This is a genomic window from Streptomyces sp. NPDC001450, assembly GCF_053597295.1.
Window position 1 is genome coordinate 115,344 of the sequence record NZ_JBSFHY010000017.1, and the last position, 56,764, is coordinate 172,107.

Below are 56,764 nucleotides of genomic sequence, written 5' to 3' on the forward strand. Positions count from 1 at the left end.
ATCGCCGCCGAGAAGGCGACCCCCGAGATCGTCGCCTTCATGATGAGCGAGTGCCGGGGCCTGATCTGCGCGCCCATGGAGGGCGACGAACTCGAGCGGCTGCAGCTGCCGCAGATGGTCGCGGACAACACCGAGTCCATGAAGACGGCGTTCACCATCTCCGTCGACGCCTCCGCCGCGCACGGTGTCACCACCGGCATCTCGGCCGCCGACCGCGCCACCACGCTCCAGCTGCTGGCCGACGGCACCGCCGAGCCCACCGACTTCGTCCGCCCCGGCCACATCTTCCCGCTGCGCGCCAGGGAAGGCGGCGTCCTGGTCCGCAACGGCCACACCGAGGCCGCGGTCGACCTCGCCAAGCTCGCGGGCCTGCGCCCGGCCGGCGCCATCGTGGAGATCGCCGGCGAGGACGGCCGGATGCTGCGGCTGCCCGAGCTGATCCCGTTCGCCCGCAAGCACGGCCTGACGATCATCTCCATCGAGGACCTGATCGCCTACCGTCGAGGCAGCGAGCCCACCGTCCGCCGCGAGGCCGAGACCCGCCTGCCCACCGCGCACGGCACCTTCACCGCCTACGGTTACCGGTCCACCCTCGACGGCGTCGAGCACGTCGCCCTCGTCCACGGCGAGATCGGCGAGGGCGAGGACGTCCTGGTCCGCGTCCACTCCGAATGCCTCACCGGCGACGTCTTCGGCTCCCTGCGCTGCGACTGCGGCCCCCAGCTGGACACCGCCCTGGACCGCATCCAGGAGGAGGGCCGCGGGGTCGTCGTCTACCTGCGCGGACACGAGGGACGCGGCATCGGCCTGCTGTCCAAGCTGCGCGCCTACGAGCTTCAGGAGCAGGGCCACGACACCCTGGACGCCAACCTGGAACTCGGCCTGCCCGCCGACGCCCGCGACTACGGCGCCGGCGCGCAGATCCTCGCCGACCTCGGCGTCCGCAGCGTCCGCCTGATGACCAACAACCCCGACAAGACCGACGCGCTGCTGCGCCACGGCCTGAAGGTCACCGGCCGCGAGCCGATGCCCGTCCAGGCGGGCGAGCACAACCTCCGGTACCTGCGCACCAAGCGGGACCGGATGGGGCACGACCTGCCCTGGCTGGACACTCCGGCCGTGGCAGCCTCCGCGGCCGCGTCCGCGACAGCCCCTGTGGCCGCGTCCGCGACAGCCCCTGTGGCCGCGTCCGCGGCCACCTGCGCCAACCAGTAAGCGAAAGCACGAAGGAGAGACGTGAGCGGCAAGGGTGCACCGGAACTGTCCGTACGCAACGTGAGCGACCTCAGGGTCGCCGTCATCGCGGCGCAGTGGCACGAGAAGGTGATGGACGGTCTGGTGGACGGCGCGCTGCGCGCCCTGCACGAACTGGGCATCGACGAGCCGACCCTGATCCGGGTCCCCGGCACGTTCGAGCTGCCCGTCGCCGCCAAGGTCCTCGCGGGCCGCGGCTACGACGCGGTGGTCGCCCTCGGTGTCGTCATCCGCGGCGGCACCCCCCACTTCGACTACGTGTGCCAGGGCGTCACCCAGGGCCTCACCCAGGTGGCCGTCGAGACCGGCGTCCCCGTCGGCTTCGGCGTGCTCACCTGCGACACCGAGGAGCAGGCCCTGGACCGGGCCGGTATCGAGGGCTCCAACGAGGACAAGGGGCACGAGGCCGTGACGGCCGCGGTGGCGACGGCGGCCACGCTCCGCTCAGTATCTGAACCCTGGCACTAGGGAGTCCCCCGAACCGCGTAGGGTGGGGCTCACCATGTCCAAGAAGACGTTCGAGGAGCTCTTCACCGAGCTCCAGCACAAGGCCGCCCACGGCGATCCCGCCTCCTCCCGCACCGCTGAGCTGGTCGGCAAGGGCGTTCATGCCATCGGCAAGAAGGTCGTCGAGGAGGCCGCCGAGGTCTGGATGGCCGCCGAGTACGAGGGCAAGGAGGCGGCCGCCGAGGAGATCTCGCAGCTGCTGTACCACGTCCAGGTGATGATGGTCGCCCGCGGGATCTCCCTCGACGACGTCTACGCCCACCTGTAAACCGCACGCCGTAAAGAGCCCCCAGCACACCCCCCTTCACGCAAAGGAAGCCGACCTCATGCTGCGCATCGCCGTCCCCAACAAGGGTTCACTGTCCGGCCCTGCGGCGGAGATGTTGCATGAGGCCGGCTACCAGCAGCGCCGGGAGTCCAAAGAGCTGCGGATCGTGGACCCGGAGAACGAGGTCGAGTTCTTCTACCTCCGCCCCCGCGACATCGCGATCTACGTCTCCTCCGGCCGGCTCGACATCGGCATCACCGGCCGCGACCTGCTCGTCGACTCCGCCGCCGACGCCGAGGAGATCCTGCCGCTCGGCTTCGCCCGCTCCACCTTCCGCTTCGCCTCCAAGCCCGGCACCGCGAACGGCGTCGAGGACCTGAAGGGCAAGACGGTCGCCACCTCCTACGAGGGGATCGTCGCCAAGCACCTCGCCGACAGCGGCGTCGAGGCCTCTGTCGTCCACCTCGACGGCGCCGTCGAGACCGCGATCGAGCTGGGCGTCGCCGAGGTCATCGCCGACGTCGTCGAGACCGGCACCTCGCTGCGCAACGCGGGCCTGGAGGTCTTCGGCGAGCCGATCATGAAGTCCGAGGCCGTCGTCATCCGCCGCACCGGCGCCGACGGCGAGGAGGCTGCGGAGCCGAAGGTTCAGCAGTTCCTGCGCCGCCTCCAGGGCGTCCTGGTCGCCCGGACCTACGTGATGATGGACTACGACTGCCGCGTCGAGCAGCTCGAGAAGGCCGTCGCCCTGACGCCGGGCCTGGAGTCGCCGACCGTCTCCCCGCTGCACAACGAGGGCTGGGTCGCCGTCCGCGCCATGGTCCCCGCCAAGGAGGCGCAGCGGATCATGGACGACCTGTACGAGATCGGCGCCCGGGCCATCCTGACCACGGCCATCCACGCCTGCCGCCTCTGAGGGGTACGCACCGAGATGTCCGACCAGACCCCCCTGCCCACCCTCCCCGTCACCTTCCGGCCGGGCCGCACCCGGGCGATCCTGCTCACCGCCGGAGTCGTGATCTTCCTGGTGATCTCCGGGATCGCGATGCTGCTGGAGCAGCTCGGCCCGGGGGAGCGGCTCAGCTTCGTCATCACCGGGGCACTGATCTTCTGGGCGCTGGCCCAGCTCGCCCGGGTGAAGGTCGTCGCCGACGAGTCCGGTGTCACCGTCGTCAACATCGCCAGCAAGCGGCACCTGGCCTGGGCGGAGATCCTCCAGGTGAACCTCCGTCCGGGCGACCCCTGGGTGTTCCTCAACCTCAGCGACGGCACCAGCCTGCCCGCGCTCGGCATCCAGCCGGGCATCGCCAAGCAGCACGCCATCGCCGACGCGAAGGCCCTGCGGGCGCTCGCCGAGGCCCACTCGCTGCGGGATCTGCCGTAGAGGGCCATGTCTTGATTAACCTGTTGGCGGAGGCGTTGTCGTTGCGCCTCCGCCACTGATGTTGCCCCCCTGGCCTTCAGAGGCCCCCTGCTACCCGAGGAGTGACTCCCTCCAGCGATGGACGGATCGTCCTGTAGTACCTGCGCCGCCCCCTCGCGACATACCGAGGCGGCGGCATCATGACCATCCCCCTGCTGCTCCTCGGAGCGGCGTTCCTGCTGATTCTCGCCAACGGCTTCTTCGTGGCGGCCGAGTTCGGCCTGGTGACGGTCGAGCGCCCGGACGCCGAGAAGGCCGCCGCCGAGGGTGACAAGCGTGCCCGTACGGTCGTGGAGTCGCTGAAGGAACTGTCCTTCCAGCTCTCCGGCACCCAGCTCGGCATCACCATCACCTCCCTCGTCGTCGGCATGCTCGCCGAGCCGGCCCTGGCCGAGCTGCTGCGCGGCCCGTTCACGGCGATCGGCATCCCCGAGGGCGTCGGCTCCGGTGTCGCCGTGGTCGTCGGCATGCTGCTGGCCTCCGCGATCCAGATGGTGATCGGCGAACTCGTACCCAAGAACTGGGCGGTGTCCCGGCCGCTGCAGGTCGCGCGCTTCGTCGCGGGCCCCCAGTACCACTTCTCCCGCCTGTTCCGCCCGGTGATCGCCGTGCTCAACACGGTCGCCAACCGGCTGGTGCGCGCCCTCGGCGTCGAGCCCGCCGAAGAACTGGCCTCCGCCCGCACCCCGGGTGAACTGGTGTCCCTGGCCCGGCACTCGGCCCAGGCCGGCGCCCTGGAACAGGACACGGCCGACCTGTTCGTGCGGACCCTGTCCCTGGGCGACCTGACCGCGCAGCACGTCATGACCCCGCGCGTGAAGGTCAGCGCCCTCCAGGACACGGCCACCGCCGAGGACGTCGTCAACCTGACCCGCGCCACCGGTCTGTCCCGCTTCCCGGTCTACCGCGAGAAGATCGACGAGATCGTCGGCATGGCCCACCTCAAGGACGCGCTGGCGGTCCCCGTGCACGACCGGCTGCGCACCCCGGTCGGCCGCATCGCCCGCAAGGCGCTCCTCGTCCCCGAGACGCTGCCGGTCCAGCCCCTCCTCGCCCGGCTGCGCAGCGAGCAGCCCATCGCCGTCGTCGTGGACGAGTACGGCGGCACGGCGGGCGTGGTCACCCTGGAGGACATCGTCGAGGAACTCGTCGGCGAGGTCCGCGACGAGCACGACGCCAAGGACATGCCCGAGCTGGCCCCCGCCCCGCCGGAGGACGGCAGGCCCGCCTGGGACGTCGACGGCAGCTGCCGTGTCGACATCCTGCAGCGCATAGGCCTCGATGTGCCCGAGGGGCCGTACGAGACCGTCGCCGGCCTGGTCGCCGACCTGCTCGGCCGTATCCCGGCCCCCGGCGACCGGGCCGAACTGCCCGGCTGGCGGCTGTCCGTCCGCCAGGTCGGCCACTACCGCGCCGAGCGGGTCCGGCTGGTCAGGACGGTCCCGGCGGTGAACGTCATGGAGGCCGTCCGATGAGCGTCCTCCAACTGGTCTTCGCCGCGCTGCTGGTGCTCGCCAACGGCTTCTTCGTCGGCGCCGAGTTCGCGCTCGTCTCCGTGCGCCGCAGCCAGATCGAACCGCTCGGCACGGCCCGGGCCAGGCAGGTGCTGTACGGCCTGGAGCGGCTGCCGCAGATGATGGCGGCCGCGCAGTTCGGCATCACCGTCTGCTCCCTGACGCTCGGCGCGGTGGCCGAGCCGACGGTGGCGCAGCTGCTGGAGCCGCTGTTCGAGGCGGTCCACCTGCCGCACGGCATGATCCACCCGCTGGGCTATGTGATCGCCCTCGCCGCCGTGGTCTTCTTCCACCTCGTGATCGGCGAGATGGTGCCGAAGAACCTCGCGATGGCGGCGCCGGAGAAGGCCGCGCTGTGGCTGAGCCCCGGTCTGGTCGCCTTCGCCCGCATGTGCAGGCCGATCACGGTGGCCCTCGGCGCCTGCGCCCAGGCCATCCTGCGGCTCTTCCGCGTCGAGCCCAAGGACGAGGTCGAGGCCGTCGTCACCAGCGAGCAGCTGAACCGCCTGCTGGAGGACTCCGGCCAGGCGGGCCTCCTCGACCCCGAGGAGCGGGAGCGGCTGGAGGACGCCCTGGAGCTGGGCTCCCGCCCGGTGACGGACGTCCTGCTGCGGCGTGAGTCCCTGGTGACGGTGACTCCGTCGGTCACGCCGGGGGAGATCGTCGACCTGACGGCCCGCACGGGCTACTCCCGCTTCCCGGTGGCGGCCGGGACGGGTGCGTTCATGGGCTACATCCACGTCAAGGACGTCCTGGACCTGGAGGACTCCGGCCGGGCCGTCCCCCAGCACGTCTGGCGCCCCATGGCCACCCTGCGCGCGGAACTCCCCCTGGACGACGCCCTGACGGTCATGCGGCGAGCGGCCACCCACCTGGCCCAGGTGGCGGACGCCTCCGGCCGGGTCCTGGGCCTGGTCGCTCTGGAGGACGCCCTGGAACTCCTGGTGGGCGAGGTCCGCGACCCGGCCCACCGCGAGACCCCGGAACCGAGGCTCTCCGAGCCGAGGGCGAGCGGCGAACCGGAAGAGGCACTGGCTACGTAGCGCCGTTCCCGTCCGTGGGCGCGCGGGAGCTGGTCGCGCCCACGCGGCGGAGCCGCACTATCGATCCAGCCCCGCGCCCCTTCGGGGCGCTCAGCCACACCTACATGGCCGACGGATCGTGCGGTCCCCGCCCCGACAGCACTTCCCCGTACGCCTGCATCAGGTCCGGCAACCGCAGGGTCGCCAGGTCATCCCGGGACAGCACCCCCGGATACGTCGACAACCGCAGATCCCGGTACGCGCAGCTCTTCTCGTACAGCGTCCGCAGAAACCGGCCGTTCCCCAGCTCGTCGATCCACCCCTGATCGACCACATGCCCGGCGATGGACCGCAACTCCTCCAGCGCCTCCTCGTCCCACAGATCCCCGTTCTCCGCCGCGAGCACCTTGCCGATCTCGGTGAGCTCCAGCGGCCGGTAGGACGGGAAGTCCACCCGGGTGGTGAAACGGGAGGAGAGCCCGGGGTTCGCGGCCAGCAGCCGGTCCATGCCCTCGGGATAGCCGGCCAGGATCACCACCAGGTGGTCCCGGTTGTCCTCGGCCCGCTTCAGCAGCACCTGCAGCGCCTCGTCCCCGTACGCGTCCCCCTTGCCGTACCCGGAGTTGGACAGCGAGTACGCCTCGTCCACGAACAGCACCCCGCCGATCGCGGAGTCGATCAGCTCGTTGGCCTTCACGGCCGTCTGCCCCAGGTACTCGCCGACCAGATCGGCCCGCTGCGCCTCCACCAGGTGGTCCCCGCCGAGCAGGCCGAGAGCGTAGAAGACCCGGCCCAGGATCCGGGCCACCGTGGTCTTCCCGGTCCCCGACGGCCCGGAGAAGACGAAGTGCCGTTTCGGCGGCTGCACCGGCAGCCCCTGCCCGGCCCGCAGCCGCGCCATGTTCAACTGCGCGGACAACGCCTTGACCTGGCGCTTGACAGGCTCGAGACCCACCATGCGCTCCAGCTCGGCGAGCGCCTCCTCGAGTAATGCGGCGTCGGTCGGCCCCGCGGGCAGGGGCGAGGACGGCATCGCGCTCTTCGCCCGGACCGCAGGATCGGGGACCGACGGCACCGGCCCGGTCGGCAGGTCCGGGTCCGGCAGGCGCAGATCGCGCCCCTCGGTGCCGAAGAGCGGATCGAGTGTGTCCGGGCCGTCCATGGCGTCCGCACCGGCACCGGTCAGGGTGATCGCCGCGAGGTCGGCCGGATCGTCGTATCCGTCGCCGTCGGCGATCGCGGCGAGCCGGGCCGAGGTGTCCATGAAGGCCGGGTCGACCCGGTGCACCGCGCGGTACAACGGCATCGCCGCGGCACTGCGCCCGGTCCCCTCGTGCGCTCGGGCCAGCCAGTACCGCAGCTCCTTGCGCTGCGGCTGCTCACTGCGGCAGCGCATCAGGGCCGCGGAGAGCAGCGGCTCGGCCTGGCCGTACATCTCCAGCCGGACCCGGGCCATGCCGCCGAACAGGCCCGCCTCGATGCCGAGCAGGGGATCGTCGAGCAGCGGATCGGTGTGCCGGACCAGCTGGTCCCAGTCCTTGACGAGATAGGCGCGGCAGGCGTGCAGGAAGCGGACCTGCGGGTCGGTGTCCACCGGGGGCAGCCCCGCCAGCGCCCGGTCCAGCTCCGGGACGTGCCGGCCGTCCAGCCAGTGCGAGGCGTGCGCCAGCAGCAGATCGCGGGGGCTCTCCAGCACCGGCTGCACCCACCAGCCCAGCCAGTACCAGGAGTTGAGGGTCCGGCGGTGCCGGGCGCGCTGCTCCCCGAAGCGGTCCCGGTGCCGGAACATTCTGAGCAGCGCGGTCGTCGTGTCCACCCGCAGCGCGTGCAGCCCGAGCCAGGCGTCCGCCATCCCCGGATCCATCCGCGCCGCGGCGCGGAACTCCTCCTCCGCCTGCGGATAGGCACCCATCGTGTAGGCGTCCACACCTCGCAGCCAGGCGAGGTCGGCCGGGGCCTCGGGGCCCTGCGTGCCGAAGTCCATCACGTCCCCCACAGACCGTGCCCCCGTTGGTTCACCGCCGGGCAGTCGCCCGACGGCCGCCGCGGTCGAACCGCCGTGCCGCGGACCGGAGTTGCAGGTGCGCGAGGCAGCTGCTCGAAGGTCGCACCGAGGGCATCGTACCTGTGGGACGACCGCGCGCCGAAGGGTGCCGCACGGGCCGTTTGACGAGGTGGGAGCAGACGGGGCGCACGCGCAACGGTGACCGAGGGTGAGCAGATCGTTGCGCGGAGCGCGCGGGAAACGGGTCGCGGGCAGAACGAAGCCCCCGATCACGGGGGAACAACCGGGGGCTTCGCGTATGAGGGCGGCTCCGAATGGCCGCACATTGAGAACGTAAGTCCTGTACGGTCCCCGGGTCAAGCGCCCTCGGCGCACTCAAGGAAGTTCCCCCGCAAGGGTCTTCACAAGTTCAGCACATCGCCGACGGCCCATCACCCTGGGTGACCATCCGGTCCGGTTCGGCGGTCTTCGCGGGTCCCGGCAGCACCGAGTACCCCTGCGGTGTCTGGCGCACCAGGAGATCGGCATGGGGGCGCGAGGGGTCGGTGGCGAAGTGCGCGTGCTCCGCCTCGACCCACCCGGCCCAGAACTCCCGCTGCTCCTCTCCGTCCCGCAGCCGGCCCCGCGCCCAGGACTCCTCGCGGGGCAGCTCCATCCACAGCAGCCGGGCCAGATACGGCCGCAGCGCCCGGCGGCCGGCACCGACCCCCTCGATGACGATCACGGGAGCGGGTGGCAGCGGGAGCGGCGGGCCGAACGTGCGGGCGCGCCAGTCGTACGGGGTGTAGTGCGCGCTCTCGCCGCGGGAGAGGGGGTCGATCACCTGGTCCAGGAGCCGGTCGGTCCACTCGAAGAGCTGCTCGTGACTGGCGATGTCGTCCAGGTGCAGCACGGGCGCGCCGCCGAGCGCGGCGGCCAACGGCCCGGCGAAGGTGGACTTTCCGGAGCCTGCGTGCCCGTCGACGGCGATCAGCCGGACCGGCCCCAAGGAGGGGGGAAGCCCGCGCAGCCGGGCGGCGAGGTCGTGAATGGCGATTCCCGAGGTGTGGTGCGGTGTGGGGGTGTTTTCCGGAAACAGTCTAGTAGCGGCCCATAGCGGCTGGACCAATCGGGTGGCCGAAAAGTCACTCCTTGAACCACTGGCTGACCGCCGGTCAATCGAAAGGATTGACATTCCGGCCCGTTGACCGATGTGTGAAACCCGGCGTTCCCGGTGCACCGAATACTGAGTAAGGTGCCTGGTGCGCAACTGCGATGCATCGAACGGGGACGGACAGGGGGACATGGTCGCGGAGTTATTCGAAGGGCACTATGTATGGCATCCGGCGGCCGACGACCGTGTCCTGGCGAGCGTATGCGTCGATGTGCGCGCCGGCCGTTATCGATACGCGTCCGAGGCCCTCGCCGAGACGCGTGCCGACTTCGGCCTGCGCGCCCACCGCTCGCTGGTGCTGGCCTCCGAGGCCGCCGGCACCGACCTGGTGGAACGCTGGCTGGCCGAGGAGCCGACCCCCGAAGCGGCGCTGATGTGGGCCCGGGTCGCGGTGCAGCGCGCGACGCGGGCCGCCGACGCACGCGACGAGCGCGCCGAGGCGCTGGAACGGATCGCGCTGACCGCCTGCGACCGGGCGGCCGCCATGGCCCCGGACGACCCCACCCCTTGGGTCGCCAAGCTGGCCATGGCCCGGCTGCACCGGCTGCGCGACCCCGCCCCGCAGGGCCTGCTCACCGCCCCGCCCGGCCCCTGGCGCCTGTTCGCGCACATCCTGTCCCTGGACCCGTGGCACCGCGAGGGCCACCACCGCTTCCTGTCGTCCTTCTTCACGCGCCACGGCGGCTCGGTAAACGCGGCCTGGGACGTCGCCGCCTTCCTCAGCCAGCGGGCGCCCGCCGACTCCGCTCTGCGGCTGCTGCCGCTGGTCGCCCTGGTGGAGAGCTACAACCCCACCCAGCTGCTCGCCGACCGTGTCTGGGAACAGCCCCAGTGGCGCTCGACCGCGCTGGCGATCTACCAGAACTGGTTTCCCGCGGCGGCCGGTTACCGCTTCACCCCGGTGCTCGACCTGGCCTACCTCGCGCACGCGCTGGTCATGGCCCAGCGCGAGTTCGAGGCCCGGGCGGTCTTCACGGCGATGGGTCCGTACGCCTCGCGCATGCCCTGGAGTGCCTTCGGTGACCCCGCCGAGCAGCTCTCCCGGGCCCGGCGCGCCTGCGGCCTGCCCGTGCCGGGGGCCGCCTGACACCGCACGCGCTCTGTCCCCCCACCGAGAGAAAGGCAGATCTGTGTCCGAACGGATATCGGCTCCACGGGCGAAGGCTCGTGGGGGAGAGGACCCGGTCGTCATCGATGACGACGCGACCCTGCATGCGATGGGTTATCCCCGGAAACTCACCCGGCGTTTCCAGGCGTTCGACAATTTCGCGATCTCCTTCACCATCATCAATATCCTTTCGGGTATTTTCTCGTCCTTCGGATTCGGTATGAACGCGGGCGGTCCCCGTGTTCTCGTGTTCGGCTGGATCGGCGTGTCCGTCATGGTGCTGTTCATCGGCGCGGCGATGGCTGAGGTCGCCTCCGCCTATCCGACGAGCGGTGCGCTGTATTTCTCGGCGGGCAAACTCGCCAAACGGCACAAGGGCGCCTGGTCCTGGTTCACCGGCTGGCTGAACTTCGTGGGCCAGATCGGCGGCACCGCCGCCACCGGGTATGCGGCGGCCACCTTCATCCAGGCCTTCATCGCCCTGCAGTGGACCTCGTACCGTCCGACCGCGCACCAGACGGTCCTGATCACAGCCGTGATCATCGTGCTCCAGGGCCTCGCCAACACATACACCGTCCAACTCGTCGCCGTACTGAACCGGATTTCCGTGTGGTGGCTGCTGATCGGACTCGTGGTGATCGTGAGTACACTCATAGTGATGCCCCACCATCATCAGCCGGCGTCCTTCGTGACGCATTTCGCGAACAACACCGGCTTCACGAGCGGGCTTTACGGCGGCATGCTCGGGCTACTGGTCGCGAGCTGGACCTTCACCGGGTTCGACGGCAGCTTCCACATGTCCGAGGAAACGGTCCGTGCCACGGTGAACGCACCGCGGGGGATCACCCGCTCCATCGGCTATTCGGCGATCACCGGTCTGATCCTGATGCTGGCACTGGTCTACAGCATTAGCGACTACGGCAAGGTGGCGGGCTCCTCCGCGCCGCCCGTCCAGATTCTCATCGACGGCCTCGGCCTCGGCACCGCGAAGGTGATGCTCCTCGTCGTCATCGGCGCGATGCTCTTCTGCGGTCTCGCCAACCTCACCAGCAACACCCGGCAGATCTTCGCCTTCTCCCGGGACGGCGCCATGCCCGGCTCGCGACTGTGGCACTCGGTCTCGCCGCGTACCCGTACACCCGTGAAGGCCGTGTGGCTCGCGGTGGCCTGCTCGCTCGCCCTGGTGGTCCCGGGCTGGTGGTCGCACACGGCGTTCACCGCGATCGTCAGCGTCAACGTGGTGGGACTCTTCCTCGCCTACGCCGTGCCGATCTTCCTGCGGCTGCGGCTCGGCGACGAGTTCCAGCCCGGCCCCTGGCACCTGGGTCGCTGGGGCCGGCCGATCGGCTGGCTCGCGGTGATCTGGATCGGGCTCAGCAGTGTCCTGTTCATGCTGCCGCAGGCCTCGCCGATCACCGTCGACTCCTTCAACTACGCGCCGATCGCACTGGCCGTCGTCCTGGTCGTGGCCATGGTGTGGTGGTTCGCCACCGCCCGCCGCCGCTTCCAGGGTCCGGTCAGCTACGGCCGCCCCGACGAGGTCGCCGCGATGGACCTCGTCTGACCGCACCGGCCCGGCGCACGGCACTCCGCCCGCGCCGGGGCGTCGTGCCCGGTGAGTCACTCCAGTGGCCCAGACCAATATTGGTGGCGCGCCATGCGGCGGAAGTGCTGGCAGGGGCATGCCGTCTCCTCCATAGTTGGCGCACAACCACCGGACCAGGAACGACTCGGATACTTGGGGGTAACCGAGCTCATGAGCAGAGCCCAGCAGCCGTCCCGCCGAACCGTCCTCACCGCCGCCGTGGTCGCCGCGGTCGCCTCCGGGGCCGTACCCGCGGCCGCCGCCACCGCGAAGACGCCCGCCGCCGACGCCGCCGACCCCACCCAGGTGCCGGCCCGGCCCATCGACTACCACGCCTGGACCACGTACCGCGACTGGTGCTGCGGCACCTCCGAGGGCGTGCGGGCGGTCCCCGGCCTTCGCCCCGGCGTCGAGATCGGCACCGCCGCCGGCCGCACCGACTACACCGACCCGCACACCGGCACCACCGCCAGTTGGGAGTACGCGACCTGGACCTCACCGGTCCACCGGCTCGCCGTGCCCGCGACGGAGGTCATCGCCTCCTGGAACGCGCACACCCCGGACGGCACCTGGCTCCAGACCGAGCTGCGGGGCACGTACACCGACGGCACCGACACGCCCTGGTACGTGATGGGCCGCTGGGCGTCCGGGGACCAGGACATCAAGCGGACCTCGGTGGACGACCAGAAGGACGGCAAGAGCACGATCTGGACCGACACCTTCGCCATCGACGATGCGAGCACCGGCCTGCGCCTGGCCTCGTACCGGCTGCGCCTGACCCTCTACCGCAGGCCGGACACCCTGCTCACCCCGACCGTCTGGCGGCTTGGCGCCATGGGCTCCGACATCCCCGACCGCTTCACCGTGCCGGCCTCCACTCCCGGGCCGGCCCGGGAACTGGGCGTCCCGCGGTACTCGCAGGAGATCCACAAGGGCCAGTACCCGCAGTACGACAACGGCGGCGAGGCCTGGTGCAGCCCCACTTCCTCGCAGATGATCATCGAGTACTGGGGCGGCCGGCTCACCCCCGAGCAGCTGTCCTGGGTCGACCCGGCCTACGCCGACCCCCAGGTGGACCACGCGGCCCGCTTCACCTACGACTACCAGTACCAGGGCTGCGGCAACTGGCCCTTCAACGCCGCCTACGCGGCCACGTTCAAGGACCTTCAGGGCGTGGTCACCCGGCTCGCCTCGCTCACCGAGCTGGAGACGCTGATCGAGGCCGGTGTCCCGGCCATAACGTCCCAGTCCTTCCTGAAGACCGAGCTGACCGGGGCCGGGTACGGCACCTCGGGTCACCTGATGACCGTGATCGGCTTCACCGCGAACGGCGACGTGATCGCCAACGACCCGGCCTCGGCCGACGACGCGGCGGTACGGCGGGTCTACCTGCGGCGGGAGTTCGAGAACATCTGGTTGAGGACCAAGCGGTACAACGCCTCCGGCAAGGTTGTCTCCGGCACCGGAGGGGTCTGCTACCTCTACTTCCCGGCCCACCCGGACCCGCGCCAGCGCAAGGCGCTCGAGGCGGTGGGGGTGTACTGACCCGACCCGTGTGAGCAACGTCTCCGCCGCAGACGCCGTCGCGGGTGGCAAGGTGGACAAATGGGTGGGGGGATTCCACTCCGTACGTCCGACCTCTGCGAGAAACCATGACCGCACAGCAGGCCACCGCCACTCGCGTCCGCACCGGCGGCCCCCAGGAAGACGGTCCGAAGATCCTCGAGCACGTCATGGGCTGGGTGCTCGTCGTGGTGATCGCGATGCTCGTGACCCAGCTCGGCCTGCTCTGACCCGACGCCTTACCCGGTCGGCATGTTCTGACATACTGCGGATGTCCCACCGACCTCCTAGACCAGGGTCGAAATTGAATATGCGTCAACAGCGTGCCGCCATCCGTCCCCGGGCGCGCGGCACCGAGCGTTCCGTGGCGCGTCGCGCCGAACTCATCGCCATCGGGCGGAAGCTGTTCGCCGACACGTCCTACGACGCGCTGTCCATGGACGACATCGCCCGGCAGGCGCATGTCGCCAAGGGGCTGATCTACTACTACTTCCAGTCCAAGCGCGGCTACTACCTCGCGATCATCCAGGACTCCGTCGCCGACCTGGTCACCTTCGCCGCGAGCGGCCTGGAACTGCCCGCCGTGGACCGCGTCCACCGCACCGTCGACAGCTACCTGCGCTTCGCCGAGCACCACCAGGCCGCCTACCGCACCATCGTCAGCGGCGGGGTCGGCTTCGACACCGAGGTGCACGCCATCCGGGACGGTGTGCGCGAGGCGATCATCGACACCATCGCCGAAGGCGCCTACGGCCGCAGCGACATCGCCCCGCTCGCCCGCATGGGCCTGCTCTCCTGGGTGTGCAGCGTCGAGGGTGCCACCCTCGACTGGATAGACCGCCCCGCACTCTCCCGCGACACCATGCGCGACCTGCTGGTGAAGATGCTCGGCGGATCCCTGCGCGCCGTCGAGGAGCTGGATCCGGCCTACCCGGCCCCGTCCGGGGCCCGCCGCGACGCCTGACGGCGAGGAGCGGAGGCTCGTGGTCCTCCGCTCCAAGCCCCCCTGCTCCTGGGCTAGTTGATCGCCTTGATCAGCTCACCGTTGGTGGTGTCGCCGCTCAGCTCCCAGAAGAAGGTGCCGCCGAGACCCTGCTGGTTCTTGTACGTCATCTTCGTGGCGATGGTCGCCGGGGTGTCGTAACTCCACCAGTTGTTGCCGCACTTGGCGTAGGCCGTGCCGCCCACCGTGCCGGTCGCCGGGCACTTGGCCTTGAGCACCTTGTAGTCGTCGATGCCCTGCTCGTACGTCCCCGCCGCCGGGCCCGTCGCCGTGCCGCCCGGCGCCGCCTGTGTGACCCCGGTCCAGCCGCGCCCGTAGAAGCCGATGCCGAGCAGCAGCTTGGAGGCGGGGATGCCGAGGCCCTTCAGCTTGGCGATGGTCGCCGAGGAGTAGTAGTTCGCCTTCGGGATGCCCGAGTAGGAGTTCAGCGGGGAGTGCGGGGCGGTCGGGCCGGTCGAGTCCCAGGCGCCGAAGTAGTCGTACGTCATGGGGTTGTACCAGTCGACGTACTGGGCCGCGCCCGCGTAGTTCGCCGCGTCGATCTTGCCGCCGCTGGTGGCGTCGGCGGTGATCGCCGCGGTGACCAGGTTGCCGGAGCCGAACTTCGACCGCAGGGCGGCCATGACGTTCTTGAAGGCCTCCCGGCCGCTGGTGTCGCAGGTGTTGCCGCAGGCGTTCGGGTACTCCCAGTCGATGTCGATGCCGTCGAAGACGCCCGCCCACTTGGGGTTCTTCACCAGGTCGTAGCAGGACTGGGCGAAGGCGGCCGGGTTCTTCGCGGCCTCGCCGAAGCCGCTGGACCAGGTCCAGCCGCCGAAGGACCACAGGACCTTCAGGCCGGGGTGCTTCTTCTTCAGCTTCAGCAGCTGGTTGAAGTTGCCGCGCAGCGGCTGGTCCCAGGTGTCGGCGGCGCCGTCCACGGACTCGGCGGCGGTGTAGGCGCGGTCGGTGGCCGCGTAGGAGTCTCCCATGGCGCACTTGCCGCCGGTGACATTGCCGAACGCGTAGTTGACGTGGGTCAGCCTGGCCGCGGAGCCCGACGTCTCGATGTTCTTGACGTAGTACTTACGGTCGTAGGTGCCCCATTCGGTGAAGTAGCCGACGACCTTGGAGCCGGCCTTGATCTGGGGAGCGGCCGGAGCCCGCGCGGCGTCCGCTGTGGCGGTGCCCGCCCCGGCCAGCAGCCCGGCGCCGAGAACCACGGAACAGGCGGCGGCGACGAGCGCCCGGATGGGGGTGCCCCCTGCTCGAACGAAGTCGAGAGCTTGGGGGAGTGCGCGGGGGCGGTGGCGAGTGTGCATCGGGTGGCTCCTCGTGGGGGGAGAGGGGAACGCGCGCCGATTGGCATGAACGCGGTAAAGCGTTGGTCATGCACAGTAGGAGGACTAGACCACTGCGTCAATGGTTCGGACCAATTTCGGGAGTGTGGCGGGTTCCGATTGGATTCTTGAAGTAAGCGGTCGTTAACTGGTGACGGGAGGCCGCTGATCGGGCATACTCACGGCACAGAGCCGCTGGTCAGCCGCTTCCGAGACCCGGGAGCGGGCGTCTTCGGCGAACCGGAACGATCAGGCGGAGTCGCCCCCACGACGGGCTGGACCGCCAGTGCTCGACAGGGAGGAGAGCGACGCAATGTCCGACCGCGACCCGCAGCCGGTGGAGCGTCAACTGCCCACGGAAGAGGCGAGGGATCTGCTCGCGCTCGTCCGTGAGATCGCACAGCGCGAGATCGCGCCGAAGGCGGCCGAGGAGGAGGACGCCGGACGCTTCCCGCGTGAGGTCTTCACCCTGCTCTCGGACTCGGGTCTGCTGGGCCTGCCGTACGACTCCGAGTACGGCGGCGGCGAGCAGCCGTACGAGGTCTACCTCCAGGTCCTGGAGGAGCTGGCCGCGGCCCGCCTCACCGTCGGCCTCGGCGTCAGCGTGCACACGCTCGCCTCCTACGCCCTCGCCGCCTACGGCACCAAGCAGCAGCAGGTCGAGCACCTGCCCGCGATGCTCGGCGGCGGACTGCTCGGCGCCTACTGCCTCTCCGAGCCGTCCTCCGGTTCGGACGCGGCCTCCCTGCGCACCAAGGCCGTCCGGGATGGCGACGGCTGGGTGATCACCGGCACCAAGGCATGGATCACGCACGGCGGGATCGCCGACTTCTACACCGTGATGGCCCGCACCGGCGAGGACGGCCCGCGCGGGATCACCGCCTTCCTGGTGCCGGGCGATGCCGAGGGGCTGAGCGGCGCGGCGCCCGAGAAGAAGATGGGCATGAAGGGCAGCCCGACCGCCCAGGTCCACTTCGACGGCGTCCGGGTCTCCGACGACCGGCGCATCGGGGAGGAGGGCCAGGGCTTCTCGATCGCCCTGTCCGCGCTCGACTCCGGGCGGCTCGGCATCGCGGCCTGCGCCATAGGCGTGGCCCAGGCCGCGCTGGACGAGGCGGTCGGCTACGCCACCGGGCGCCGGCAGTTCGGCCGCCCCATCGCCGACTTCCAGGGCCTGCGCTTCATGATCGCCGACATGGCGACCCAGATCGAGGCCGGCCGCGCGCTGTACCTCGCGGCCGCCCGGCTGCGCGACGCGGGCAAGCCGTTCGCCAAGCAGGCGGCCATGGCCAAGCTGCACTGCACCGACACGGCGATGCGGGTCACCACGGACGCCGTGCAGATCCTCGGCGGTTACGGCTACACCGCCGACTTCCCGGCCGAGCGCTACATGCGCGAGGCCAAGGTCCTGCAGATCGTCGAGGGCACCAACCAGATCCAGCGGATGGTCATCGCCCGTCACGTGGCAGGGCCGGAGGGTCGCTGAACTGTCCCCTGCGGACCGTCGGGGCCGCCAGCCTGACCCACTCCGGGTCGTGGCGGCCCGGCAGGGTGCGGCCCCGGTCCTCCCAGGTGCGCATCAGATCACGGTAGATGGGCGGGTCCTGCGGCGTAGGCGGCGGAACCGATTCCGCAGGGCGGGGCACGAAGATGCGGTGCTGACGCCCGGTCGCCCAGTACGTGGCGGTCATGCCTGGGGAACGCGACAGGCGCCGGGCAGGTCACGGCCGGGCGGAATCGAGCGCGAGTTCACGGACGTCCGGTTCCGGCTCTGGTCCCCTCCTGGCATGTGGCATACCGTCAGCGGACTGTCCCTCCAAGGGGAGGAACCGCTGAGGCGGCTCCGGCTGGTCTGCGAGGACGAGCTGTCGTACGACCTCACCTGGACCGTGGCGAGGACCGCTTCCTGATGGTCATCACCCAGGCGGACGCCGACGGCCACCGCTCCCTGAACATGGAGCTCCACACCCTCTACACGGCCCTGCGGCACGCGATCGTCATGCTGCGCGTCGCCTACCGCCAGGCGTGCTTCGGAGAGGTCGGCGTCCCGGCGGACCCGGACACACTGATCCTGCACCGCGGCAGTCTGCGCGCCATGGTGCAGGGCAGCTACTGGGATTGAGCCGGACCGGTCCGCGCGGGCTCAGGCGGCCTGGCCACGCATCACCGGCACGCGCATCGGGCGCGAGCCCGGGCCGCCGACGTGCGAGAAGGGCTGCGTCCGCCAGTTCAGACCCTGGGGGAGAGTGAGCAGCAGGGCCGTGTCCTGCTGCTGCGGCTCGAAGGACTCGTCCGCGGGGCGGGCGTCGGTCGCCGCGCGGCCCGTGCCCGCGCAGACCGTGAGCCCGAACGGGTTCCACGGCGAGGCGCACAGCGCGTGCTCCGGCAGGATCTCCTCGTCCGCCAGCAGCGCGATCGGCTGCGCACAGTCCGGGCAGATCACCCGGTACATCTCGAAGGTGTCGTAGGCGTCGAGCTCCTCGGCCTCGAGGGCGTCGGGTTCGACGCCCTCCGGCTCGGGCTCGACCGCCGGCTGCTGCCGCTTGGACGCGGAACGACCAGGGCGCTTGAGACTCTGCATGGGTTTCTCCCCCTAAGGCTGGGCCGTGAAGGCACTGCGGCCTCGACCACAGCAAGCACTTCCCGTCCGCTCTCGGCGGTAATCACGAGAACATCACGGAGCCCGTTCGAGTGCTGTGGCGTTCGTCACATGCCGTGCGCAGGTGCCCGGTGCGGCGGGTTTTGTGCCGGAGCGGGTGTGACCTGCGTTGCTGAGCTATCCGAGGAGATCAACCGCACTGTAGGTTTTGGCGCCATGGAGGAGCTGGACCGTCAGATCGTGCAGCTGCTCGTCAAGGACGGGCGGATGAGCTACACCGACCTGGGCAAGGCCACGGGCCTGTCCACCTCGGCGGTGCACCAGCGGGTGCGCCGGCTCGAACAGCGTGGTGTCATCCGCGGTTACGCCGCGGTCGTCGACCCCGAGGCCGTAGGGCTGCCCATGACGGCGTTCATCTCGGTCAAACCCTTCGACCCGAGCGCCCCCGACGACATCTCGGACCGCCTCGCCGGCGTCCCCGAGATCGAGGCCTGCCACAGCGTCGCCGGCGACGAGAACTACATCCTCAAGGTGCGCGTGGCCACCCCGCACGAACTGGAGGAGCTGCTCGCCCGGGTGCGCACCCTGGCCGGCGTCTCCACCCGCACCACCGTCGTGCTGTCCACCCCCTACGAGGCGCGTCCCCCGAAGATCTGAACCGGCCGCCCCGGTGCCCGCGGTCTCCCCCGTACGGGAGAGACTGTGGGGCATGAGCGAGCAGTCCGCCGACCCCAAGACCGTCCTCCTGCGCCGCGGAGAGGTCCACAGCCCCGCCGACCCCTTCGCCACCGCGATGGTGGTGGAGCGCGGCCAGGTCGCCTGGGTCGGCTCCGAGGGCGCCGCCGACGCCTTCGCCGACGGCGTGGACGAGGTGGTCGACCTCGACGGCGCCCTGGTCACCCCGGCCTTCACGGACGCCCATGTGCACACCACCGCCACGGGCCTCGCCCTGACCGGCCTGGACCTGTCCGACGCCCCGTCCCTGGCGGCGGCCCTCGCGCTCGTCCGCGACTTCGCCGCGGCCCGCCCGGACGACCGGGTCCTGCTGGGGCACGGCTGGGACGCCGCCCGCTGGCCCGGCGGCCGCCCGCCGACGCGCGCGGAGCTCGACGCGGCCACCGGCGGCCGCCCCCTGTACCTCTCCCGCATCGACGTCCACTCGGCGGTCGTCACCTCGGCGTTGCTCGACCTCGTGCCCGGTCTCAGCCCGGTGGACGGCCCGCTGACCGCAGACGACCACCACGCCGTGCGCGAAGCCGCCCTCGCCGCCATCACCCCCGCCCAGCGCGCCGAGGCCCAGCGCACCGCCCTCGCCCACGCCGCCTCCCTCGGCATCGGATCCGTGCACGAGTGCGGCGGCCCGAAGATCTCCTCCGAGGACGACTTCACGGACCTGCTGAAGCTCGCCGGCGAGGTGCCGGGGCCGAGGGTCATCGGCTACTGGGCGGAGCAGGATGTCGACAATGCCCGCGCACTGGGCGCGCACGGGGCCGCCGGCGACCTCTTCGTGGACGGCGCCCTCGGCTCGCACACCGCCTGCGTGCACCAGCCCTACGCCGACGCGGCCCACACCGGCACCGCCTACCTGGACGCCGACGCCGTCGCCGACCACGTCGTCGCCTGCACGGAGACGGGGCTCCAGGCGGGCTTCCACGCCATCGGCGACGCCGCCGTCGACGCGGTCGTGGAGGGCATGCGCGCAGCCGCCGAGAAGGTCGGCCTGGCCCGCGTCCGCGCCGCCCGGCACCGCGTCGAGCACGCCGAGATGCTGACCCCCGAGACCGTCGCCGCCTTCGCCGAGCTGGGCCTGATCGCCTCGGTCCAGCCCGCCTTCGACGCGCTCTGGGGCGGCGAGGACGGCATGTACGCCCAGCGGCTCGGCGCCGAGCGGGCCCGCACCCTCAACCCGTTCGCCGCCCTGCTGCGCGCCGGCGTGCCCCTCGCGTTCGGCTCCGACAGCCCGGTCACCCCGCTCGACCCCTGGGGCACGGTCCGCGCCGCCGCGTTCCACCGGACCCCGGAGCACCGGGTCTCCGTGCGCGCCGCGTTCACCGCGCACACGCGCGGCGGCTGGCGGGCCATCGGCCGTGACGACGCGGGCGTCCTGGTGCCCGGCGCGCCCGCCGACTACGCCGTCTGGCGAACCGAAGAACTGATCGTCCAGGCCCCCGACGACCGCGTGGCCCGCTGGTCGACCGACCCGCGCTCCGGCACCCCCGGCCTGCCCGACCTGACGCCGGGCCGTGACCTGCCGGTCTGCCTGCGCACCGTCGTGGGCGGACGGACGGTGTTCGTACGGCCGGGCGAGTGATCTCCCGGGGTGGCGCGGCGGTGATCGTCCCCCGCCGCGGCGTCGCCCGACCTGCGCATCCTCCCTGGTCACCACGGCCGGGTGGGCATCAGTGCAGGTCAGGTGGTTGTTGACAGTCGACGGCCGGGGGCCGGTAGGTTCGGCCGAGTCCACCACCGGACGCCCGACCGGGGAGTGTTCGCGCACTCGTCGCAGCGCCGCTGGGTCAGGGACGGTGTGCCGCACCGGGGCACCGTCACTGGGAGCCAGGCTCAGCGCCCGCGCCGACGAGGGAATGTTCCGGCGGTCGGCAAGGTGTGACCCGGGTGGGGCCCGGGTGCTCAGTAGACAACGGCTTTCGGTCGTCCCGCAGCCAGCGGGGCCCAGGTCGGCCCGAAGGGCGCCGGGCCCCCATCCGTCGCGGCACGCAGGTGCCGAAAAGTACGCTCTTACCCCACTCTTGTGGAATCGACACCAGCGTACGAACGAGCGGGCACGTCATCCCAGGCCGTGGCCACTATGGTGGACGCCTGCGTACGACATGAAGGGGCAGCAGTGAACGACGGCGACGGGACCCTCGCGGCCAAGGCCCAGGGGAGGCAGTTCGGTCCGCTCGGCACGGCCTTGGTGATCATCCCGACCTACAACGAGGCGGAGAACATCAAGACCATCGTCGGCCGGGTGCGCCGGGCTGTCCCCGAGGCGCACGTCCTGGTGGCGGACGACAACAGCCCCGACGGCACGGGCAAGCTGGCCGACGAGCTGGCCGCCGAGGACGACCACGTCCAGGTGCTGCACCGCAAGGGCAAGGAGGGCCTGGGCGCCGCCTACCTCGCGGGCTTCCGCTGGGGCCTGGAGCACGGTTACGGCGTGCTGGTCGAGATGGACGCCGACGGCTCCCACCAGCCCGAGGAGCTGCCCCGGCTGCTCACCGCCCTCAAGGGTGCCGACCTGGTGCTCGGCTCGCGCTGGGTGCCCGGCGGCCGGGTGGTGAACTGGCCCAAGTCCAGGGAGTTCCTCTCGCGCGGTGGCAGCACCTACTCGCGCCTCATGCTCGACGTGCCGATCCGTGACGTGACCGGCGGCTACCGCGCCTTCCGCCGCGAGACCCTCGAAGGGCTCGGGCTCGACAAGGTCGCCTCGCAGGGGTACTGCTTCCAGGTCGACCTGGCCCGGCGCGCGGTCAAGGCCGGCTACCACGTCGTCGAGGTGCCCATCACGTTCGTGGAGCGGGAGCTCGGCGACTCCAAGATGAGCCGGGACATCGTCGTGGAGGCGCTGTGGCGGGTCACCGCCTGGGGTGTCGGCGCCCGCGTCGGCAAGCTCACGGGCAAGGACAAGCAGGCCTAGGGAGCCGGCCCGGCCGCACAGCCGCGGCTGATCGTCCCCTTATCCCGCACTGAGCCGCGTCCAGGCACACTGGGAGCATGACGACTGGCGCTCCCACCTCTGCGTCCACCGCCCGGCCCCGGCGTTCCCGGCTGCGCAGGTATCTGCCGCTGGGGATCGCGGTGTGGCTGGTGCTGGAGATCTGGCTGCTGACCCAGGTCGCCGGTGCGGCGGGCGGGCTCACCGTGTTCCTGCTCCTGGTGGCGGGCTTCGTCGCGGGTTCCGTGGTCATCAAGCGGGCGGGGCGGCGCGCCTTCCAGAACCTCAACGAGGCGCTGCAGCGCGGCGGGTCACCGGCGCGTGGCGGCGGCAACGGCCTGATGATGCTCGGCGGCCTGCTGCTGATGATCCCGGGCCTGATCTCCGACGTGGCGGGCCTGCTTCTGCTGCTCCCGCCGGTCCAGAAGGCCGTGAGCCGGTTCGCGGAGCGTGCCCTCGACAGGGGCCTGCGCACGGCCGCCCCGGGCACCCTGGGCGACGCCTTCCAGCAGGCCCGCATCCACCGCCCCGACGGCAAGGTGGTGCAGGGCGAGGTGATCAGGGAGGACGCCAGCCGGGAGCCGGGGGAGCAGTGGCCGCCTCTGACCCGCTGAGTCGGACTCGGCCGTGTGGCCGAGTCGAGCGCTGTGCGGCCGAGTCGGGCGGCTCGGCCGCGCGGCTGCCTCCGGGCAGCACGAAACCGCGGACGCCATATTCACGTACGGCGCCCGCGGTTACTCGTGTGTCTAGCGCTACGCGCTCTTGCGGCTGTCTCGCGGGTGAACGGCGATGTTCATCGCCCCCGAGCGCAGAACCGCCAGGCGCTCCTCGAGGACCTCTTCGAGCTCCTCACGGGTGCGCCGCTCCATCAGCATGTCCCAATGGGTACGCGCGGGCTTGGCCTTCTTCTCCTCAGGGCCGTCGCCGTCCACCAGGAGTGCCTGGGCCCCACAGACCTTGCACTCCCACTCCGGCGGGATCTCCGCCTCGACCGAGAAGGGCATCTCGAAACGGTGCCCCTTCTCACATGCGTACTCCACGGCCTGGCGCGGAGCCAGGTCGATACCGCGGTCCGTCTCGTAGCTGGTCACCACGAGGCGCGTACCGCGAAGAGCTCGCTCACTCATGAATCGTGCCTCCCGGGCTTGTCGCCCACAGGACAGGTGTCGCTGTCGTCGTCATCCGGTCAACGTCCGGTCGGCGGTAAAGATTCCCGTTCCGAGTCCCGTTCCGGGTCGTGCGTCGCCGTCGTAGCCGCCCCTTGTTCTACCCACAGGCGCCCGGTTTGTCACATCTGCTAGCAGATGTCACCCAGCGTTTCGGCATCTTTGACGCGCAGTAACGGTCCGCCTGGCAGGCCAAAGGCGTACACTACCGCCCTTTCGCGCTGAGCGCTAAATCGTTCCTAGATCCTTTCCGGAACAGGGTTGCCGGCCTCGCCGATGGCCCGCCGTACCGGAACCCTCGCGAGCAGGACGAAACCGATGACGAAGAAGGCCACCAGCGAGATGATCGCGGAGCGGTAGCTCCCGGTCAGCTGGTAGGTCACGCCGAACAGCAGCGGGCCGAGCCAGCTCATCCCGCGGTCGCTCATCTCGTACGCGGAGAAGTACTCGGCCTCCTTGCCCGGCGGCACCAGATGCGAGAACAGCGACCGGGACAGCGCCTGGCTGCCGCCGAGCACCAGTCCGATCCCGGACGCCAGCACGAAGAACCACACGGGCGCCCCGGCGGGCAGGAAGTAACCGGCCCCCAGCGTGACCGTCCAGGCCACCAGTGAACCGAGGATCGTCCGCTTCGCCCCGTAGGTCCGGGCGAGCCGCCCCATCGCCAGCGCCCCGGCCACGGCCAGCACCTGCACCAGCAGCACCGCGCCGATGAGCGTCGACTGCCCGAGTCCCAGCTCCTCGGAGCCGTAGACAGAGGCCTGGGAGATCACAGTCTGGATGCCGTCGTTGTAGATGAGGTACGCCAGCAGGAAGGCGAGCGTCAGCGGATGCCGGCGCATGTCCCGGACGGTGGCCGCGAGCTGCCGCAGCCCGGGGGCCGTCGCCCGCTCCACGCGCGACTGCCGGTCGCGCAGCCGGCTCAGCGGTACGAGCGTGAAGACGCCCCACCACAGTCCGGCCGAGGCCAGACAGACGCGGACCGCGGCCGTCTCGGAGAGGCCGAAGGAGTCGTGCGCCGAGTACAGGACGAGGTTGGCCACGAGGACCAGGGAGCCCGCGGCGTAGCCGAAGGCCCAGCCCCGGGAGGAGATCGCGTCGCGCTCCTCGGGCGGGGCGATCTGCGGCAGGTAGGAGTTGTAGAGCATCATCCCGACGGACTGCGCCGCGTTCGCCACGACGAGGAGCACCCCACCGAGCAGATAGCGGTCGCCGTCGAGGAAGAACATGCCCGTCGTCGCGGCCGCCCCCGTGTACGCGGCCGCCCCGAGCAGCGGTTTCTTCCGGCCGGTGCGGTCCGCCGCCGCGCCCACCAGGGGCATCAGCACGACGGCCACGATCACCGACAGGGACACCGAGTAGGCGAAGAAGGAGCCCGCCCGGACCGGTATACCCAGCGGATGCACATAGCCGTCGGCGTCGGCCGCCCTCTCGGCCACCGCGGTGAGGTACGGGCCGAGGAAGACGGTCAGGACGGTCGTGGAATAGACCGAGCACGCCCAGTCGTAGAAGTACCAGCCGCGCTGTTCGCGCCGCAGCCCCGCGGCCTGGTCGGCCGCCTCTGTCCGCACGGTCTCGGTGCCCACCCGTGCCCTCGCTTCCCCGCAGAAGTGCCGTGCGAAGGCGGGCCCGGTCGCCCCGGGTGCTCAGACCCAGACGCCGCGGTCCTCCATGACCTTGCGCAACGTGTCGATGTGATCGGTCATGATGCCATCGACACCCAGGTCCAGGAGCCGGTGCATCCGCTCCGGTTCGTTGATCGTCCACACGTGCACCTGCAGCCCGCGCGCGTGGGCGGCGCGGACGAAGCGCTCGTCGACCACCGGGACGCCGGACTGGGCCTCGGGCACCTGCGCGGCGACCGCGGAACGGCGCACCGAGGCCGGCAGCCCCCAGGAGCGCAGCCGAAGAGTGAGCACCCCGCGCGTGCCGAACGAGGTGGCCAGGCGCGGCCCGGCCAGCCGCTGCGCCCGCAGTACCCGCGCCTCGGAGAAGGAGCCCACGCAGACCCGGCCCCAGGCGTTCGTGCGCTCGATCAGCTCCAGGAAGGGCCGCAGGGCCGGCTCCGCCTTGAGGTCCACGTTCCAGCGGACCTCGGGGAAGGTCTCCAGCAGCTCCTCGAAGAGCGGTACGGGTTCCCGCCCTCCCACGCGCGCGTGGGACACGTCCTGCCACGGCAGGTCGGCGATGCGGCCCGCGCCGTCGGTGACCCGGTCGAGCGTGCTGTCGTGGAAGGCGACGAGCTTGCCGTCCGCCGTCGTGTGGACGTCGGTCTCGATGTACCGGTAGCCCAGGTCGACCGCGCGCCGGAACTGCGCCACGGTGTTCTCCAGCCCGTCGGCCGCCCCGCCACGGTGGGCGAAGGCGATGGGGCCGGGATGGTCGAGATAGGGGTGGCGTATCGCGGTGGTCACGGACGCAGTATCGCCCCTTCCGGTTGCCCGGTGGCAACGATTGTGCTTCGCCCCGGTGCCGAAGGGGCGGCGAAGACACGCAGGAAGAACTGGGCGAGCGGGCCGATGGACAGCGCGTACAGGACGGTGCCGATGCCGACGGTGCCGCCGAGGGTGAAGCCGGTCGCGACGACGGTGACCTCCACGATCGTGCGGATCAGCCGGATCGAGCGGCCCGTGCGCCGCTTCAGTCCGGTCATCAGGCCGTCGCGCGGGCCCGGCCCGAAGCCGGCGGAGATGTAGAGGCCGGTCGCCATGCCGTTGAGCACGACGCCAGCGAGGAGAAGGGGCACCCGGACCGCCAGGGAGTGCGCGTCCGGGAGCGCGGCCAGGGTGGCGTCCATGGCGAAACCGATCACCAGGACGTTGGAGACGGTGCCGAGCCCGGGGCGCTGCCGCAGCGGGATCCACAGCAACAGGACGGCCGCCCCCACGATCGTCAGGACCAGACCCATGCTGAGTCCGGTGAGTTCGGCGAGTCCCTGGTGCAGGACGTTCCAGGGCTCGAGCCCGAGACCCGCCTTCACCAGGAGCGCGGAACTCACGCCGTACAGCGCGAGTCCCGCGTACAGCATGGAAAGACGTCGGCCGAGACGACTGGGTCCGAGACGACGACTGGGTCCGAGACGACTGGGTCCGAGACGGCCGGGACGACCGGGAGTGGACACGACATACCCCCCTGGGTGGTGGCAGTGGCCTGATGCATGTCACTCTGTGGCTTGGGATGAAAACCTATCCATGGCCAATTCGGGGAAGGTGGACTGATCGTCATGGCGCAGTGGACCTCAGCGGTGGGGGCCGCGCAGCTCGCCCGGCTGCTCACCTCCCAGCAGGACCGCCCGGCCGGCCCCGGCACGCGCCGACCGCCCGCCTACCGCGCACTCGCCGACGGCATCCGGCTCCTGGTCCTCGAAGGCCGCGTGCCCGTGGCCGCCCGGCTCCCCGCCGAGCGCGAACTGGCCCTGGCTCTCTCCGTCAGCCGTACGACGGTCGCGGCCGCCTACGAGGCCCTGCGCACCGAGGGTTTCCTGGAGTCCCGGCGTGGCGCGGGCAGCTGGACCGCCGTCCCGGCGGGCAATCCGCTTCCCGCGCGCGGACTGGAGCCACTGCCTCCGGAGGCCCTCGGCTCGGTGATCGACCTGGGCTGCGCCTCGCTGCCGGCCCCGGAGCCATGGCTTACCCGTGCCGTGCAGGGGGCGCTGGAGGAACTGCCGCCGTACGCCCACACACACGGCGACTACCCGGCCGGACTGCCGGCACTGCGCGCGATGATCGCCGAGCGCTACACCGCGCGTGGGATCCCCACCATGCCCGAGCAGATCATGGTGACGACCGGTGCGATGGGTGCCATCGACGCGATCTGCCATCTCTTCGCGGGCCGCGGTGAACGCATCGCCGTCGAGTCGCCGTCCTACGCCAACATCCTCCAGCTGATGCGGGAGGCGGGCGCGCGACTCGTGCCCGTCGCCATGGCCGAGGGGCTGACCGGCTGGGACATGGACCGCTGGCGCCAGGTCCTGCGCGAGGCCGCGCCCCGGCTCGCCTACGTCGTCGCCGACTTCCACAACCCGACGGGCGCGCTCGCCGACGAGAACCAGCGGCGTCGGCTGGTGGACGCGGCCCGCTCGGCCGGGACCGTCCTCGTGGCCGACGAGACGATGACCGAGCTGTGGCTCGACGAGTCGTTCGGCGAGGGCGCGATGCCGCGTCCGGTCTGCAGCTTCGACCCGGCGGGCTCGACCGTCATCACGGTGGGCTCGGCCAGCAAGGCGTTCTGGGCCGGCATGCGGATCGGCTGGGTGCGTGCCGCCCCGGACGTGATCCGCAGCCTGGTCGCCGCGCGTGCGTACGCCGATCTCGGCACCCCTGTTCTGGAGCAGCTGGCCGTGAACTGGCTGTTCAGCACAGGCGGTTGGGAACAGGCCGTCGCCCTGCGGCGGAGCCAGGCGCGCGAGAACCGGGACGCCCTGGTGGCCGCGGTGCGCCGCGAACTGCCCGACTGGGAGTTCGAGATCCCCCAGGGCGGCCTGACCCTCTGGGTCCGCGCCGGCGGTCTCTCGGGCTCGCGGCTCGCCGAAGCGGGGGAGCGGGTCGGCGTCCGCGTGCCCTCCGGCCCCCGCTTCGGAGTCGACGGCGCCTTCGAGGGCTACCTCCGCCTCCCGTTCACGGTCGGCGGAGCGGTGGCGGAGGAGGCGGCTGCGCGCCTTGCCGCGGCGGCGCGCCTGGTGGAAACGGGGGCGACCGGTGGCACCGAGGCGCCCCGCACGTTCGTGGCGTAGCGGGGGGACGGCCGCGGTTCTGTGCAGCTGCGGGCCCGGTGCCCGGCTGCGGGGGTGCGGGGTCTGGTCGCGTGGTTCCTCGCGCCCTTGGGGAGTTGCAGTCCTGTCGGCTGCGTGGGGGCCGTAGCCGCGGACCGGCTGCTGCGGCCGTCGTGCCTGCGTGGTCCCCCCGCTCGAGCGAAGCCGAGAGCTTGGGGGAGGGTAGGCGCAGCGGCACCCTGCCGGTGCCGGTGAGCGAGACCCGTCCCCGCCCAGCCGCAGCCGACGGTCGCTTACGAACTCTCGGCGCCGACAGCCTCCGCAGCCAACGGCTCCGTCTCAGGTGCGGCCTCGACCGGAGTCGTCCGCGGGGGCAGCAACTCCAGCACCGCCTGCCGGTCGGCGTCGGTGGTCGCGTCGTCGTAAGGGTCAGGAGTCGACGGCACCTGAAGCCGATGCACCGGTCCCGACCCCAGCCGCGCATACCCCCGCCCCGGTGGCACCTGCGCCGGCGGCGTCGTGCGCGCCGGCACTCCCAGTACCGCCTCCACCTGCGCAGGCGCCGCAGGCCCCAGCACGACACGCGCGCGCGTGTGCTGCCGTACCCCCTCGCTCAACGCATCCGCGCTGTCGAACTGTTCGGCCACGGCCACGGTCACGTTCGCCGCGCGGCCGTGCCGCAACGGCATCTGGAGAAGGGCCTGCGGGTCCTTGCGGCCGTCCGCCGCCATGAGGTGGGTGAAGACGCTCGGCCGGTCCAGCAGGATCCACAGTGGGCGCCGGGTGTCCTCGGGCGGCGGGTCGCCCGCCTGGCGGGCCCGGTTGATGGCGATGAGCCGCCGCTCGGTCTCCTGCGCGGCCCACTCCAGGCTGGCCAGCGCCCCGGCCGGCGCGCACTCGACGGCCAGCACACCGTCCCGTCCGATCAGACAGGCGTACTCGCCGGTGCCGCCGCCGTCGACGATCAGTACGTCGCCGTGCTGGAGCGCCTGCAGGGCGATCGAGCGCAGCAGGGTCGAGGTGCCGCTGCCGGGATGGCCCATGGCCAGCAGGTGCGGCTCGGTCGAGCGGATGCCGGTGCGCCAGACGACCGGCGGGACGTCACGCTGTTCCTCTCCGTAGGAGAGGGGGAGCGTCCGGTGGACCTCGCTCGGGTCGGTGAACCCGAGCACGGTCTCGCCCGGCGCGGTGACGAAGCGCTGGGCCGCGATGTCGGTGGGCAGCGGGGCGAGGACGGTCACCGTCAGCCGGTTGCCCTCCTCGTCCCACTCGAAGTGGTACTCACGGCCCCGCCCGGCCTTTGCGGTGAGCAGGTGCTCGATCCGCGCGCGGGCCGCGGGCTCGCCGTCCGGGAAGTACGCGGGATAGCGGATCACGAGATGACCGAAGCGCCCGCCGTCGTCGAACTCGTGTGTGTCGAAGGCCTTCTCCCACTCCCCGCCGTGCGCGTACAGCGGTGCCGGGTCCTCGGCGGTGGAGAAGTACGGCACCAGCGCCTCGTACACGGACTGGAGCCGCTCGGTCTGTGACTCGTCCGGCCCGTCGGAGGCCGGCGGGGTGCGGTCGCGGCCCTGCCAGGCCGCCGCCGCCATCAAGGTGATGGCGGCGAGCAGCGGTCCGTACGGCACCAGCGCCACGAACAGGACCACGGAGGCCGCCAGGAACAGCAGCGGCCCACGCTTGTCCTTGGGTGTCTCGGCCCACCTGCGCCGCCCGGCCGAGGCCAGCCGGCGCAGCCCGCGCGAGATGGTGATCAGCGGGTGGAGGACGTCGGTGGCGCTGTCGGCCGCCGTCCGGGCCAGCTCCCGGCTCCGGGCGATCTGCGTCCGGGCGATCTGTGCGCTGTCTTTGCTCAGAATGCGAGGGAGAGGGCGCCGGGCCACTGCTGTCTCCTGTTGGTGCGTACGGGCGGGAGGTGGGGCGTCAGAACTTGATGCCGCCGAGGAGGCTCGCCAGGCTCTCGCCGCCGGCCTTGATGCTGGGGGCGATGGCCGTGCTCGACAGGTAGAAGCCGAACAGGGCCGAGACGGCGGCGTGCGAACCCTTGAGCCCGTCCTTCCTGAAGAAGAGGAAGACGATGATGCCGAGCAGGAGCACGCCTGACAGGGAGAGGATCATTTGAGGTCTCCTGGTGTCGAGAGGGGACAGTCACCATGAGTACTTCCAGGATCACAGGATGTGTCTATACGATAAAAGGTGCAAGTGGGTGAAATTCGGCCGATTTCCCCCGGGTGGCGGAGCCGTCATGGGCCGGTTGGGCAGGGCACTTGCGTCCGGCGGGGTCTGCAGTGATCTTTACCTCGGGCACTTCGGGTCATGTGAGGCGCGAGCCAGTACCCTTGCGATTCACCTGAACGGTTGTAAGAGAGGCGGTCCGGCCGATGAGCGAAGCCCCCGACCCCGAGGTCGTGGAGCTGGCGACCAAGATCTTCGATCTGGCCCGGCAGGGGCAGACCGAGGAGCTGGTGGCGTACGTCGACAAGGGCGTTCCGGCCAACCTCACCAACGACCGCGGCGACTCCCTCGTGATGCTCGCCGCCTACCACGGTCACGCCGACGCGGTGCGCGCCCTGCTCGCCCGGGGCGCGGACGTGGACCGGATCAACGACCGAGGCCAGACCCCGCTCGCTGGAGCCGTCTTCAAGGGTGAGACGGAAGTGATCGCCGCCCTCCTGGAGGGCGGCGCCGATCCCGCCGCGGGTACTCCCTCGGCCGTCGACACGGCACGCATGTTCGGTAAGACGGAACTCCTGGAACTGTTCGGCGCACACTGATGCGGACGTCCTGACCAGGTACGACACAGAAAACGGGGGAGGCGGTACAGGGCCGCCGGAAATACGGTCGCGGCAGCACACACCGCGGGTCATCATGACGACGTGATTCACGGACGCGATGGCTGGGCAGGTGTTGCCGCACCGCGCGGACCGTGATGCGGTCCGCATGGGCCACCGACGAGAGGCAGAGAGAAATGGTCTACAGCAAGCAAGAGACGGCGGGCGCTCCGACGTTGTGTCACGCGGCCAGGTAATGCGTGTTTCCCGGTTGCGTCGACGCTTGATGTGAGGCTGTTTCCCATGTTCGATCCGGTCATAGCGCCCAGCGGTACGCTGCTCGGCCTGCTCCAGCGCGGCCGTGGCGACGGCACGTTGCACGCGCTCACCGCCCCGCGAGCGGAGGCGCTCGCGGCCCTGAACCACTGTGTGCTGCGCGACCCCCGCCACGACTGGCAGGTGGAGAACCGCTCCCTCTACTACGCCCGGCTCTACCTCGACCTGAACGGCGAGCTGGACGCCATCGAGGCGCACCTCTTCGACCCCGAGGACGTCCTCGACACCGACGAGTCCCGCACCGGCCTCGCCCTGGCGGTCCTCGGGCACCTCGCCTCCTACGGCAGGCGGGACGCGCTCGGACTGCTGCGCAGGTACGCCGCCCACGGGTCCAGCTGGGCCTGGGCCCTGGACGAGCTGGCCCTCAGGGACGACGACGCGGGCCTGCGCGCCCTCGCCGCCCCTGTCCTGGCCCGCTTCTCCACCGACCCCGAGGGCGAGGCCGAGCTGGCCGCCGCCGTGCGCGACGCCTTCGAGCCAAGGCCCTGGCGGCTGTGGGCCGAGGATCCGCGCGAATCGATCGCCACGCGCGTGCGTGCCGCCCAGGAAGCGGGCTGTTTCGACCGCTGGCAGCGCCAGATGCGGCCCACCGGGCCACGGCCCGGGTGGAGCGTGCGAGCCGTCTTCGAGTGGGCCCAGCAGGGCATCGAGCGCGGCGCCGCCCTGCATGTCCCGGCCGCCCGCTGCCTGGTCGCCGTGGCCGGCCCCGAGGACCGGCCGGAGATCCTCCAGGCCGCGAGGAACGGCATCGACGGCGCACGCTGCACGGCATTGCGTTACCTGGCCGACAACAACGACCCCGACGCCCTCGAACTGATCGAGGCCGCTGTCGCCGACGGACCGACCGTCGTCGTGGAGGCCGCCGTCGACGCCTTCGAACGGATGTGCAGTATCGCCGCCGTGGACCGCGCGCGCCGCTGGGCCCAGCGCCCCGACGCCCTCGGAGCCGCCGCCGGACGCATGCTTGCCTGTCGCGGCGGAGCCCAGGACAGCGACCTCGTCCTCGGCGCCCTGCGCGAGGCCGTACGGGGTGACGGCCCCGACGCGCCGACGCTGTGGACCCTGGTGGACGGCACCGGACGCCTCGGCATCGCCTGCGCGGCCCCCGTCTTGCGCCACATCTACCGGGAGACGGCCTCCTCCCATCTCCGCGGCCGCGCCGCCCGCGCCCTGGCCGCCACCGACCCCTCCTTCGCCACCGGCTTCGCCGTCGAGTGCCTGTGGGACTGCGAGGAGACCACCCGGGAAATCGCCGCCCGGCACGCCGAGACCGGCGACGCCCGGGTCGTCGAACGACTCCGCCGCCTCGCCGCCGACCCTGCCGAGGAGGCCGAGGTACAGACAGCGGTCCGCAGCCGCTTCGGGCCGGACGCACAGACCATGTGACCTCGCCGAGCACCGTCACACGCATACGGGACGGGCGGGAGACCGCCCGTCGTGTGAACACCGGGTGACCCGCGGGTCAGGCGGACATGGCGGCCGGCTGACCCGCTCGGGTGTGCAGTCCAACGCTCATGGGACGTTCCCCGTCCGGAAAGATCGACGTTGACGCGGCCACGTCCGGCGCGGCGACAACACCCGTATGCGTGTCGTCATAGTGACCGAATCCTTTCCCCCCGATGTGAACGGCGTCGCCCACTGCGCGCTCCAGACCGCCCGGCACCTCGTGGATCGCGGCCACCACCCGCTCGTCGTCGCGCCGGCCCCCGCACCCGGCACCAAGGCCGACACCCTCGATGCACCGTGCCCCGTCGTCCGCGTCCCCTCCCTCCCTCTCCCCGGCTACCCCCAGGTCCGCGTCGCCCTCCCCAGCCGGCGCCTCGCCGCGGCGCTCACCGAGCACCGCGCCGATGTGGTCCACCTGGCCAGTCCCTTCGTCCTCGGCGTCCGTGGCATGGCCGCCGCCGCCCGCTTCGGCATCCCCGCCGTCGCCGTCTACCAGACCGACCTGGCCGGATACGCCCGTACGTACATGGGCGCCGGCGAGACGGCCGCCTGGCGCCGGATCCGCTCCGTGCACTCCGCCGCCGACCGCACCCTCGCCCCGTCCAGCGCCGCCCTGCACGATCTGGAGGCGCACGGCGTACCCCGGGTACGGCTGTGGCCGCGCGGTGTCGACACCGTCCGTTTCCGGCCAGAGCACCGCGACGAGGCGCTGCGCCGGAAACTGGCCCCCAACGGTGAGCTGATCGTCGGCTACGTCGGCCGGCTCGCCCCTGAGAAGCAGGTCGAACTCCTGGCCGGTGTCTGCGGTCTGGAGGGCGTACGGGTCGTGGTCGTCGGCGACGGGCCCAGCCGGGCCCACCTGGACGAGACGCTGCCCGGCGCGGTCTTCCTGGGCCGCCGCACCGGCGACGAACTCGGCCGGATCTTCGCCTCGCTGGACCTGTTCGTGCACACCGGCCCGTTCGAGACCTTCTGCCAGACCGTCCAGGAGGCCATGGCCAGCGGCGTGCCGGTGGTCGCACCCGCCGCCGGCGGCCCGCTGGACCTGGTCGCCCACGGCCGCACCGGACTGCTCGTCCCGCCGCGCGACGCGAACGCCGTCACGGAGGCCGTACGCACCCTCACCGCCGATCCGGGCCGGGGCCTGCTGGCCGTGTACGGCGCCGCCGGGCGGGCCATGGTCGAGGGGCGCACCTGGGCCGCCGTCGGCGACCAGCTGATCGCGCACTACGAGGACGTGCTCGCCGCGCGCAAGAAGACGGTGGTGGCGGTATGACCGGCGCACCCCTGCGCATCGTCCGGTTGGCCAACTTCGTCACCCCGGCCTCCGGCGGCCTGCGCACGGCCCTGCACGAACTGGGCAAGGGCTTCCGGGCCGCGGGCCACGAGCCGGTGCTCATCGTGCCGGGCGAACGGCACACCGACCGCGACACGGAGCAGGGCCGGGTCATCACCCTGCCCGGACCGGTGCTGCCCGGCACCGGCGGCTACCGCGTCCTGACCGACAAGCGGCGCGTGGCCGCCCTCCTGGAGGACCTGGCCCCGGACCGCCTGGAGGTCTCCGACCGCACCACCCTGCGGTGGACCGGCCGCTGGGCACGCCGCGCGCGCGTGCCCGCCGTGATGGTCTCCCACGAGACCGCCGACGGTGTGCTGCGCACCTGGGGCCTGTCCGAGAGGCTCGCCGCCCGGACGGCCGACTCCCTCAACACCCGTACCGCGCACGTCTACTCGCGCATCGTGTGCACCACGGAGTTCGCCGAGCGCGAGTTCGTACGGATCGGCGCGCGCAACGTCGTACGCGCCCCCCTCGGCGTCGACCTGATGGAACGCCACCCCGCGCTGCGTGACCCGGCGCTGCGCGCCCTGCACGCGCGCGGGAACGAGGCGCTGCTCGTGATGTGCTCCCGGCTGTCCGTGGAGAAGCGGCCCGGCACCGCCCTGGACGCCCTGGAGGCGCTGCTGCGGCGCGGGCGGCGGGCGGTGCTCGTGGTGGCCGGGGACGGACCGCTGCGGGCGCGGCTGGAGCAGCGCGCGCGGGAGCGCGGGCTGCCGGTGACGTTCCTGGGGTACGTCGCCGACCGGGCCGCGCTCGGCGCGCTCCAGGCGTCCGCCGACGTGTGCCTGGCACCCGGGCCCGCCGAGACGTTCGGGCTGGCCGCCCTGGAGGCCCTGGCGTGCGGGACACCCGTGGTGGCCAGCGCCTCGTCAGCGCTGCCCGAGGTGATCGGGGCCGCGGGGGCCGCGGCAGCCGACAGCGCGGACGCGTTCGCGGACGCCGTGGAACTGCTCCTGTCGCGCACCGAGCCCGAGCGACGTGAGGCGGCACGCGCGCGTGCGGAGTGCTTCGGCTGGGGAACGGCGGTGGAGGCGTTCCTCGCGGCGCACGACGCGGAAGTGCTGAAGCGCGCGGACGCCCCGGCCCGGCCCGGTGCCCGGGAGGGCGTGGCATGAGATCCGTCCGCTTCGTGGCCCTCGGGGACTCGCTCACCGAGGGCGTGGGCGACCCCGCCGGGGACGGCTGGCGGGGCTGGGCGGCGCTGCTGGCCGGCGGTCTCGCCGAGGACGCAGGGCAGGTGGAGTTCACGAACCTCGCTGTCAGCGGGGCGCAGACACGGGACGTGCTCGAACGGCAGACCCCGGCCGGTCTCGAACTGTGCCCCGACGTGGTGTCCGTGGTCATCGGCGTCAACGACACGCTGCGCCACACCTTCGACATCCACGCCGTGGCCAACCGGCTCGACCAGGTGTACGCGGCCTTCACCGCCCAGGGCGCCACACTGCTCACCGCCTGCCTGCCCGACCCCGGCGCGATGCTGGGCCTCCCGGGCGCCCTCGCCCGTCCGCTGGCCCGCCGGCAGCGGGCGGTCAACGCGGTCGTCCACGAGCTGTCCGACCGGTACGGAGCCGTTCACCTGCACGCCGCGGAGGGCACCTGGCTCACCGACCGCGCCTTGTGGAGCGCGGACCGGCTCCACCCGGGCGAGCGTGGGCACCGGCAGCTCGCCGTGCACTTCCACGCCCTGCTCACCGTGGCGGGCCGTGCCTCCGGCGCGCCGCCGTCACCGGAACCGGAGTTCCCCGCCCCGACCCGCTCGGCGAGCCTGCTGTGGCTCGCCACCGCCGGCACGGCCTGGGTGGTCCGGCGCTGCAACGATCTGCTGCCGCAGTTGTTGCGGCTGGCCGCCGACGAAGTGCGTCACCGCGCGCGGGGCACCAGCGCCCGCCTGGACCTGCATGCCTCCGCCGCGGTGTCCGAGGCGCTGGCCGCGCTGTCGATGACGGAGCAGCCGGATGCCGGCGGTGCCGACGCCGGGGCTCAGCGGCGCCGCACCGCCACGAACCGCACCGGGGTGCCCGGGACCGCCTGCGCGGCCGCCGGGAGATCGGCGGCGCGGACCACCGCGATCACCGGGTAGCCCCCGGTGGTCGGGTGGTCTGCCAGGAACACCACCGGACGGCCGTCCGGCGGTACCTGAACCGCGCCGAGCACCATGCCCTCGCTGGGGAGTTCGCCGGTCCGGGCCCGCTCCAGGGCGGGCCCCTCGGTGCGCAGGCCGATCCGGTTGCTCGCCGAGGACACCTGGTACGCGCGCGTGGTCAGATCCCGGACCGCGCGCGCGGTGAACCAGTCGTCGCGCGGGCCCGGCGTCACCCGGAGCACGAGTTCGGCCGGCGGACCCGGCTGCGGGACGGCGTCCACGCGCGCGGGGGGGCCGACCGGCGTGCCCAGCGGCAGCACCGTGCCGTCCGCGAGCGGTGCGGGACCGAGGCCGGACAGCAGGTCGGTGGCCCGGCTGCCGAGGACCGGCTCCACGGCGATGCCGCCGGACACGGCCACGTAGGCGCGTACACCGGCCACGGCCGCCCCCACCTCCAGCAGCGCACCGGCGGGCACGACGACCGGGGCGCCCCAGGCCGCCGGGCGGCCGCTCACGGTGACCGGGCAGGGCGCGCCCCCGACCGCCACGGTCACCGTCGAACGGGGGCGCAGGGCACAGCCGTTGAGGGTGGTCTCCAGGACGGCCGCGTCCGGCGGGTTTCCGGCCAGCCGGTTGACGAGGGCCGCCGCCCCCGGGTCGAGCGCTCCGGAGCGGGGCACGCCGAGGTGCGCGTATCCGGGCCGCCCACGGTCCTGCACGGTGGTCAGCGCCCCGGCCCGCACGACGACGAGCGCACGGTCGGTCATACGGCCCCCATGGGTGCGAGGCCGTTGAGCGGGTGGCTGGTCATGCCTCTCCCACCGGTACGAAGCGCACCCGCGTGCCCGGTGAGAGCAGCGCGGCCGGTACGCGCGCGTGGTCCCACAGCACCGCCTCCGTCGTGCCGATCAGCTGCCAGCCGCCCGGCGACGAACGCGGATACACGCCCGTGTACGGCCCCGCCAGCGCCACGGCACCGGCCGGCACCGCCGTGCGCGGGGTGGCCCGGCGCGGGACGTCGTAGCGGGCGGGCAGTCCGGTGAGGTAGCCGAAGCCGGGCGCGAACCCGCAGAAGGCCACGGTGAACTCGGTGCCCGCGTGGATCCGGGCCACCTCGTGTTCGGACACCTTCCAGTGGGCGGCGACCTCGGCGAGGTCCGGGCCGTCGTACCGCACCGGCAGCTCGATCAGTTCCCGCGCGCGCGGGGGAGCGGGAGGTACCCCCGAGGAGGTCAGTTCGGATGCCCAGCGGACCGGGTCGGACAGGCCGTCGAGCAGGACCGTACGGGCTGCCGGGACGATCTCACGGACGGTGAGCGAGCCCTCCGCGCGGCGGCACAGCAGCTCCGCGTGCAGGGCCTGCGCCTGCTCGCCCGAGGCGACCTCCACCAACAGCGCGTCGTCACCGACGGGAAGCGCCCTCATGCGAAGGCCTCCACCCGCACGCCCGACGCCACCAGCCGCTCACGCACCCGGCGGGCCAGCTCGACCGCGCCGGGTGTGTCGCCGTGCAGGCACAGCGAACGGGCACGTACCTGGATGCGCGCGCCGGAGTGCGCCATCACCGCGCCGGAGCGCGCGAGGCTCACCGAGCGCTCCACGACGGCGTCCGGCTCGGTCACCACGGCGCCGTCCCGGTCACGCGGCACCAGCGTGCCCTCGTCGGTGTAGGCGCGGTCGGCGAACGCCTCCGTGACGGCCGGCAAGCCCGCCTTCGCTGCCAGCTCCAGGACCCGCGAGCCGGGCAGCCCGAGCACCGGCAGCGAACCGTCGGCCAGGAGAACGCCGTCGACCACGGCCGCGGCCTGCTCCTCGTCGTGCACGACCCGGTTGTAGAGCGCGCCGTGCGGCTTGACGTACGCCACGCGCGCGCCCGCCGCCCGCGCGAACACCTCCAGGGCGCCGATCTGGTAGGCCACTTCGGCCGCCAGCTCGGCGGGCGGCACGTCCATCGCGCGCCGCCCGAACCCGGCGAGGTCCCGGTAGGAGACCTGCGCGCCGATCCTCACCCCGCGCTCGGCGGCCAGCTCGCACACCCGGCGCATGGTGGCCGCGTCACCGGCGTGGAACCCGCAGGCCACGTTGGCGCTGGTGACGACGGACAGGAGCCGTTCGTCGTCGGTCAGCCTCCAGCGTCCGAAGCCCTCGCCGAGGTCGGCGTTCAGATCGATCGCGGTCATGGTCTTCCGTGTCTCCGGTCCTCGTGTCGGGTGCTGCTTGCCTCATGTGCTGCTCGCCGACGTCAGCCGACTCGCCGGTGTCAGTCGACGCCCACCACGCGGTACTGCTCGTCGCGGGCGTCGGTCAGGAACATCTGGCCCGGTGCGTGGGTGATGGCGAACGGCGGTCGCGAGGCCATCACGGCCGCCTGCGGGGTCACCCCGCACGCCCAGAACACCGGGATGTCGTCGGGAGCGGCGTCCACCGGGTCGCCGAAGTCGGGCCGGCCGAGGTCCGCGATGCCGAGGGCCGCGGGATCGCCGCAGTGCACGGGGCCGCCGTGCACGGCCGGCAGCAGGCTGCTCTCCCGGATCGCGGCACGCAGGTGCTCCGGCGGCACCGGTCGCATGGACACCACCATCGGGCCACGCAGCCGGCCCGCCGGGCGGCACTGTCTGCCGGTCACGTACATCGGCACGTTGCGGCCCTGCTCGACGTGCCGGATCGGGACGCCCGCCCCGGCCAGCGCCCACTCGAAGGTGAAGCTGCAGCCGAGCAGGAACGACACCAGGTCGTCCCGCCAGTGCGCGCGCACGTCCGTCGGCTCCTCGACCAGTTCGCCGTCCTGCCACACCCGGTAGCGCGGCAGGTCGGTGCGCAGATCCGCGCCCTCGGCGAGGACGGTGGCGGTGGAGCCCGCGTCCGTGACGTCCAGCACCGGACACGGCTTCGGGTTGCGCTGGCAGAACAGCAGCATGTCGTACGCCCAGTCGGCCGGCACCGCGATCAGGTTCGCCTGTGTGTTGCCGGCCGCGACGCCCGCCGTGGGGCCCGCCAGGCCCTCCCGGAAGCGGGTCCGTGCCGCTTTCGCGCTCCACGCGTGCGCGTGCTCGTCGAGGAGGGCCACGGGCCGGTCCTCGATACGGTTCACCCGCGTCATGCCAGCTCCTTCCCGCGCGTCTCCGGCAGCCCGAGCAGAGCCAGTGCCGCGAGGCCGTAGCCGATCGCACCGAAGACCAGCGCACCGCCCACGCCCCAGCTGTCGGCCAGGAAGCCCACCAGGGTCGGGAACACCGCGCCCACCGCGCGGCCCGTGTTGTACGTGAAGCCCTGCCCGGTGCCGCGCACCGCCGTCGGGTACAGCTCGCTCAGGTAGGAGCCGAAGCCGCTGAAGATCGCCGACATGCAGAAGCCGAGCGGGAAACCGAGCACCAGCAGCAGGGTGTCGGCGCCGTGCGGGATGTTCGCGTACGCGAGGATGCACACGGCCGACAGCAGTGCGAACAACCAGATGTTGCGGCGCCGGCCGAGCCGGTCGGTGAGGTAGCCGCCGGTCAGGTAGCCCAGGAAGGCGCCCGAGATCAGGAAGGTCAGATAGCCGCCGGTGCCGACGACGGACAGGCCGCGTTCGGTCTTCAGGTACGTCGGCACCCAGGTCGCCAGGGTGTAGTAGCCGCCCTGCACGCCGGTGGACAGCAGGCCCGCGAAGACCGTCGTGCGCAGCAGGCCCGGCTCGCCGTCTCTGCCGGGCCGGAAGATCGCCGCGAACGACCCGCGCTTCGGGTTCTGTTCCCGGGCCGCCGTCGCCGTGGGCGCGTCGTGCACCCGGCGGCGCAGCCACACCACGAGCAGCGCGGGCAGCGCCCCGGTCCAGAACATGATGCGCCAGGCCAGGTCGTCGCCGGCGAAGGAGAACACCAGCGTGTAGACGATCGCGGCCAGGGCCCAGCCGACCGCCCATGAGCTCTGGATCGCGCCGAGCGTACGACCTCGGTGCTTCGCGCTCGCGTACTCGGCGACCAGGATCGCCCCGACCGCCCACTCGCCGCCGAAGCCGAGCCCCTGCAGGGCGCGGAAGACCAGCAGGGTCTCGTAGTCGGGCGCGAACCCGCAGGCCACCGTGAAGACGGCGTACGTGATCACGGTGATCATCAGGGCCCGGACGCGGCCCACACGGTCCGCGATCACGCCCGCCGCGGCACCGCCGATCGCGGAGACCACCAGCGTGACGGTGGTGAACAGGCCGGTCTGGCCGCTGTCCAGACCGAAGTACGCGGCGAGCGCCACCATGCTCAGCGGCAGCGTGAAGTAGTCGTAGGAGTCCAGGGCATATCCGCCGAAAGCTCCGGCGAACGCGCGCCGGCCGCGCGGGCCGAGGGCGTGCAACCAGCCGAACGCGCCGTCCTCGGCGGCGCGTTCACTCTGTTCCGGTCGTGCGCCCGCGGTCATGGACCGGGGCGGAGGGGTCGTGCTCATGGGCACCTCGCAGAGAGGGGACGGAGGGTGCGGGAACTGAGCTGTGCCGTGCGGAAGCTGTGCCGTGCTGAAACTGTCGCGTGCGGAGCACCGTAGAGGATTGTTCAACGATCCTTCAATACCTACGTTGTCTCGTTCCGGGGTCTGCGATTGAATTCCGGGCATGGCAGAGCAACTGACGGGACTGGCCGACGACCGTGCACTTCTGGGGCGCACCAGCACCGCAGAACGGGTCTCCGACATCCTCCGGAGCCGGATCGCCGAGGGCTATTTCCCGCCGGGCACCCGCCTGTCCGAGGACGCCATCGGCGGTGCGCTCGGGGTCTCCCGCAACACCCTGCGCGAGGCGTTCCGCCTGCTCACCCACGAGCGCCTGCTCGTCCACGAACTCAACCGCGGGGTCTTCGTCCGGGTCCTGACCGTGGAGGACGTCGAGGACATCTACCGCACCCGGGCCCTGGTCGAGTGCGCGGTCGTCCGGGGCCTCGGCGAGCCGCCCTTCGCGCTCGACGGCCTGGCCGCCGCCGTCACCGAGGGACAGCTGGCGACCCACGAGCATGACTGGAAAGCACTGGGTACGGCCAACATCCACTTCCACCGGGAACTGGTCGCCCTCGCCGGCAGCGAACGTACCGACGAGCTGATGCGCAGCGTCTTCGCCGAGCTGCGGCTCGCCTTCCACGTCGTGGACGACCCGCGCCGGCTCCACGAGCCCTACCTCGCCCGCAACCGCCAGATCCTGCAGGCGCTGCAGGAGGGGGACCGGCGCGGCGCGGAGCGGTTGCTGGAGACCTATCTCGCGGACTCGCTGGAGCGGGTCGTCGAGGTGTACCTGCGGCGGGTCGGTGAGGACGGCGCCGGCGCCTCTTGAGCGGCGGGAGCGCGCCGACGCCTCTTGAGTGTCTGTGACGGCCGTCGTTTCTGCGCCGTTTTAGTCGTTGTCAGACCGAGGACCTAGTCTGTGCACCGTGACTTCGCCTGCATCGACGGACAGCGTTCCGGCCCAGCTCAGCGCGGGGCCGCGCCCGGCGCCGGGCCCGGCCGCCGACGAGGGGCTGGCCCGTCGGCTGCGCGCGCTCGCCTGCACCGCGCCGCTGCACGACCTCGACGCGCGCAAGGCCAACCTGGCCGGCGAGTACTCGGTGTACGGCATGGCCGAGGTGGCCCTGGCCGCCATCGACCTGATCACGCTGAACATGGACTTCGACACGGGCGCCGACCACGAGCAGATCGTGGCCCGGCTCGTCCCGCGCATCGCCGCCCAGGCCCCGCACCGGCCCGTCGCCGAGCACGAGCGCGTGGCCCGCTGGGTCCTGGAGAACCTGATCAACGTCGGCAGCGTGGACCGCGGCTTCCGCGCGGTGTACGGCACGTTCGCGCCGGACGGCACCTATGTCCGCCGTGACTACGACTTCAAGCTGATCGAGGAGGTCCCCGGCCCCGGCGGCACGGTCTACCTCCGTACGACGGACGAGGCGGTCAACGTCCTGGTCGGCGCCCTGGACACCGATGTCACCAGCGCGCAGATCGCCGCCGAGGTCAAGCTGGAGGTGCTGATCAACCGCGGCCGCCTCGCCGACGCGCAGCTCGCTGCCGAGCAGGCCCGCTACCGCACCGTGCAGTACTCGGAGACCTTGCGCCGCGCCCTGGAGGCCACCCGGCGCAACGTCCGCGCGGTCGACTGGCTCAACGCCGTGCCCGACATGATCGCCGAGGCCCTGGACCACGTGGCCGACCGGTACCGCCACGAGAACGCGATCCTCACCAACATCCGCAAGGCCCGCGACGAGACCGAGGACCCCGAGCACAAGCGGCGCGCCGCCGAGCTGGTGGACATCGTCAAGGACTGCATCCGGCGGCACACCCAGCTCCAGTCGCGCCTGCTGGAGGCCGGCCCCCTGTTCCGCGCCGAACAGGACCGGCAGGCCTTCGCCACACCCATGGCGACCTCCGGGACAGACCTGTACGGCCACCTGGTCGCGCCCTTGCTGCCGCTGCCCCTGGAGCAGGCGATCCGGGTCACGGACGCGTTCTTCGCCAACGGCACGGGGCTGCGTACGCCGGTGTCGGTGCGGGTCGCCGACCTCGTCGACATACTGCTGACGCCGCCGGTGGAGCGGGAGCACCTGGGCGCGGAGATGCCCGAGCCCGACCTGATCGCGACGCCGGACGACAGCCGGTTCAGCGAGGAGCAGCTGGCCGCGGCGATGGAACTGCTCGATCTGCCCGCCGATGCGCCGAGGCGGTTGTCCGGGCTGCTGGCGGAGGCCAGGGCCTCCGGTGGGTTCGATCTGGCGTACCTGGTTGCCCTGTTGGCGGTCCACGCGGCCAGTCCCGCCGTGGGTACGGCGTATCGCCAGGGCGAGGAAAAGCTGTTGTTCGCCGTGGACGACGGGACGGAATTGGACGACCCGGACTTTGGCGGGGCCGACCTGATTGTCGGGACAGCGCTGTTGGACGCGGTGGGGATGGCGGCGGATCGGACGGAGGCGGCGTGATGTCGCCTGCCGGGTGCGGGCCGGTTGTGGCTGGTCGCGCCCCGCGGCGGAGCCGCACATGGATGCAGCTCCGCGCCCCTTTCGGGGCGCTTGCCCCCAGCCCAGTTTTCAAGACCGAGGAGTTGCAGTCGTGAGCGAGCACGTCGAGTGGAGTGACACGGAGGCTCCGGCCCCGTCGGCGACCACCGCCGTCACCCCCGCCGACGCCGCCGACGCGGCGCGGCTCGTCGCCTTCGGGTTGCAGCCCAAGCTGCAGCCGGCGCGCGACCAGGAGTACACGGAGCTGCTGCGCCGCTACCGTGACGACCCGGCGTTCGCGCGGCTCGCGGACGCCGTCGCCGCAGGACTCGGGCTCGTCGTGCTGGAGGTGTCCCCGCGCGCGGGGATGGCCGTGACGGCCGCCGAGGACTCCGTGTTCGCCGTCCGCATGGGCGACTACGCTCGTCGCACCGCCGCCGACTCGGGAGACCGGTTCCTGCACGGGCTGGCCCATCTCGCCGTGGCAGCGCTGGCGTTCCCACGCCCGGAGGACCTCGCCGACGACTCCTACATCGGCCGGGTCACCGTCAACGGTGTCGACGCCTTCGTACGGCAGGCCTGCCGCCGTCTGGAGGAGCGCGCCGAGGAGCAGGGCGACAACACCGACCCAGCGACCGACGCGCCCGGACTGGAGGCCGCCTGGCGGATCTGGGCCAGACGCAGCTCGACCGGCGCCACCAAGGACGCCCGCCGGCTCGCCGGTTCCACCACGGGCATCGTCGGGAAGGCAGCGGCCTTCCTCACCGACTCGGGGTTCCTGCAGCGCACCGGTGACGACCACGGCGGCACCTACCGCACCACGGCGCGCTACCAGCTCCAGGTGCGCGACATGGCCGGCAGCGCCGCGATGGCCGAACTGCTGGAGCTGGGCGTCGTCCCGGTCACCGACGGCACGGCCAGCCTGCTGCCCGCCGACGACACCGCCGACCTGGATCTGGTGGCCGACGCCGGGCTGCCGTTCCACGCGCCTTCGCACTCCTGACAAACCTCCCTGATCTGCCGGAAGACTGACGAGAGTCCGCCATGTACGAGCTGTCCCGGGTCCGCCTCTACTCCATCGGGCCCGCCGGTGCGCGCTACGCCGACACCGTGCTTGACCTGCGGGGCGTGGGCGAGCCCGTGCCCGACCCCGCGCCCATGCAGGCGGAGTTCTTCGAGGAGGAGCCGGCCGGACCACCGCGCCGCCCCGCGCCCGCGGGCGTGCTGTTCCTGGAGAACGGCGGCGGCAAGTCCGTGCTGCTCAAGCTGATCTTCTCGGTGATGCTGCCCGGCCACCGCAACACCCTCGGCGGCGCCAGCTCCGGCGTGCTGCGCAAGTTTCTGCTCGCCGACGACTGCGGACACGTGGCGCTGGAGTGGCAGCACGTGCAGACCGGCGAGTGCGTGGTCGTCGGCAAGGTCAGCGAGTGGCGCGGACGCCAGGTCTCCAACGACCCGCGGAAGTTCGCCGAGGCCTGGTACTCCTTCCGGCCCGGCCCCGGCCTGAGCCTGGACAACCTGCCCGTCGCCGAGTCCACCGCCGTACGGCCGCCCGTCGAGGGCACCTCGGGCGCCCAGGGCCGCCGCCGCACCATGAAGGGCTTCCGCGACGCCCTCACCGAGGCCGGGAAGGCCTACCCGCATCTGGAGGTGCACTGGGAGGAGATCCACGACCGCTGGATCGAGCACCTGGGCGACCTCGGCCTCGACCCCGAACTCTTCCGCTACCAGCGGGAGATGAACGCCGACGAGGGCGAGGCGGCCGGTCTCTTCGCGGTCAAGAAGGACTCCGACTTCACGGACCTGCTGCTGCGCGCGGTCACCGACACCCGCGACACCGACGGCCTCGCCGACCTCGTCAGCGGCTTCGGCAACAAGCTGGGCCGGCGCGCCGAGCTGATCGCCGAACGTGACTTCACGGCCGGTTCCGTGGACCTGCTCGGGCGGATCGTCGAGGCCGCCGAGGCACGTGCGCGTGCGCGTGACATCCACGCCGGCGCCGAGCGCCGTACCCGTACGCTGGCCCGGCGCCTTTCCGCACGGGCCGTGCAGGAGCGGGTACGGGCCGCCGACCTCGCGCAGCGTGTCACGGCCGCCGCCTACGCCGTCACGCACTCCGAGGGCGCGCGGGAGCGCAGCGCACTGATCGCCGCCGAACTCGCCTTCCGGCACGCCTCCCTGGCGCTCGCCGCCGCCGAGAAGTCCGCCGCCGCGCAGAAGCGCGAGCTGGCCGACGCGCGTACCCTGCACTCCGCCTGGCAGGCCGCCGAGGCCGTACTGCGGCACCGCGCCGCCGCCGACCGCGTGGCGCGCGTGTCCGCCGCGATCCAGGAGGCCGAGCGGGACGCGGCGCCCGCGCTGGCCGCCCGTGCCAAGGCCGCCGTGGACCTCGTACGGGCCCTGCACGCGGCCGCCGAAGGCGCCGAGGCCCTCGCCAACGAGGAGGAGGAGCGCTCCGCCGCGCTCCAGGAGGTCAGCGACTCCGCCTACCGGGACTCCACCTCCGCCGCCACCGAGGCGCAGCGCGCCCGCAGCGAGGCCGGGCACCTGCGCCAGCGTCTCGCCGAGGTCGAGCAGGAGACGGCCGAGGCGGTCCGTGCGGGCTGGCTCGACGACAGCGCACCGGACGCCGACCCGGCCCGTGCCGCCCTCGCCGCCAGCGACGCCGAGAAGACCGCCGTGGCCGCCTGGGACACGGCCCGTGAGGCCGCCCGCAAGGCGACCGAGCACGCGCGCGAGGCGGCTTCCGCCGAGTCCCGCGCGGAGCTGACCGCGGCCCGCGCGGCGGACGCGGCGACGGCGGCCGAGCGGAGCCACGAGGCCGAGCGGCGCCTTGCCGAGTCCCTGGCCGCTGAGGAGCGCCTCGCGGAGCTGCTGAGCCTGCCGGGCGCACCCGGGACGGCGCGGGCCGGTGTGCCCGGCCCCAGGTCGGGAGCGGCCGACGGCTCGCCTGCGCACGGGGGCGACGCGTCCGAGGCCTCCCGTGCCCTCGCCGAGAGCCCGCTCAGCCCCGAGGAACTCGACCGCTTCGCGGACGAGTTGCGCGGCCTTCTCGACGACGCCGTGACGACCGCCGAACGGCACCTCTTCGAACTGCGCACCGCCGCGGCCGACGACGCCCGCATCCTCGGGGCCCTCGGCGACGGCGGGCTGCTGCCGCCCGGCCCGGACGTGCTGGCCACCGTGGAGTTCCTCGGCGAACACGGCATCCCCGCGCTGCCCGGCTGGCGTTACCTCGCGCAGGCCGTCGACCCCGCCGACCACGCGCGCGTGCTCGCCGCCCGGCCCGAACTGGTCGACGGCGTCATCATCACCGACCCGGACACACACGCGCGTGCCCGCGACGCACTCAGCGACGCCGCCCTGCTGCCGCGCTCCGCCGTGGCCGTCGGCACGGCCGCCGCCCTGCTCGCCCCGACGCCGGCGCCCGACGCCACTCCGGGTGACGTCTTCCTGGTGCCGCCGAACCCGGCCATGCACGACGAGCACGCGGCCGACGAGGAGCGGCAGGCGCTGCGCGCGCGGGCCACCGAGCGCGACGAGGAGATCCGCGCTCTCGCCGCCCGCCTCGGCAAGGACCGCGAGCTGGCCGCGCGGCTCGCGTCCTGGCGCACCGGCTGCCCGGCCGGACGCCTCACCGAACTCGCCGAGGCCGCCCGGGAGGCGCGCGTGTTCGCGGAGGAGGCCGAGGCCGAGCTGGCCGAGGCGCGCACCACGCGCGCGGAGACCGACGAGGCCGCCGCCGAGGCCACCCAGGTCCGTGACGAGCGGCAGGAGGCCGCGCAGCGGGCGCGCCGTGCCGCCGACGCTCTCGCCGGACTCGCATACCGGCTGCGCGAGCGCGCCGGCTGGCAGGTCAAACTCCGCGAACTCGCCGACGAGGCAGCCGAGTCGGAGGCCCGCGCCCAGGTCTGCCTGGACCGTGCCCGTGCCGCCGACGAGGATCGCCGCGCCGCCCAGCGCGCCGCCGACGACGCCCGCCGCACCGCGCGTGCCCTGCGCGCCGAGCGCTCCGAGATCGCCGGCGCCCCTGACGACGTACCGGTGGCGGACACGGACGCCCCGAGGGTGTCCCTGCCGGCCCTGCGCGAGGCATACCGGGCCGCCTCCCAGGTCTACGAGAAGGTCGGCGTCGGCGCCGACCTGCGCGCCGAGCAGGCCCGCGCGGAGAGTGACGAGAGCGCGTCCCTCGCCGAACTGGAACGGCTCAGCAACAAGGTCCGCACCCGCGCCGGACAGCTGCTCCAGTCGCCCGACGGCTCCGACGGCCCCTCCCGGCAGGCCGCCGCCGCGCGCGCGGAGGAGCTGGTGCAGCTCCTGGAGACCCGGATGTCGACCGCGAGCGAACAGCTCGGCCGACTGCGCGGCGAGGCGGAGCGGCACGCCCCCGAGGACGGCGAGGCACACACCGAGCTGGCCGAGGAACTCGTCCCGCGCGACGCCGAGCATGCCCAGGCCCTCCTGCGCACCGCCACGGCCGAACTCGCCACCCGCACCGAGGCGCTGGCCGAGGCCCGGGAGGCCCACGCCGAGTTGCTCGACGCCCACCGGGCCGCCGAGGACGCGGCCGGCGGCTTCGACGAGATCGCCGCCATGCTCCGCGACCTGCTGCGCGAGCACACCCCCGAGGAGGAGCAGGAGGAGCCGGAGCCGTACCCCGGCAGCCTGGAGGAGGCCCGGCACTCGGCCGCCGAGGCCCGCCGCTCGCTGCGCGGCTGCGCCGCCGACCTGTCCGCCGCCGAGGGGGCCGTGCGCGAGGCGAGCGACGTGCTCGTCCGGCATGCCAACTCCACGCGCTACGAGCAGGTCCGCACCCCCGCGCGGCAGCAGATCCGCGAGCTGCCCGCCTCCGCCCTGCCCGAGCACGCCCAGCGGTGGGCGGACGCGTTCGCGCCCCGACTGCGCGTCCTCACCGACGAGCTGGCGCAGCTGGAGCGCAACCGGGACTCCATCGTGGACCGGCTCAGGGGGCTGGTCGAGTCGGCCCTCGCGACCCTGCGCTCCGCCCAGCGGCTCTCCCGTCTCCCGGAGGGGCTCGGCGAGTGGTCCGGGCAGGAGTTCCTGCGCATCCGCTTCGAGGAACCCGACCAGGCCACGCTCACCGAGCGGCTCGGCGAGGTCATCGACGAGGCCACGCGCGCGGCCGTCAAGAAGAACTCCGACCTGCGCCGGGACGGCATGTCCCTGCTGCTGCGCGGAGTCGCGGCGGCGCTGCAGCCGAAGGGCGTGGCCGTCGAGATCCTCAAGCCCGACGCCGTACTGCGCGCCGAACGGGTGCCTGTCGGGCAGATGGGCGACGTGTTCTCGGGTGGTCAGCTGCTGACGGCCGCGATCGCCCTGTACTGCACCATGGCGGCCCTGCGCTCGAACGACCGGGGCCGCGACAAGCACCGGCACGCCGGCACGCTGTTCCTGGACAACCCCATCGGCCGCGCCAACGCGACGTACCTGCTGGAGCTGCAGCGGGCCGTCTCCGACGCGCTGGGCGTCCAGCTGCTGTACACCACCGGCCTGTTCGACACGACGGCACTGGCCGAGTTCCCGCTGGTCATCCGGCTCCGCAACGACGCCGACCTCAGGGCCGGCCTGAAGTACATCAGCGTCGAGGAACACCTCCGGCCCGGGCTGCCGCAGCAGCCCCAGGCGGGAGAAGCGGTGCACAGCGAGATCACGGCGACACGGATGTTCAAGAAGCCGGCAGCCGCGACGCCCTGAGGGGCGCGGGGCCGCCTGCCGGCCGCCCGGAGGTCAGGAGTGGGACAGCTGCCCGGAGCCGCCCCTTCGGCGTATCCGCTCCTGCTCCCGCAGGGCGGCCCGCTCCTGACGCCGGCGGGCCCGGCGCTCGCGGCGCAGTGACCGGGCCGTGCTGCTGGGCTCGGAGACCACGCCGTTCCGCTGGTTCCACACCTGGCGGGTCACCCACACGTCGACCACGGCCCACGTGGCCACCACCGTGCTGGCCACGCTGCTGATGACCATCGGGAACGCCAGCCAGGACCCGGCCAGTGTGCACAGGAACGCCACCATGGCCTGGATCAGCGTCACCGCGATGATCAGCACCGCGCGCACCGCCGCCGTACGCACCGGGTCGGGCATCCGGCGCCGGCGGGCCGACTCCTCGATCCACAACGGCCGGTGATACAGCTGTTCCTGCCCGCCGGTGGACTCCCTGGCACCCTCAAGCGCCGGAATGTCGCGATCCGGCGCGTCATGCCCGCGCCGCGCCGCCGAGCGCACCGCCACGCTCTCCTTCGACGACTCGCGCCGCTCCGCCGTGCCCATCACCGTGTCACTCCCCACCGCCGGCAGACCGCTCGCCTGGTGTCCGCGGACCCCGACTCCCCAGTGGCTGCCCGGCTTGCGCTGTTTTACGCCGCCGGGGTGCGGGATGCGGCTCCTGTGGCCGATTCCGCCCCCATTTCCCATGGAGAAAGACGAACAACGGCCCCCGAAGATTCCCCACTTGCGAAAAATTTCAGCCAACTGACTGTCCGTGCAGCTTCGACCGGTCCCGCCGCGGGCACCCACATCCTGGGCGCAATCTCCCGCAATACCCGGACAACTCGCCATGTCTCGCCGCCGGTGCGGAAGTTCACCCTCCGGACATGTCTTCGAGTTAGCTGTTGGGCGGTAGTAGGCTCGCGCACGTTTGCTGACGGACATGTGTACCCCCGACCGGTGGGGGTCGAGCTGGGGGAGGCCATGCGCTTTCGCGGGAAGTCGATCCGCCGGAAGATCGTGGCGCTGCTTCTCGTGCCGCTGGTGTCCCTGGCCGCCATCTGGGGCTTCGCCACGGTGCTCACGGGGCGTGAGGTCACTCGGCTCTTCCACGTGTCCGACATCGTCCAGAACGTCGCCTATCCCACCGAGGACACCGTCCGCGGCCTGCAGCAGGAACGCCGTCAGACCCTCGTCTACCTAGCCGACCCGCGAGCGGCCGACGCCCTCACGGCGTTGCACCGCACCCGCACCGCCACCGACCGGGCCGTCGCCGAGATCCGCAGTGGCGCCAAGGACCACGATGTCCGCGACGCCATGGACGCGGATGACGACGACCGCCTCACCACCGTCCTGGACGCCTTCGACAGCCTCGACTCCCTGCGCCGCAGCGTCGAACAGCGCACGGTCAACCGGGCCCAGGCCCTTGACCGCTACAACCGGCTCGTCGACCCCTGCTACACCCTTCTGGACGCCCTCGACGGCATCGACGACGTCGACATGGACAAGCAGGCCCGGGCCCTGGTCAACGTGAACCGCGCCCGCGAACTTCTCTCCCGTGAGGACGCCCTGCTCGGCTCGGCGCTGGTGGTCGGCAGGCTCTCCCACGACGAGAGCCGCGACATCTCCGACCTCGTTGCCCAGCGCACGCTCCTGTACGACATCAGCCTGCCGCTGCTGCCCGCCTCGGAGCGCGAACGGTACGAACGCTTCTGGAAGAACGCCACCACCGCCCCGCTGCGCGTGGCCGAACAGACCGCCATCGGCACCGATTCCGGAACCCCGCGCGGTGTCACGGCCCAGAGCTGGGACTCGGTCGCGGCGAGCGTCCTCGACGAACTCGGCACCCTGGACGACCAGGTCGGCGACCGCTTCCAGGACCGCACAGAGCCCGTGGCCATGGGTGTGATCGTGCAGGCGGCCGTCGCCGGCGTCCTCGGCCTCGTCGCCCTCCTGGTCTCCATCGTCCTGTCCGTGCGTGTCGGCCGCAGTCTCATCCGCGACCTGCGGCAGCTGCGCCTGGAGGCCCACGAGGCGTCCGGTGTGCGGCTGCCCAGCGTGATGCGCAGACTCTCCGCCGGGGAACAGGTCGACGTCGAGACCGAGGTGCCCCGGCTGGAGTACGACAAGAACGAGATCGGCGAGGTCGGCCAGGCCCTCAACACCCTCCAGCGGGCGGCTGTCGAGGCCGCCGTCAAGCAGGCCGAACTGCGGGCCGGTGTCTCCGAGGTTTTCGTCAACCTCGCCCGCCGCAGCCAGGTCCTCCTGCACAAGCAGCTCACCCTGCTCGACACCATGGAGCGCAGGACCGAGGACACCGACGAACTCGCCGACCTGTTCCGCCTGGACCACCTCACCACCCGTATGCGCCGGCACGCCGAGGGCCTGGTGATCCTCTCCGGCGCCGCACCGTCGCGGCAGTGGCGCCGCCCGGTGCAGCTGATGGACATCGTCCGGGCCGCCGTCGCCGAGGTCGAGGACTACGAGCGCATCGAGGTGCGGCGGCTGGCGCGGGTCGCGGTCACCGGTCCCGCCGTCGCCGACGTCACCCACCTCGTGGCCGAACTCCTCGAGAACGCCACGGTCTTCTCGCCGCCGCACACCGCCGTCCAGGTCCTCGGCGAGCGGGTCGCCAACGGCTTCACCCTGGAGATCCACGACCGGGGACTCGGCATGACGGCCGAGGCGCTGCTCGACGCCAACCTCCGGCTCGCCGAGACCCCCGAGTTCGAACTCTCGGACACCGACCGGCTCGGCCTGTTCGTGGTCAGCCGCCTCGCCCAGCGCCAGAACGTCCGCGTCTCCTTGCAGCCGTCCCCCTACGGCGGTACCACCGCCGTCGTGTTCATCCCCGACGCGCTGCTGACCGATGACGTCCCGGACACCAACGGCATCGGCTTCCGCCTCGACCGCCCCTCGAAGGAAGCCGAGCCGGCGGCGAGCCTCACCCCCGCCCGGTTGCAGGCCCCGGTGCAGCTGCCCGGCCTGCCGGCCTCCCTGCTGGACGGCCCGGTCGAGCTGGAGGCTCCCGTGGACCTGGACGCCATCGACGACTTCCCGGGCGCCCTGACCGACGAGGAGAGCGAGCGCGGCGGCCTGTTCCGCCCCCGCCCCCGCGGCCGGGGCGACGACCAGGCAGCCTCCCGGCTGATCGAGCCCCATCAGCACGCCTCCCCGCGCGCCGACGACATCCCGGCCGGCGACCGCTCCGGCGGCCCCGTACCGCTGCCCCGGCGCCGGACGCCGAAGCTGGTCAGCTCGCACGGCAGGCCCGTCACAGAGCAGCGGTCCCGCCGCGGCGAACCGGACGAGCAGCCCGCGGCCGGCCCGCGGCGCTCCGAGACCGGGGGACTGGCTCCCCTGCCCGCGCGCCGCCGCGGTGAGGCGGCCCGGCGCACCGGACTCGCCGACCGCGGCGACGAGCGCACGGCCACCGCGCCCGGCGGCGGGAACCAGACCTCCGAAGCTCCGGCGCTGCCCCGGCGGCCCCGGCCCGCGGCGGCCGCTTCCGGCGGCGGCCCGGACGACGGCGTCCCGCCCACCGGCGGCGCGGGATCCGGGCCGCTGCCCCGGCGCGTACGACAGGCCAACCTGGCCCCGCAGCTGAAGCAGGAAGCCGAACGGCGCCCGGAACGCGCGGCGCAGCCCGCCGACCGCGACGCCGACGAGGTCCGCAGCCGGATGGCCTCGCTCCAGCGGGGCTGGCAGCGCGGCCGTGAGGAGAACGCCGCGGGCGACGCTCGCAACGGCACAGCACCAGGAACGACTAAGGGGGACGGTCGATGACCGCACCGAAGGCCACCGGCCACACGGAGACCAACAAGGGGGAGCTGAACTGGCTCCTTGACGAGCTCGTCGACCGGGTCGCCAGCATCCGCAAGGCCGTCGTGCTCTCCGGCGACGGTCTGCCCACGGGCGTGTCCAAGGACCTGACCAGGGAGGACAGCGAGCACCTGGCCGCGGTCGCGTCCGGCTTCCACAGCCTCGCCAAGGGCGTGGGCCGGCACTTCGAGGCGGGCAGCGTCCGGCAGACCGTGGTCGAGCTCGACGACGCCTTCCTGTTCGTCACCGCCGCCGGGGACGGCAGCTGCCTCGCGGTCCTCTCGGACGCCGACTCCGACGTCGGGCAGGTCGCCTACGAGATGACGCTGCTGGTCAAGCGGGTCGGTGTGCATCTGGGCGCCGCTCCGCGCACCGATCTCCCCGCAGGCGGGTAGTGGGATGACATGAGCGTAGACGGTCAGGGAAGAAGCCACTGGTTCGACGACGAGGCCGGACCGGTCGTCCGTCCGTACGCCATGACGCGCGGCCGCACCACGAGTCCGGCCCAGCACCGCCTCGATCTGATCGCGGTGGTCGTCACCGAACCCCACGCCGGGGATCCGGAGACGGACCCGACGCTCTCCCCGGAGCACGTGGACATCGTCGGGCTCTGCCGTGCGGCACCGCAGTCGCTCGCGGAACTCGCCGCGGAGCTCGACCTGCCCATCGGAGTGGTGCGCGTCCTCATCGGGGACCTCGTGCACGCGGAACTCGTCCATGTGACGCGTCCGGTGCCCCCGGCGGAGCTGCCGGACGAGAGTATTCTGCGCGACGTGATCAACGGCCTCCGGGCGCTGTGACCGGCGCGGAAGCGGAGTAGTGACGTGACAGGCTGGCAGTTCTGGGTCGACCGAGGCGGCACCTTCACCGACATCGTCGCGCGTCGCCCGGACGGCCGCCTGCTCACGCACAAACTGCTGTCCGACAACCCCGCCCGGTACGCGGACGCGGCCGTCGCCGGCGTACGCGCACTGCTCGACGGCTCCCCGGAGCCGATCGACGCCGTCCGCATGGGCACCACGGTCGCCACCAACGCCCTGCTGGAACGCAAGGGCGAACGCACCCTCCTGGTGATCACCCGCGGCTTCCGCGACGCCCTGCGCATCGCCTACCAGAACCGCCCCAGCATCTTCGCCCGCCGCATCGACCTGCCCGAGCTGCTCTACGAACGCGTGATCGAGGTCGACGAACGCATCGCCGCCGACGGCACCGTCCTGCGGGCCCCCGACCTCGACGCCCTCGCGGGCCCCCTCCAGCGGGCCTACGACGACGGGATCCGCGCGGTCGCCGTCGTCTGCCTCCACAGCCATCTCCACCCGGCCCACGAACGCGCCGTCGGCGACCTCGCCGCCCGCACCGGATTCCCGCAGATCTCGCTGTCCAGCGAGACCAGCCCCCTGATGAAACTCGTCCCGCGCGGGGACACCGCCGTCGTCGACGCCTACCTGTCGCCCGTGCTGCACCGCTACATCCGCCACGTCGCCGACGAACTCCGTGGGGTGCGGCTGATGTTCATGCAGTCCAACGGCGGGCTCACCGAGGCGGGGCAGTTCCGCGGCAAGGACGCCATCCTCTCCGGGCCGGCCGGCGGCATCGTCGGCATGGCCCGCATGTCCCAGCGCGCCGGCTTCGACCGCGTCATCGGCTTCGACATGGGCGGCACCTCCACCGACGTCTCGCACTTCGCCGGCGAGTACGAGCGCGTCTTCACCACCCAGATCGCGGGCGTCCGGCTGCGCGCCCCCATGCTGGACATCCACACCGTCGCCGCGGGCGGCGGCTCCGTGCTCCACTTCGACGGCTCCCGCTACCGCGTCGGCCCCGACTCGGCCGGCGCCGACCCCGGCCCCGCCTGCTACCGCGCCGGCGGCCCGCTCACCGTCACCGATGCCAACGTGATGCTCGGCCGCATCCAACCCGCCCACTTCCCCAGGGTGTTCGGCCCGGACGGCGACCAGCCGCTGGACGCCGCCCTGGTCCGGGAACGCTTCACCGCCCTCGCGCGCGAGATCCGCGAGCGGACCGGCGACGACCGCACCCCCGAGCAGGTGGCCGAGGGCTACCTGCAGATCGCCGTCGCCAACATCGCCAACGCCGTGAAGCGAATTTCCGTCCAGAAGGGTCACGACGTCACCCGCTACGCCCTCACCACCTTCGGTGGCGCGGGCGGCCAGCACGCGTGCAGCGTCTCGGACTCGCTCGGCATCCGCACCGTTCTCGTACCCCCCATGGCGGGCCTCCTCTCCGCCCTCGGTATCGGCCTCGCCGACACCACGGCCATGCGCGAACAGTCCGTCGAGGCAGCCCTGGAGGCCGCCTCGATGCCCGGCATCCGCAAGACGGCCGACGATCTGGAGGCCGCCGCGCGCGCCGAACTCCTCGCCGAGGACGTCCCGGAGGACCGCGTCGAGGTCACCCGCCGCGCCCAGCTGCGCTACGACGGCACGGACACCACCCTCACCGTCGCGCTCACCGAGCCCGACACCATGAGGCACGCCTTCGAAGAACGTCATCGCGCCACGTACTCCTTCACCCTCGACCGCCCGATCGTCGTCGAAGCCCTCTCCGTCGAAGCCACCGGCATCACCGCACCCCCCGATCTCTCCGCCCTCGCCCCGTACGAGGGCCACCCCGCCGCCCCCGAGACCGTCCGCCTCCACACCGGCGGCGCCTGGCGCGACGTACCCCTCCACCGCCGGGAGGCCCTTCCGCCCGGCGAAACCGTCACCGGACCCGCGGTCATCACCGAGCCCGGCGCCACGACCGTCGTCGACGACGGCTGGCGGGCCGCTGCGACCGACGACGGGCATCTGCTCATGGAACGCGCGGCGGTTACGCAGAGTTCCGATCTCGGCACAAAAGCCGACCCGGTTCGGCTTGAGGTCTTCAACAACCTCTTCATGTCGATCGCCGAACAGATGGGCGCCCGGCTGGAGTCCACGGCCCAGTCCGTCAACATCAAGGAGCGTCTGGACTTCTCCTGCGCCCTGTTCGACCCGGACGGAAACCTGGTGGCCAACGCGCCCCACATCCCAGTCCACCTGGGCTCCATGGGCACCAGCGTCAAAGAGGTCATCCGCCGCCGCGGCACGTCGATGCGACCCGGTGACACCTACGCCGTCAACGACCCGTACCACGGCGGCACCCACCTGCCCGACGTCACCGTGATCACCCCGGTCTTCGACACCGACTCCGCGATGGACACGGAGAGTGAGCCGAAGATCCTCTTCTACGTCGCCTCCCGCGGCCACCACGCCGAGATCGGCGGCATCGCCCCCGGCTCCATGCCCGCGCACAGCCGCACCATCGAGGAGGAGGGCGTCCTCTTCGACAACTGGCTGCTCGCCGAGAACGGCCGCTTCCGCGAGGAGGAGACCCACCGCCTGCTCGCCGAGGCGCCCTATCCCTCCCGCAACGTCCGCACCAACCTCGCCGACCTGCGCGCCCAGATCGCCGCCAACCGCAAGGGCGTCGACGAAGTCCGCCGCATGATCGAGGAGTTCGGCCTCGACGTCGTACAGGCCTACATGCGGCACGTCCAGGACAACGCGGAGGAAGCGGTCCGCCGGGTCATCGACGCCCTGGACGACGGGGAGTACGCCTACGAGACGGACTCCGGCGCCGTCATCCGCGTCCGCGTGCGCGTCGACCGTGCAGGGCGCCGCGCGACCATCGACTTCACCGGCACCTCCGCGCAGCTCGCCACCAACTTCAACGCCCCCTTCTCGGTGGTCAACGCGGCCGTACTGTACGTCTTCCGCACCCTGGTCGCCGAGGACATCCCGCTCAACGACGGCTGTCTGCGCCCCCTGGACATCGTCGTGCCTCCCGGCTCGATGCTCGCCCCCGAGCCGCCCGCCGCCGTCGTCGCGGGCAACGTCGAGACCTCCCAGGCCATCACGGGCGCCCTGTACGCCGCGCTGGGTGTCCAGGCGGAGGGCTCCGGGACCATGAACAACGTGACCTTCGGCAACGAACGCCACCAGTACTACGAGACGGTCGCCTCCGGATCCGGCGCCGGCGACGGCTTCCCCGGCGCCGACGTCGTACAGACGCACATGACCAACTCAAGGCTCACCGACCCCGAAGTGCTGGAGTGGCGGCTGCCCGTCAGGCTCGAGGAGTTCGCCGTCCGGCGGGGGAGCGGCGGCGCCGGACGCCGGCGCGGCGGGGACGGTGCCGTGCGCCGCATCCGCTTCCTCGAACCCATGACCGTCTCCACGCTCTCCCAGCACCGCCGCGTGCCGCCGTACGGCATGGCGGGCGGCGAGCCCGGCGCGCTCGGCGCCAACCGGGTGGAGCGGGCCGATGGCACGGTCACCGAACTCGGCGGAAGCGGATCGGCGGACGTCGGTCCCGGCGACGTACTCGTCATCGAAACCCCCGGTGGCGGCGGCTACGGCCGACCGTCGCCCGACCACCATCAAGCAGGAGAAGACATCGATGATCCTCGGGCGTA

At 72.3% G+C, this 56,764-nt stretch carries 49 protein-coding genes and 1 pseudogene (3 of these 50 cut by a window edge); 34 read left to right on the forward strand and 16 right to left on the reverse strand.

Annotated features, from left to right (window positions below):
• From ACWC5O_RS20585 to ACWC5O_RS20615, 7 genes are all read left to right on the forward strand, one after another.
• Positions 1–1,215 carry the 3' portion of a bifunctional 3,4-dihydroxy-2-butanone-4-phosphate synthase/GTP cyclohydrolase II gene (locus ACWC5O_RS20585; protein WP_450588762.1) on the forward strand. The gene continues 147 nt to the left of window position 1, outside the view, so the window shows 1,215 of its 1,362 coding nt (coding positions 148–1,362); the start codon falls outside the window, past its left edge; it ends in the stop codon at positions 1,213–1,215.
• A gap of 21 nt (positions 1,216–1,236) precedes the next feature.
• Entirely contained in the window at positions 1,237–1,722 is a 486-nt protein-coding gene (gene ribH, locus ACWC5O_RS20590) for a 6,7-dimethyl-8-ribityllumazine synthase (RefSeq protein WP_094221666.1), read from the forward strand.
• A gap of 34 nt (positions 1,723–1,756) precedes the next feature.
• Positions 1,757–2,029, forward strand: a complete 273-nt coding sequence (locus ACWC5O_RS20595; protein ID WP_028423093.1) for a phosphoribosyl-ATP diphosphatase — start codon at positions 1,757–1,759, stop codon at positions 2,027–2,029.
• A gap of 58 nt (positions 2,030–2,087) precedes the next feature.
• Positions 2,088–2,945, forward strand: coding sequence for an ATP phosphoribosyltransferase (gene hisG, locus ACWC5O_RS20600; protein WP_450588764.1), 858 nt, complete (start codon positions 2,088–2,090; stop codon positions 2,943–2,945).
• 15 nt (positions 2,946–2,960) lie between these two features.
• Positions 2,961–3,413, forward strand: coding sequence for a PH domain-containing protein (locus tag ACWC5O_RS20605; RefSeq protein ID WP_450588765.1), 453 nt, complete (start codon positions 2,961–2,963; stop codon positions 3,411–3,413).
• A gap of 179 nt (positions 3,414–3,592) precedes the next feature.
• On the forward strand, positions 3,593–4,927 hold the full coding sequence (locus ACWC5O_RS20610; RefSeq protein ID WP_450588767.1) for a hemolysin family protein: 1,335 nt from the start codon (positions 3,593–3,595) through the stop codon (positions 4,925–4,927).
• Complete coding sequence (locus ACWC5O_RS20615; RefSeq protein WP_450588769.1) at positions 4,924–6,009, forward strand: hemolysin family protein; 1,086 nt, start codon at positions 4,924–4,926, stop codon at positions 6,007–6,009. The genes ACWC5O_RS20610 and ACWC5O_RS20615 overlap by 4 nt, the downstream gene beginning before the upstream one ends.
• Before the next feature lie 100 nt (positions 6,010–6,109).
• Here the strand turns inward: ACWC5O_RS20615 and ACWC5O_RS20620 are convergent, their stop codons facing one another.
• Positions 6,110–7,972, reverse strand: a complete 1,863-nt coding sequence (locus ACWC5O_RS20620; protein ID WP_450588771.1) for an AAA family ATPase — start codon at positions 7,970–7,972, stop codon at positions 6,110–6,112.
• 430 nt (positions 7,973–8,402) lie between these two features.
• Positions 8,403–9,023, reverse strand: coding sequence for a uridine kinase family protein (locus ACWC5O_RS20625; protein WP_450588850.1), 621 nt, complete (start codon positions 9,021–9,023; stop codon positions 8,403–8,405).
• A 253-nt stretch (positions 9,024–9,276) separates the two neighbouring features.
• On the opposite strand from ACWC5O_RS20625, the gene ACWC5O_RS20630 reads away from it, so the two are divergent.
• From ACWC5O_RS20630 to ACWC5O_RS20650, 5 genes are all read left to right on the forward strand, one after another.
• Positions 9,277–10,233: a hypothetical protein gene (locus ACWC5O_RS20630; protein WP_450588772.1), complete on the forward strand. Its 957-nt coding sequence runs from the start codon at positions 9,277–9,279 to the stop codon at positions 10,231–10,233.
• A gap of 43 nt (positions 10,234–10,276) precedes the next feature.
• Positions 10,277–11,818 carry an amino acid permease gene (locus ACWC5O_RS20635; protein ID WP_450588774.1) on the forward strand — a complete coding sequence of 514 codons (1,542 nt, stop codon included), beginning with the start codon at positions 10,277–10,279 and terminating at the stop codon, positions 11,816–11,818.
• Positions 11,819–12,010: 192 nt separating this feature from the next.
• Positions 12,011–13,384: a peptidase C39 family protein gene (locus ACWC5O_RS20640; RefSeq protein ID WP_450588776.1), complete on the forward strand. Its 1,374-nt coding sequence runs from the start codon at positions 12,011–12,013 to the stop codon at positions 13,382–13,384.
• Positions 13,385–13,491: 107 nt separating this feature from the next.
• Complete coding sequence (locus ACWC5O_RS20645) at positions 13,492–13,632, forward strand: SCO1431 family membrane protein (protein ID WP_450588778.1); 141 nt, start codon at positions 13,492–13,494, stop codon at positions 13,630–13,632.
• Between the two features lie 74 nt (positions 13,633–13,706).
• Entirely contained in the window at positions 13,707–14,366 is a 660-nt protein-coding gene (locus tag ACWC5O_RS20650; protein ID WP_450588780.1) for a TetR/AcrR family transcriptional regulator, read from the forward strand.
• A 53-nt stretch (positions 14,367–14,419) separates the two neighbouring features.
• On the opposite strand, the gene ACWC5O_RS20655 is transcribed toward ACWC5O_RS20650, so the two are convergent.
• Entirely contained in the window at positions 14,420–15,706 is a 1,287-nt protein-coding gene (locus ACWC5O_RS20655) for a glycoside hydrolase family 18 protein (protein WP_450588781.1), read from the reverse strand.
• A 331-nt stretch (positions 15,707–16,037) separates the two neighbouring features.
• Between ACWC5O_RS20655 and ACWC5O_RS20660 the strand changes: the two genes are divergently transcribed.
• The 3 genes and pseudogenes from ACWC5O_RS20660 to ACWC5O_RS20670 form a co-directional block, all read left to right on the forward strand.
• Positions 16,038–17,210 (forward strand): acyl-CoA dehydrogenase family protein, encoded by a 1,173-nt coding sequence (locus tag ACWC5O_RS20660; RefSeq protein WP_450588783.1) that lies wholly within the window; start codon positions 16,038–16,040, stop codon positions 17,208–17,210.
• Positions 17,211–17,511: 301 nt separating this feature from the next.
• Positions 17,512–17,634, forward strand: a complete 123-nt coding sequence (locus ACWC5O_RS20665) for a hypothetical protein (protein WP_450588854.1) — start codon at positions 17,512–17,514, stop codon at positions 17,632–17,634.
• Positions 17,610–17,846, forward strand: a pseudogene (locus ACWC5O_RS20670) (phosphotransferase family protein); the annotation flags it as partial. The gene ACWC5O_RS20665 and the pseudogene ACWC5O_RS20670, both read left to right, overlap by 25 nt.
• A gap of 21 nt (positions 17,847–17,867) precedes the next feature.
• On the opposite strand, the gene ACWC5O_RS20675 reads toward ACWC5O_RS20670, so the two are convergent.
• Positions 17,868–18,305 carry a hypothetical protein gene (locus ACWC5O_RS20675; RefSeq protein ID WP_450588785.1) on the reverse strand — a complete coding sequence of 146 codons (438 nt, stop codon included), beginning with the start codon at positions 18,303–18,305 and terminating at the stop codon, positions 17,868–17,870.
• A gap of 234 nt (positions 18,306–18,539) precedes the next feature.
• On the opposite strand from ACWC5O_RS20675, the gene ACWC5O_RS20680 reads away from it, so the two are divergent.
• From ACWC5O_RS20680 to fxsA, 4 genes are all read left to right on the forward strand, one after another.
• Positions 18,540–18,980 carry an Lrp/AsnC family transcriptional regulator gene (locus tag ACWC5O_RS20680; RefSeq protein WP_094220813.1) on the forward strand — a complete coding sequence of 147 codons (441 nt, stop codon included), beginning with the start codon at positions 18,540–18,542 and terminating at the stop codon, positions 18,978–18,980.
• 52 nt (positions 18,981–19,032) lie between these two features.
• A complete protein-coding gene (locus tag ACWC5O_RS20685) occupies positions 19,033–20,634 on the forward strand; it encodes an amidohydrolase (RefSeq protein ID WP_450588786.1) in 1,602 nt (533 codons plus the stop codon).
• A 534-nt stretch (positions 20,635–21,168) separates the two neighbouring features.
• Positions 21,169–21,963 carry a polyprenol monophosphomannose synthase gene (locus tag ACWC5O_RS20690; protein ID WP_450588788.1) on the forward strand — a complete coding sequence of 265 codons (795 nt, stop codon included), beginning with the start codon at positions 21,169–21,171 and terminating at the stop codon, positions 21,961–21,963.
• Positions 21,964–22,040: 77 nt separating this feature from the next.
• The gene (gene fxsA, locus ACWC5O_RS20695; protein WP_450588790.1) at positions 22,041–22,595 is read left to right on the forward strand and encodes an FxsA family membrane protein; all 555 of its coding nucleotides are present in this window, start codon (positions 22,041–22,043) and stop codon (positions 22,593–22,595) included.
• Positions 22,596–22,733: 138 nt separating this feature from the next.
• On the opposite strand, the gene ACWC5O_RS20700 is transcribed toward fxsA, so the two are convergent.
• The 4 genes from ACWC5O_RS20700 to yczE all read right to left on the reverse strand — a co-directional run bounded on the left by ACWC5O_RS20700 (position 22,734) and on the right by yczE (position 26,175).
• Entirely contained in the window at positions 22,734–23,108 is a 375-nt protein-coding gene (locus ACWC5O_RS20700; RefSeq protein ID WP_003977404.1) for an RNA polymerase-binding protein RbpA, read from the reverse strand.
• Positions 23,109–23,386: 278 nt separating this feature from the next.
• Positions 23,387–24,733: an MFS transporter gene (locus ACWC5O_RS20705; RefSeq protein ID WP_450588792.1), complete on the reverse strand. Its 1,347-nt coding sequence runs from the start codon at positions 24,731–24,733 to the stop codon at positions 23,387–23,389.
• 60 nt (positions 24,734–24,793) lie between these two features.
• Entirely contained in the window at positions 24,794–25,561 is a 768-nt protein-coding gene (locus ACWC5O_RS20710) for a glycerophosphodiester phosphodiesterase (RefSeq protein ID WP_450588794.1), read from the reverse strand.
• Positions 25,558–26,175, reverse strand: coding sequence for a membrane protein YczE (gene yczE, locus ACWC5O_RS20715; RefSeq protein WP_450588796.1), 618 nt, complete (start codon positions 26,173–26,175; stop codon positions 25,558–25,560). The genes ACWC5O_RS20710 and yczE overlap by 4 nt, the downstream gene beginning before the upstream one ends.
• Positions 26,176–26,370: 195 nt before the next feature.
• Between yczE and ACWC5O_RS20720 the strand changes: the two genes are divergently transcribed.
• Entirely contained in the window at positions 26,371–27,879 is a 1,509-nt protein-coding gene (locus ACWC5O_RS20720) for an SCO1417 family MocR-like transcription factor (protein WP_450588797.1), read from the forward strand.
• A gap of 272 nt (positions 27,880–28,151) precedes the next feature.
• Here the strand turns inward: ACWC5O_RS20720 and ACWC5O_RS20725 are convergent, their stop codons facing one another.
• Together ACWC5O_RS20725 and ACWC5O_RS20730 are read right to left on the reverse strand one after the other, a co-directional pair.
• Entirely contained in the window at positions 28,152–29,741 is a 1,590-nt protein-coding gene (locus ACWC5O_RS20725; RefSeq protein ID WP_450588799.1) for a hypothetical protein, read from the reverse strand.
• 40 nt (positions 29,742–29,781) lie between these two features.
• Complete coding sequence (locus ACWC5O_RS20730; RefSeq protein WP_094220804.1) at positions 29,782–29,976, reverse strand: hypothetical protein; 195 nt, start codon at positions 29,974–29,976, stop codon at positions 29,782–29,784.
• A gap of 263 nt (positions 29,977–30,239) precedes the next feature.
• Between ACWC5O_RS20730 and ACWC5O_RS20735 the strand changes: the two genes are divergently transcribed.
• The 5 genes from ACWC5O_RS20735 to ACWC5O_RS20755 all read left to right on the forward strand — a co-directional run bounded on the left by ACWC5O_RS20735 (position 30,240) and on the right by ACWC5O_RS20755 (position 35,830).
• Positions 30,240–30,632 carry an ankyrin repeat domain-containing protein gene (locus tag ACWC5O_RS20735; protein WP_450588801.1) on the forward strand — a complete coding sequence of 131 codons (393 nt, stop codon included), beginning with the start codon at positions 30,240–30,242 and terminating at the stop codon, positions 30,630–30,632.
• A 300-nt stretch (positions 30,633–30,932) separates the two neighbouring features.
• Complete coding sequence (locus ACWC5O_RS20740; protein ID WP_450588803.1) at positions 30,933–32,351, forward strand: HEAT repeat domain-containing protein; 1,419 nt, start codon at positions 30,933–30,935, stop codon at positions 32,349–32,351.
• A gap of 196 nt (positions 32,352–32,547) precedes the next feature.
• On the forward strand, positions 32,548–33,687 hold the full coding sequence (locus ACWC5O_RS20745) for a glycosyltransferase family 4 protein (protein ID WP_450588804.1): 1,140 nt from the start codon (positions 32,548–32,550) through the stop codon (positions 33,685–33,687).
• On the forward strand, positions 33,684–34,865 hold the full coding sequence (locus tag ACWC5O_RS20750; RefSeq protein WP_450588806.1) for a glycosyltransferase: 1,182 nt from the start codon (positions 33,684–33,686) through the stop codon (positions 34,863–34,865). Before ACWC5O_RS20745 ends, ACWC5O_RS20750 begins: the two co-directional genes overlap by 4 nt.
• Entirely contained in the window at positions 34,862–35,830 is a 969-nt protein-coding gene (locus tag ACWC5O_RS20755; RefSeq protein ID WP_450588808.1) for an SGNH/GDSL hydrolase family protein, read from the forward strand. Before ACWC5O_RS20750 ends, ACWC5O_RS20755 begins: the two co-directional genes overlap by 4 nt.
• Here ACWC5O_RS20755 and ACWC5O_RS20760 read toward each other — a convergent pair.
• The 5 genes from ACWC5O_RS20760 to ACWC5O_RS20780 form a co-directional block, all read right to left on the reverse strand.
• Positions 35,731–36,600, reverse strand: coding sequence for a 5-oxoprolinase subunit C family protein (locus ACWC5O_RS20760; RefSeq protein ID WP_450588810.1), 870 nt, complete (start codon positions 36,598–36,600; stop codon positions 35,731–35,733). The two genes, ACWC5O_RS20755 and ACWC5O_RS20760, sit on opposite strands and share 100 nt — an antisense overlap.
• A 40-nt stretch (positions 36,601–36,640) precedes the next feature.
• Positions 36,641–37,258 (reverse strand): 5-oxoprolinase subunit PxpB, encoded by a 618-nt coding sequence (pxpB, locus tag ACWC5O_RS20765; RefSeq protein WP_450588812.1) that lies wholly within the window; start codon positions 37,256–37,258, stop codon positions 36,641–36,643.
• Positions 37,255–38,013, reverse strand: coding sequence for a LamB/YcsF family protein (locus ACWC5O_RS20770; protein WP_450588814.1), 759 nt, complete (start codon positions 38,011–38,013; stop codon positions 37,255–37,257). Before ACWC5O_RS20770 ends, pxpB begins: the two co-directional genes overlap by 4 nt.
• Before the next feature lie 80 nt (positions 38,014–38,093).
• The gene (locus tag ACWC5O_RS20775) at positions 38,094–38,933 is read right to left on the reverse strand and encodes a putative hydro-lyase (protein WP_450588816.1); all 840 of its coding nucleotides are present in this window, start codon (positions 38,931–38,933) and stop codon (positions 38,094–38,096) included.
• Positions 38,930–40,249 (reverse strand): MFS transporter, encoded by a 1,320-nt coding sequence (locus tag ACWC5O_RS20780; RefSeq protein WP_450588818.1) that lies wholly within the window; start codon positions 40,247–40,249, stop codon positions 38,930–38,932. Before ACWC5O_RS20780 ends, ACWC5O_RS20775 begins: the two co-directional genes overlap by 4 nt.
• A gap of 163 nt (positions 40,250–40,412) precedes the next feature.
• Between ACWC5O_RS20780 and ACWC5O_RS20785 the strand changes: the two genes are divergently transcribed.
• From ACWC5O_RS20785 to ACWC5O_RS20800, 4 genes are all read left to right on the forward strand, one after another.
• Positions 40,413–41,120, forward strand: a complete 708-nt coding sequence (locus ACWC5O_RS20785; protein ID WP_450588820.1) for a GntR family transcriptional regulator — start codon at positions 40,413–40,415, stop codon at positions 41,118–41,120.
• Positions 41,121–41,217: 97 nt separating this feature from the next.
• Entirely contained in the window at positions 41,218–42,747 is a 1,530-nt protein-coding gene (locus tag ACWC5O_RS20790; RefSeq protein ID WP_450588821.1) for a hypothetical protein, read from the forward strand.
• A 130-nt stretch (positions 42,748–42,877) separates the two neighbouring features.
• On the forward strand, positions 42,878–43,768 hold the full coding sequence (locus ACWC5O_RS20795; protein WP_450588823.1) for a hypothetical protein: 891 nt from the start codon (positions 42,878–42,880) through the stop codon (positions 43,766–43,768).
• Between the two features lie 41 nt (positions 43,769–43,809).
• On the forward strand, positions 43,810–48,480 hold the full coding sequence (locus ACWC5O_RS20800; RefSeq protein WP_450588825.1) for a hypothetical protein: 4,671 nt from the start codon (positions 43,810–43,812) through the stop codon (positions 48,478–48,480).
• 33 nt (positions 48,481–48,513) lie between these two features.
• Here the strand turns inward: ACWC5O_RS20800 and ACWC5O_RS20805 are convergent, their stop codons facing one another.
• Positions 48,514–49,047 carry a hypothetical protein gene (locus tag ACWC5O_RS20805; RefSeq protein ID WP_450588851.1) on the reverse strand — a complete coding sequence of 178 codons (534 nt, stop codon included), beginning with the start codon at positions 49,045–49,047 and terminating at the stop codon, positions 48,514–48,516.
• A gap of 420 nt (positions 49,048–49,467) precedes the next feature.
• Here ACWC5O_RS20805 and ACWC5O_RS20810 point away from each other — a divergent pair, with 420 nt between their 5' ends.
• Positions 49,468–52,269, forward strand: coding sequence for a nitrate- and nitrite sensing domain-containing protein (locus ACWC5O_RS20810; RefSeq protein ID WP_450588853.1), 2,802 nt, complete (start codon positions 49,468–49,470; stop codon positions 52,267–52,269).
• Positions 52,266–52,700 (forward strand): roadblock/LC7 domain-containing protein, encoded by a 435-nt coding sequence (locus ACWC5O_RS20815; protein ID WP_094220789.1) that lies wholly within the window; start codon positions 52,266–52,268, stop codon positions 52,698–52,700. Before ACWC5O_RS20810 ends, ACWC5O_RS20815 begins: the two co-directional genes overlap by 4 nt.
• 9 nt (positions 52,701–52,709) lie before the next feature.
• Complete coding sequence (locus ACWC5O_RS20820) at positions 52,710–53,105, forward strand: DUF742 domain-containing protein (RefSeq protein ID WP_450588827.1); 396 nt, start codon at positions 52,710–52,712, stop codon at positions 53,103–53,105.
• Between the two features lie 24 nt (positions 53,106–53,129).
• Positions 53,130–56,764, forward strand: partial view of a hydantoinase B/oxoprolinase family protein gene (locus ACWC5O_RS20825; protein WP_450588829.1) — the 5' portion only. The gene runs 4 nt beyond the window's last position; 3,635 of the gene's 3,639 nt are visible here — the first part of the coding sequence; it begins with the start codon at positions 53,130–53,132; the stop codon falls past the right edge of the window.
• A protein-coding gene (locus ACWC5O_RS20830; protein WP_450588830.1) for a GTP-binding protein crosses the window boundary here: on the forward strand, positions 56,749–56,764 show its 5' end (the start). The gene runs 590 nt beyond the window's last position; 16 of the gene's 606 nt are visible here — the first part of the coding sequence; it begins with the start codon at positions 56,749–56,751; the stop codon falls past the right edge of the window. The genes ACWC5O_RS20825 and ACWC5O_RS20830 overlap by 20 nt, the downstream gene beginning before the upstream one ends.

Excerpts from the sequence above, each read along its gene's own strand:
- ACWC5O_RS20645 (WP_450588778.1), top strand. The coding sequence starts at position 13,492 with ATGACCGCACAGCAGGCCACCGCCACTCGCGTCCGCACCGGCGGCCCC.
- ACWC5O_RS20680 (WP_094220813.1), top strand. The coding sequence starts at position 18,540 with ATGGAGGAGCTGGACCGTCAGATCGTGCAGCTGCTCGTCAAGGACGGG.
- ACWC5O_RS20820 (WP_450588827.1), top strand. The coding sequence starts at position 52,710 with ATGAGCGTAGACGGTCAGGGAAGAAGCCACTGGTTCGACGACGAGGCC.
- ACWC5O_RS20620 (WP_450588771.1), bottom strand. The coding sequence starts at position 7,972 with ATGGACTTCGGCACGCAGGGCCCCGAGGCCCCGGCCGACCTCGCCTGG.
- ACWC5O_RS20630 (WP_450588772.1), top strand. The coding sequence starts at position 9,277 with ATGGTCGCGGAGTTATTCGAAGGGCACTATGTATGGCATCCGGCGGCC.
- ACWC5O_RS20640 (WP_450588776.1), top strand. The coding sequence starts at position 12,011 with ATGAGCAGAGCCCAGCAGCCGTCCCGCCGAACCGTCCTCACCGCCGCC.
- ACWC5O_RS20720 (WP_450588797.1), top strand. The coding sequence starts at position 26,371 with ATGGCGCAGTGGACCTCAGCGGTGGGGGCCGCGCAGCTCGCCCGGCTG.
- hisG (WP_450588764.1), top strand. The coding sequence starts at position 2,088 with ATGCTGCGCATCGCCGTCCCCAACAAGGGTTCACTGTCCGGCCCTGCG.
- ACWC5O_RS20775 (WP_450588816.1), bottom strand. The coding sequence starts at position 38,933 with ATGACGCGGGTGAACCGTATCGAGGACCGGCCCGTGGCCCTCCTCGAC.
- ACWC5O_RS20785 (WP_450588820.1), top strand. The coding sequence starts at position 40,413 with ATGGCAGAGCAACTGACGGGACTGGCCGACGACCGTGCACTTCTGGGG.
- ACWC5O_RS20780 (WP_450588818.1), bottom strand. The coding sequence starts at position 40,249 with ATGAGCACGACCCCTCCGCCCCGGTCCATGACCGCGGGCGCACGACCG.
- ACWC5O_RS20610 (WP_450588767.1), top strand. The coding sequence starts at position 3,593 with ATGACCATCCCCCTGCTGCTCCTCGGAGCGGCGTTCCTGCTGATTCTC.
- ACWC5O_RS20655 (WP_450588781.1), bottom strand. The coding sequence starts at position 15,706 with ATGCACACTCGCCACCGCCCCCGCGCACTCCCCCAAGCTCTCGACTTC.
- ACWC5O_RS20730 (WP_094220804.1), bottom strand. The coding sequence starts at position 29,976 with ATGATCCTCTCCCTGTCAGGCGTGCTCCTGCTCGGCATCATCGTCTTC.
- ACWC5O_RS20665 (WP_450588854.1), top strand. The coding sequence starts at position 17,512 with ATGTGGCATACCGTCAGCGGACTGTCCCTCCAAGGGGAGGAACCGCTG.
- ACWC5O_RS20805 (WP_450588851.1), bottom strand. The coding sequence starts at position 49,047 with ATGGGCACGGCGGAGCGGCGCGAGTCGTCGAAGGAGAGCGTGGCGGTG.
- ACWC5O_RS20740 (WP_450588803.1), top strand. The coding sequence starts at position 30,933 with ATGTTCGATCCGGTCATAGCGCCCAGCGGTACGCTGCTCGGCCTGCTC.
- fxsA (WP_450588790.1), top strand. The coding sequence starts at position 22,041 with ATGACGACTGGCGCTCCCACCTCTGCGTCCACCGCCCGGCCCCGGCGT.
- ACWC5O_RS20750 (WP_450588806.1), top strand. The coding sequence starts at position 33,684 with ATGACCGGCGCACCCCTGCGCATCGTCCGGTTGGCCAACTTCGTCACC.
- ACWC5O_RS20605 (WP_450588765.1), top strand. The coding sequence starts at position 2,961 with ATGTCCGACCAGACCCCCCTGCCCACCCTCCCCGTCACCTTCCGGCCG.
- ACWC5O_RS20660 (WP_450588783.1), top strand. The coding sequence starts at position 16,038 with ATGTCCGACCGCGACCCGCAGCCGGTGGAGCGTCAACTGCCCACGGAA.
- ACWC5O_RS20770 (WP_450588814.1), bottom strand. The coding sequence starts at position 38,013 with ATGACCGCGATCGATCTGAACGCCGACCTCGGCGAGGGCTTCGGACGC.
- ACWC5O_RS20685 (WP_450588786.1), top strand. The coding sequence starts at position 19,033 with ATGAGCGAGCAGTCCGCCGACCCCAAGACCGTCCTCCTGCGCCGCGGA.
- ACWC5O_RS20735 (WP_450588801.1), top strand. The coding sequence starts at position 30,240 with ATGAGCGAAGCCCCCGACCCCGAGGTCGTGGAGCTGGCGACCAAGATC.
- ACWC5O_RS20760 (WP_450588810.1), bottom strand. The coding sequence starts at position 36,600 with ATGACCGACCGTGCGCTCGTCGTCGTGCGGGCCGGGGCGCTGACCACC.
- ACWC5O_RS20675 (WP_450588785.1), bottom strand. The coding sequence starts at position 18,305 with ATGCAGAGTCTCAAGCGCCCTGGTCGTTCCGCGTCCAAGCGGCAGCAG.
- yczE (WP_450588796.1), bottom strand. The coding sequence starts at position 26,175 with ATGCTGTACGCGGGACTCGCGCTGTACGGCGTGAGTTCCGCGCTCCTG.
- pxpB (WP_450588812.1), bottom strand. The coding sequence starts at position 37,258 with ATGAGGGCGCTTCCCGTCGGTGACGACGCGCTGTTGGTGGAGGTCGCC.
- ACWC5O_RS20755 (WP_450588808.1), top strand. The coding sequence starts at position 34,862 with ATGAGATCCGTCCGCTTCGTGGCCCTCGGGGACTCGCTCACCGAGGGC.
- ACWC5O_RS20800 (WP_450588825.1), top strand. The coding sequence starts at position 43,810 with ATGTACGAGCTGTCCCGGGTCCGCCTCTACTCCATCGGGCCCGCCGGT.
- ACWC5O_RS20745 (WP_450588804.1), top strand. The coding sequence starts at position 32,548 with ATGCGTGTCGTCATAGTGACCGAATCCTTTCCCCCCGATGTGAACGGC.
- ACWC5O_RS20595 (WP_028423093.1), top strand. The coding sequence starts at position 1,757 with ATGTCCAAGAAGACGTTCGAGGAGCTCTTCACCGAGCTCCAGCACAAG.
- ACWC5O_RS20815 (WP_094220789.1), top strand. The coding sequence starts at position 52,266 with ATGACCGCACCGAAGGCCACCGGCCACACGGAGACCAACAAGGGGGAG.
- ACWC5O_RS20700 (WP_003977404.1), bottom strand. The coding sequence starts at position 23,108 with ATGAGTGAGCGAGCTCTTCGCGGTACGCGCCTCGTGGTGACCAGCTAC.
- ACWC5O_RS20810 (WP_450588853.1), top strand. The coding sequence starts at position 49,468 with ATGCGCTTTCGCGGGAAGTCGATCCGCCGGAAGATCGTGGCGCTGCTT.
- ACWC5O_RS20615 (WP_450588769.1), top strand. The coding sequence starts at position 4,924 with ATGAGCGTCCTCCAACTGGTCTTCGCCGCGCTGCTGGTGCTCGCCAAC.